This is a genomic window from Pararhodobacter aggregans (assembly GCF_003075525.1).
GTDB classification, from domain to species: domain Bacteria; phylum Pseudomonadota; class Alphaproteobacteria; order Rhodobacterales; family Rhodobacteraceae; genus Pararhodobacter; species Pararhodobacter aggregans.
The window spans coordinates 664,841-721,038 of record NZ_QDDR01000001.1; the positions used below are offsets into that span (position 1 = coordinate 664,841).

Annotated in this window: 53 protein-coding genes and 1 tRNA gene (2 of these 54 running past the window's edge); 39 read left to right on the forward strand and 15 right to left on the reverse strand. The window is 68.1% G+C overall.

Going from position 1 to position 56,198, the window contains the following annotated elements; all coding sequences use genetic code 11:
- A protein-coding gene (locus tag DDE23_RS03290) for an MmcB family DNA repair protein (RefSeq protein ID WP_107749939.1) crosses the window boundary here: on the forward strand, nt 1-110 show its 3' portion. The gene continues 331 nt to the left of window position 1, outside the view; the window shows 110 of its 441 coding nt (coding positions 332-441); its start codon lies beyond the left edge, outside the window; it ends in the stop codon at nt 108-110.
- A gap of 53 nt (nt 111-163) precedes the next feature.
- Here DDE23_RS03290 and DDE23_RS03295 read toward each other — a convergent pair whose 3' ends face one another.
- Nucleotides 164-607, reverse strand: coding sequence for a c-type cytochrome (locus DDE23_RS03295; RefSeq protein WP_107749940.1), 444 nt, complete (start codon nt 605-607; stop codon nt 164-166).
- A 134-nt stretch (nt 608-741) separates the two neighbouring features.
- Nucleotides 742-1,524: an ABC transporter permease gene (locus DDE23_RS03300; protein ID WP_107750234.1), complete on the reverse strand. Its 783-nt coding sequence runs from the start codon at nt 1,522-1,524 to the stop codon at nt 742-744.
- Nucleotides 1,525-1,794: 270 nt separating this feature from the next.
- Between DDE23_RS03300 and DDE23_RS03305 the strand changes: the two genes are divergently transcribed.
- Nucleotides 1,795-2,457 (forward strand): GcrA family cell cycle regulator, encoded by a 663-nt coding sequence (locus tag DDE23_RS03305; RefSeq protein ID WP_107749941.1) that lies wholly within the window; start codon nt 1,795-1,797, stop codon nt 2,455-2,457.
- A gap of 52 nt (nt 2,458-2,509) precedes the next feature.
- On the opposite strand, the gene DDE23_RS03310 is transcribed toward DDE23_RS03305, so the two are convergent.
- Nucleotides 2,510-2,962 carry an Lrp/AsnC family transcriptional regulator gene (locus tag DDE23_RS03310; RefSeq protein WP_202863202.1) on the reverse strand — a complete coding sequence of 151 codons (453 nt, stop codon included), beginning with the start codon at nt 2,960-2,962 and terminating at the stop codon, nt 2,510-2,512.
- Between the two features lie 131 nt (nt 2,963-3,093).
- On the opposite strand from DDE23_RS03310, the gene DDE23_RS03315 reads away from it, so the two are divergent.
- Nucleotides 3,094-3,167 (forward strand) — tRNA-Gly (locus DDE23_RS03315).
- A gap of 13 nt (nt 3,168-3,180) precedes the next feature.
- Here the strand turns inward: DDE23_RS03315 and DDE23_RS03320 are convergent.
- On the reverse strand, nt 3,181-4,035 hold the full coding sequence (locus DDE23_RS03320) for a GNAT family N-acetyltransferase (protein WP_107749942.1): 855 nt from the start codon (nt 4,033-4,035) through the stop codon (nt 3,181-3,183).
- A 348-nt stretch (nt 4,036-4,383) separates the two neighbouring features.
- Nucleotides 4,384-4,680, reverse strand: a complete 297-nt coding sequence (locus tag DDE23_RS03325; RefSeq protein ID WP_107749943.1) for a hypothetical protein — start codon at nt 4,678-4,680, stop codon at nt 4,384-4,386.
- Between the two features lie 49 nt (nt 4,681-4,729).
- Between DDE23_RS03325 and DDE23_RS03330 the strand changes: the two genes are divergently transcribed.
- The 3 genes from DDE23_RS03330 to DDE23_RS03340 are packed head-to-tail and all read left to right on the forward strand — an operon-like array spanning nt 4,730 to nt 6,359.
- Nucleotides 4,730-5,026 (forward strand): hypothetical protein, encoded by a 297-nt coding sequence (locus tag DDE23_RS03330; RefSeq protein WP_107749944.1) that lies wholly within the window; start codon nt 4,730-4,732, stop codon nt 5,024-5,026.
- Nucleotides 5,023-6,159 carry a WD40 repeat domain-containing protein gene (locus DDE23_RS03335; RefSeq protein ID WP_107749945.1) on the forward strand — a complete coding sequence of 379 codons (1,137 nt, stop codon included), beginning with the start codon at nt 5,023-5,025 and terminating at the stop codon, nt 6,157-6,159. The genes DDE23_RS03330 and DDE23_RS03335 overlap by 4 nt, the downstream gene beginning before the upstream one ends.
- A 20-nt stretch (nt 6,160-6,179) precedes the next feature.
- A complete protein-coding gene (locus tag DDE23_RS03340) occupies nt 6,180-6,359 on the forward strand; it encodes a hypothetical protein (protein ID WP_107749946.1) in 180 nt (59 codons plus the stop codon).
- Here the strand turns inward: DDE23_RS03340 and DDE23_RS03345 are convergent.
- A complete protein-coding gene (locus DDE23_RS03345) occupies nt 6,356-7,315 on the reverse strand; it encodes a hypothetical protein (protein WP_107749947.1) in 960 nt (319 codons plus the stop codon). The genes DDE23_RS03340 and DDE23_RS03345 overlap by 4 nt on opposite strands.
- A 95-nt stretch (nt 7,316-7,410) precedes the next feature.
- On the opposite strand from DDE23_RS03345, the gene DDE23_RS03350 reads away from it, so the two are divergent.
- From DDE23_RS03350 to DDE23_RS03425, 16 genes are all read left to right on the forward strand, one after another.
- Nucleotides 7,411-8,658 (forward strand): RNA polymerase factor sigma-54, encoded by a 1,248-nt coding sequence (locus tag DDE23_RS03350; protein WP_170121773.1) that lies wholly within the window; start codon nt 7,411-7,413, stop codon nt 8,656-8,658.
- A 534-nt stretch (nt 8,659-9,192) separates the two neighbouring features.
- Nucleotides 9,193-10,857, forward strand: a complete 1,665-nt coding sequence (locus tag DDE23_RS03355; protein WP_107749949.1) for an aromatic/alkene/methane monooxygenase hydroxylase/oxygenase subunit alpha — start codon at nt 9,193-9,195, stop codon at nt 10,855-10,857.
- Nucleotides 10,858-10,935: 78 nt separating this feature from the next.
- Nucleotides 10,936-11,994 carry an NADH:ubiquinone reductase (Na(+)-transporting) subunit F gene (locus DDE23_RS03360; RefSeq protein ID WP_107749950.1) on the forward strand — a complete coding sequence of 353 codons (1,059 nt, stop codon included), beginning with the start codon at nt 10,936-10,938 and terminating at the stop codon, nt 11,992-11,994.
- 47 nt (nt 11,995-12,041) lie between these two features.
- Entirely contained in the window at nt 12,042-13,103 is a 1,062-nt protein-coding gene (locus tag DDE23_RS03365) for an aromatic/alkene monooxygenase hydroxylase subunit beta (protein WP_107749951.1), read from the forward strand.
- A 20-nt stretch (nt 13,104-13,123) separates the two neighbouring features.
- Nucleotides 13,124-13,492: an MmoB/DmpM family protein gene (locus DDE23_RS03370; RefSeq protein WP_107749952.1), complete on the forward strand. Its 369-nt coding sequence runs from the start codon at nt 13,124-13,126 to the stop codon at nt 13,490-13,492.
- A gap of 69 nt (nt 13,493-13,561) precedes the next feature.
- Nucleotides 13,562-14,641, forward strand: coding sequence for an NAD(P)-dependent alcohol dehydrogenase (locus tag DDE23_RS03375; RefSeq protein WP_107749953.1), 1,080 nt, complete (start codon nt 13,562-13,564; stop codon nt 14,639-14,641).
- Nucleotides 14,642-14,673: 32 nt separating this feature from the next.
- Complete coding sequence (locus DDE23_RS03380) at nt 14,674-15,696, forward strand: amidohydrolase family protein (RefSeq protein ID WP_107749954.1); 1,023 nt, start codon at nt 14,674-14,676, stop codon at nt 15,694-15,696.
- 5 nt (nt 15,697-15,701) lie between these two features.
- Nucleotides 15,702-16,505 (forward strand): metal-sulfur cluster assembly factor, encoded by an 804-nt coding sequence (locus DDE23_RS03385; protein WP_107749955.1) that lies wholly within the window; start codon nt 15,702-15,704, stop codon nt 16,503-16,505.
- Nucleotides 16,506-16,572: 67 nt separating this feature from the next.
- Nucleotides 16,573-18,204, forward strand: coding sequence for a molecular chaperone GroEL (gene groEL / locus DDE23_RS03390; protein ID WP_107749956.1), 1,632 nt, complete (start codon nt 16,573-16,575; stop codon nt 18,202-18,204).
- 57 nt (nt 18,205-18,261) lie between these two features.
- The gene (locus DDE23_RS03395) at nt 18,262-19,305 is read left to right on the forward strand and encodes an NAD(P)-dependent alcohol dehydrogenase (RefSeq protein WP_107749957.1); all 1,044 of its coding nucleotides are present in this window, start codon (nt 18,262-18,264) and stop codon (nt 19,303-19,305) included.
- 104 nt (nt 19,306-19,409) lie between these two features.
- The gene (locus tag DDE23_RS03400) at nt 19,410-19,805 is read left to right on the forward strand and encodes a VOC family protein (protein WP_107749958.1); all 396 of its coding nucleotides are present in this window, start codon (nt 19,410-19,412) and stop codon (nt 19,803-19,805) included.
- 46 nt (nt 19,806-19,851) lie between these two features.
- On the forward strand, nt 19,852-22,035 hold the full coding sequence (gene katG, locus DDE23_RS03405; protein WP_107749959.1) for a catalase/peroxidase HPI: 2,184 nt from the start codon (nt 19,852-19,854) through the stop codon (nt 22,033-22,035).
- A gap of 235 nt (nt 22,036-22,270) precedes the next feature.
- Nucleotides 22,271-22,750, forward strand: a complete 480-nt coding sequence (locus tag DDE23_RS03410) for a hypothetical protein (RefSeq protein ID WP_107749960.1) — start codon at nt 22,271-22,273, stop codon at nt 22,748-22,750.
- A gap of 60 nt (nt 22,751-22,810) precedes the next feature.
- Complete coding sequence (locus tag DDE23_RS03415; RefSeq protein WP_107749961.1) at nt 22,811-24,823, forward strand: sigma-54-dependent Fis family transcriptional regulator; 2,013 nt, start codon at nt 22,811-22,813, stop codon at nt 24,821-24,823.
- Between the two features lie 163 nt (nt 24,824-24,986).
- A complete protein-coding gene (gene recA, locus DDE23_RS03420; RefSeq protein ID WP_107749962.1) occupies nt 24,987-26,054 on the forward strand; it encodes a recombinase RecA in 1,068 nt (355 codons plus the stop codon).
- Nucleotides 26,051-26,611 (forward strand): hypothetical protein, encoded by a 561-nt coding sequence (locus tag DDE23_RS03425; RefSeq protein WP_107749963.1) that lies wholly within the window; start codon nt 26,051-26,053, stop codon nt 26,609-26,611. The genes recA and DDE23_RS03425 overlap by 4 nt, the downstream gene beginning before the upstream one ends.
- 714 nt (nt 26,612-27,325) lie before the next feature.
- On the opposite strand, the gene DDE23_RS03430 is transcribed toward DDE23_RS03425, so the two are convergent.
- The 3 genes from DDE23_RS03430 to surE form a co-directional block, all read right to left on the reverse strand.
- Nucleotides 27,326-28,513, reverse strand: coding sequence for a peptidoglycan DD-metalloendopeptidase family protein (locus DDE23_RS03430; RefSeq protein WP_107749964.1), 1,188 nt, complete (start codon nt 28,511-28,513; stop codon nt 27,326-27,328).
- Nucleotides 28,514-28,671: 158 nt separating this feature from the next.
- Complete coding sequence (locus DDE23_RS03435; RefSeq protein ID WP_107749965.1) at nt 28,672-29,319, reverse strand: protein-L-isoaspartate(D-aspartate) O-methyltransferase; 648 nt, start codon at nt 29,317-29,319, stop codon at nt 28,672-28,674.
- Entirely contained in the window at nt 29,316-30,104 is a 789-nt protein-coding gene (gene surE / locus DDE23_RS03440; RefSeq protein ID WP_107749966.1) for a 5'/3'-nucleotidase SurE, read from the reverse strand. Before surE ends, DDE23_RS03435 begins: the two co-directional genes overlap by 4 nt.
- A gap of 163 nt (nt 30,105-30,267) precedes the next feature.
- Between surE and DDE23_RS03445 the strand changes: the two genes are divergently transcribed.
- On the forward strand, nt 30,268-30,723 hold the full coding sequence (locus DDE23_RS03445) for a hypothetical protein (RefSeq protein ID WP_107749967.1): 456 nt from the start codon (nt 30,268-30,270) through the stop codon (nt 30,721-30,723).
- Nucleotides 30,724-30,854: 131 nt separating this feature from the next.
- The gene (locus tag DDE23_RS03450) at nt 30,855-31,754 is read left to right on the forward strand and encodes an NAD(P)-dependent oxidoreductase (RefSeq protein WP_107749968.1); all 900 of its coding nucleotides are present in this window, start codon (nt 30,855-30,857) and stop codon (nt 31,752-31,754) included.
- Here the strand turns inward: DDE23_RS03450 and DDE23_RS03455 are convergent, their stop codons facing one another.
- The 3 genes from DDE23_RS03455 to DDE23_RS03465 form a co-directional block, all read right to left on the reverse strand.
- Nucleotides 31,755-32,627 (reverse strand): LytTR family DNA-binding domain-containing protein, encoded by an 873-nt coding sequence (locus DDE23_RS03455; protein WP_107749969.1) that lies wholly within the window; start codon nt 32,625-32,627, stop codon nt 31,755-31,757.
- Nucleotides 32,628-32,718: 91 nt separating this feature from the next.
- The gene (locus DDE23_RS03460) at nt 32,719-33,648 is read right to left on the reverse strand and encodes an ornithine cyclodeaminase family protein (protein WP_107749970.1); all 930 of its coding nucleotides are present in this window, start codon (nt 33,646-33,648) and stop codon (nt 32,719-32,721) included.
- Nucleotides 33,649-33,930: 282 nt separating this feature from the next.
- The gene (locus DDE23_RS03465) at nt 33,931-34,554 is read right to left on the reverse strand and encodes a MarR family winged helix-turn-helix transcriptional regulator (RefSeq protein ID WP_107749971.1); all 624 of its coding nucleotides are present in this window, start codon (nt 34,552-34,554) and stop codon (nt 33,931-33,933) included.
- A gap of 113 nt (nt 34,555-34,667) precedes the next feature.
- On the opposite strand from DDE23_RS03465, the gene DDE23_RS03470 reads away from it, so the two are divergent.
- Both DDE23_RS03470 and DDE23_RS03475 read left to right on the forward strand, forming a co-directional pair.
- Entirely contained in the window at nt 34,668-35,519 is an 852-nt protein-coding gene (locus DDE23_RS03470; protein ID WP_337589825.1) for an RNA polymerase factor sigma-32, read from the forward strand.
- A gap of 126 nt (nt 35,520-35,645) precedes the next feature.
- Complete coding sequence (locus DDE23_RS03475; RefSeq protein ID WP_157957961.1) at nt 35,646-36,305, forward strand: VanZ family protein; 660 nt, start codon at nt 35,646-35,648, stop codon at nt 36,303-36,305.
- Here DDE23_RS03475 and DDE23_RS03480 read toward each other — a convergent pair.
- Nucleotides 36,302-37,291, reverse strand: coding sequence for a DUF2125 domain-containing protein (locus DDE23_RS03480; RefSeq protein ID WP_157957962.1), 990 nt, complete (start codon nt 37,289-37,291; stop codon nt 36,302-36,304). The two genes, DDE23_RS03475 and DDE23_RS03480, sit on opposite strands and share 4 nt — an antisense overlap.
- Before the next feature lie 91 nt (nt 37,292-37,382).
- Between DDE23_RS03480 and DDE23_RS03485 the strand changes: the two genes are divergently transcribed.
- The 7 genes from DDE23_RS03485 (at nt 37,383) to DDE23_RS03515 (ending at nt 46,914) form a co-directional block, all read left to right on the forward strand.
- The gene (locus tag DDE23_RS03485) at nt 37,383-37,919 is read left to right on the forward strand and encodes a gamma-glutamylcyclotransferase (protein ID WP_107749975.1); all 537 of its coding nucleotides are present in this window, start codon (nt 37,383-37,385) and stop codon (nt 37,917-37,919) included.
- A 63-nt stretch (nt 37,920-37,982) separates the two neighbouring features.
- Nucleotides 37,983-39,206, forward strand: coding sequence for a biopolymer transporter ExbB (locus DDE23_RS03490; protein ID WP_107749976.1), 1,224 nt, complete (start codon nt 37,983-37,985; stop codon nt 39,204-39,206).
- Nucleotides 39,206-42,028: a peptidoglycan -binding protein gene (locus tag DDE23_RS03495; protein ID WP_107749977.1), complete on the forward strand. Its 2,823-nt coding sequence runs from the start codon at nt 39,206-39,208 to the stop codon at nt 42,026-42,028. The genes DDE23_RS03490 and DDE23_RS03495 overlap by 1 nt, the downstream gene beginning before the upstream one ends.
- Nucleotides 42,029-42,118: 90 nt before the next feature.
- Nucleotides 42,119-43,213, forward strand: a complete 1,095-nt coding sequence (locus tag DDE23_RS03500) for a YhgE/Pip domain-containing protein (RefSeq protein WP_107749978.1) — start codon at nt 42,119-42,121, stop codon at nt 43,211-43,213.
- The gene (locus DDE23_RS03505) at nt 43,210-43,866 is read left to right on the forward strand and encodes a TetR/AcrR family transcriptional regulator (protein ID WP_107749979.1); all 657 of its coding nucleotides are present in this window, start codon (nt 43,210-43,212) and stop codon (nt 43,864-43,866) included. Before DDE23_RS03500 ends, DDE23_RS03505 begins: the two co-directional genes overlap by 4 nt.
- Before the next feature lie 91 nt (nt 43,867-43,957).
- Nucleotides 43,958-46,609: an alanine--tRNA ligase gene (gene alaS, locus DDE23_RS03510; protein ID WP_107749980.1), complete on the forward strand. Its 2,652-nt coding sequence runs from the start codon at nt 43,958-43,960 to the stop codon at nt 46,607-46,609.
- 2 nt (nt 46,610-46,611) lie between these two features.
- A complete protein-coding gene (locus tag DDE23_RS03515) occupies nt 46,612-46,914 on the forward strand; it encodes a DUF1330 domain-containing protein (RefSeq protein ID WP_107749981.1) in 303 nt (100 codons plus the stop codon).
- A gap of 214 nt (nt 46,915-47,128) precedes the next feature.
- Here DDE23_RS03515 and DDE23_RS03520 read toward each other — a convergent pair whose 3' ends face one another.
- Nucleotides 47,129-47,584 (reverse strand): Lrp/AsnC family transcriptional regulator, encoded by a 456-nt coding sequence (locus DDE23_RS03520; RefSeq protein ID WP_107749982.1) that lies wholly within the window; start codon nt 47,582-47,584, stop codon nt 47,129-47,131.
- A gap of 262 nt (nt 47,585-47,846) precedes the next feature.
- Between DDE23_RS03520 and DDE23_RS03525 the strand changes: the two genes are divergently transcribed.
- The 3 genes from DDE23_RS03525 to DDE23_RS03535 are packed head-to-tail and all read left to right on the forward strand — an operon-like array spanning nt 47,847 to nt 52,197.
- Nucleotides 47,847-48,641 (forward strand): class II glutamine amidotransferase, encoded by a 795-nt coding sequence (locus DDE23_RS03525; protein WP_107749983.1) that lies wholly within the window; start codon nt 47,847-47,849, stop codon nt 48,639-48,641.
- A 31-nt stretch (nt 48,642-48,672) separates the two neighbouring features.
- Nucleotides 48,673-49,566 carry a fatty acid desaturase gene (locus tag DDE23_RS03530; RefSeq protein ID WP_202863203.1) on the forward strand — a complete coding sequence of 298 codons (894 nt, stop codon included), beginning with the start codon at nt 48,673-48,675 and terminating at the stop codon, nt 49,564-49,566.
- A gap of 57 nt (nt 49,567-49,623) precedes the next feature.
- The gene (locus tag DDE23_RS03535; RefSeq protein WP_238149886.1) at nt 49,624-52,197 is read left to right on the forward strand and encodes an ATP-dependent helicase; all 2,574 of its coding nucleotides are present in this window, start codon (nt 49,624-49,626) and stop codon (nt 52,195-52,197) included.
- A gap of 539 nt (nt 52,198-52,736) precedes the next feature.
- On the opposite strand, the gene DDE23_RS03540 is transcribed toward DDE23_RS03535, so the two are convergent.
- The gene (locus DDE23_RS03540) at nt 52,737-52,958 is read right to left on the reverse strand and encodes a DUF1127 domain-containing protein (RefSeq protein WP_107749985.1); all 222 of its coding nucleotides are present in this window, start codon (nt 52,956-52,958) and stop codon (nt 52,737-52,739) included.
- 331 nt (nt 52,959-53,289) lie between these two features.
- Here DDE23_RS03540 and DDE23_RS03545 point away from each other — a divergent pair, with 331 nt between their 5' ends.
- The 3 genes from DDE23_RS03545 to rsmH all read left to right on the forward strand — a co-directional run.
- Complete coding sequence (locus DDE23_RS03545) at nt 53,290-54,378, forward strand: Mrp/NBP35 family ATP-binding protein (protein ID WP_107749986.1); 1,089 nt, start codon at nt 53,290-53,292, stop codon at nt 54,376-54,378.
- 1,058 nt (nt 54,379-55,436) lie between these two features.
- Nucleotides 55,437-55,958, forward strand: coding sequence for a division/cell wall cluster transcriptional repressor MraZ (locus DDE23_RS03550; protein ID WP_157957963.1), 522 nt, complete (start codon nt 55,437-55,439; stop codon nt 55,956-55,958).
- Between the two features lie 11 nt (nt 55,959-55,969).
- A protein-coding gene (rsmH, locus tag DDE23_RS03555) for a 16S rRNA (cytosine(1402)-N(4))-methyltransferase RsmH (protein ID WP_107749988.1) crosses the window boundary here: on the forward strand, nt 55,970-56,198 show its 5' portion. The gene runs 761 nt beyond the window's last position; only the first 229 of its 990 coding nucleotides appear in the window; its start codon is at nt 55,970-55,972; the stop codon falls past the right edge of the window.

Consider the following 56,198-nt stretch of genomic DNA (forward strand, 5'->3'; position numbering starts at 1 on the left):
GCCAAGGCGCCGAGACGCCACTGCCCGGCGCCCGGCGCAAGGCGATGACGCTGAAATTCGCCCGCATGGCGGCGCTGCGGCAACAGGGCTTGCGCGACCCGGGGCTGTGAAACGCGAACGCCCCGCGCGGGGCGGGGCGTTGCACGGTCTTGGTGTGGCGCGCTTATTCGGCGGGCGCCGCTTCGGGCGAGACGCTGACCAGATAGGCCCACATATCCTCGGCGCCCGAGGCGAGGCGGTAGCTCATCGGCGAACGGACCGAGTTGTTGCCCAGATGCGCGCGCAGGAAGCCGGTGGGATCGGCGACATATTCCGCGAACAGATCCTCGGTCCAGACCTCGCCGCCTTCGGAGGCGGCCAGCTGGTGCAGCCCGTCCGAATAGCGGAACCCCTCGACCGAGGCCGGGGCGCGGCCCGGCAGGCCATAGAGGTTCGGCCCGGTGCGGCCGCCGCGCTGGATAACCGTGCCGTCGTCGGCGACGATGGCATGGCACGAGCGGCAATTGCGCCACATGCCTTCGCCCGCGGCGGCATCGCCTTCGGCATGGGCAGCACCGGCGCCCAGCGACAGAAGCGCGGTGGCGGACAGGGTAAGGATCTTCATCATGGCAACGCTCTCTCCGGCTGCGCGGGGCAGCGCTGCCCCGCAGATGGCTTTCGCTGCCCTCTATAGGCCCGGGGCGGCGCCCCGGTCTAGGGATTGCAGCGATATGTCACAGGTCGGTCACCGATGCCGCGGGCTCAGGCCTTCAGCCGGAAACCGCGGCTGAGCCAGACCCAGGACAGCAGCGACAGGGCCAGCGCCGCCGCCCCGGTCACCGCCAGACCCAGCCAGGGCGAGCTGTCCGAGGCGCCGAGATAGGCAAAGCGCGCGCCGTCGATCAGGTAGAAGAACGGGTTGGCGTGGCTGGCCGCGGCCATGGCGGGCGGCATCGCCTCGACCGAATAGAAGGTGCCGGACAGGAACGACAGCGGCGTCACCACGAAATTGGTGATGGCGGCGATCTGGTCGAACTTGTTCGCCAGGATCCCGGCGACGATCCCCAGCGCCCCCAGAAGCGCCCCCGCCACCACGGTGATGGCCAGCAGCCACAGCGGATGCGCGGGCCAGAGGCCCAGCGTCAGCCCCACCGCCAGCACCATGACCACGGCGACCAGCAGCCCGCGGGCGATGCCCCCGGCCAGATAGCCCGCCAGCAGCTCGACCGGCGAAAGCGGCGGCATCAGCGTGTCGACGATCGACCCCATGACCTTGGAGCCGACGATCGAGGACGAGGTATTGGCGAAAGCGTTCTGGATCACCGACATCATCAGGATGCCGGGCACCAGGAAATGCAGGAAGGGCACGCCCATCACCGGGGGGCGCCCGCTCATCGCCAGCGAGAAGACGCCGAGGAACAGCGCCGCCGTCACCAGAGGCGCGGCGACGGTCTGCTGCCAGACGGCCAGGAAGCGGCGGATCTCGCGCAGGGCCAGCGTCCAGGTGCCCAGCGTGTTGAACCGGCCGAAGCGACGCGCGCCCATGGCGCGAAGCGCGGTGATGCGCTGGGCGGCGGCGCTGGCGTCCGCATCGGGCGGGGTGACGGCATGGGTCATGGACTTCTCCTTACTGGGGCCGGTTGCCGGGGGCGCAAAGGGGCCCTTCGCGGGCCCGGAAGCGGGGGCAGGCCTTGCCCTCGGCTGCGCCTCCTTGTATCTCACCCGCTCGCAGATAGAATAGGGACGATCGACGGCCAGTCCCGCGGTGCCATCTGGCGCCGCCCGGGCCGTCTTCACTCTTGCGGAGCGTCACGGATGTCCTGGACCGACGAGCGGGTCGAATTGCTCAAGAAGATGTGGGCCGAAGGTAAATCGGCCTCGCAGATCGCCAAGGAGCTGGGCTCGGTGACGCGCAATGCCGTGATCGGCAAGGTGCACCGGCTGGGCCTGTCAAGCCGTGGTGGCGAAACCGAGGGGGCGGCGAGCCCCGCGGCGGCGGCCCCTGCGGCCAGCACCGCCTCCGCCGAGGCCGCGCCGCCGCCCGAGGCGGTCGTGCCTCAGGCCGCGTCGGCCCCGGCGGCCGAGCCCGAGCCCGAGGATGACGCGCCCGAGGCGCCGGAACCCGTGGCACCCCGCGCCGCGCCCGCCGCGCCTGCCGCCGCGCAGGGCGGGGTCGTGGCGCCGCTGGTGCCGGGCCGCCGTCCCATCGTGCCCGCCGGCCAGCCGCTGCCGCCGCAGCCCTCGGCCAATGAAATCTCGCCCGAGGCGCTGGCCACGGTGCGCGAGGTCGAGAAGACCGCGCGCAAGCTCAGCCTGATGGAATTGACCGAACGGACCTGCAAATGGCCGATCGGCGATCCGGCGACGGATGAATTCTGGTTCTGCGGCCTGCCGTCGGTGGCGGGCAAACCCTATTGCGAGGCGCATGTCTCGGTGGCGTTCCAGCCGATGCAGGCGCGCCGCGACCGTCGCCGCTGAACCATGACCCGCGCCGCGGCCTCAGGGCCGCGGCGTGTCAGCCGACCGCCCCTCAGCCAAGCGGTGGCACATAGGCGTCGGCCACCGGCGAGGACATCGCCACCACCGCATGCGAGCGGCCGACCTGACCCGCTGCCTTCAGCTCGGTCATGAAATCCTCGAGCGCGGCCAGCGATTCCACCCGCACTTTCAGCAGATAGCGCCATTCGCCCGTCACGTGATGGCATTCGATGACCCGCGGGTCCTGGCTGGCCTGCGCGTGCAGCTTGGCCTCGTCGCCGGTTTCGGCGAGCGTTGCCCAGACAAAGGCCAGGATCGCCCGGTTCAGCGCCGCCGGATCCACCTCGACCGTGAAGCGCCGGATCACGCCGCGCGCCACCAGCCGCCGGATCCGCTCGTTCACCGCAGAAGGCGACAGGCCGACATGGGCGCCGATGTCGGCCAGTGCGCGCCGAGCATCGGCCGCAAGCAGTTGAAGAATGGTTTCGTCAATAGAATTCATCATCGCCGGAAAACCCGAAGTTCCTAGGGTTATCGCGCGATTTTTGCAATTTGCAAGCGTCCTGAACACTCGGGCCCCGGATTGTCGGCGGCTCTTGCCCTCTGCCCGCCGAGGCGCTATCCCTGCAGCACCTGGCGGGTATGGTGTAGTGGTAGCGCCTCAGCCTTCCAAGCTGATGGGGCGGGTTCGATTCCCGCTACCCGCTCCAGGTTGTTCCCCGATCATGCGTTGCAACCGGCCGCATCTGACGGGCCAATCCCCGCAACCATCTGACGCAGCGCCGTTTCCTGCGCGGTCCCGGCCAGCACGGGATGCACCAGCAGCGCAGTCTCCCGCCCCAGCAGCACCAGGCCCAGAGCGCGGCGTGTGTCGTCCTCGATGACGAAAAGCCCGGTCGAGGGGCGGCGGCAGCGGTGGGTTTCCAGGAAAGCGGCGATGCCCTCGGCGCCGGGCCACAACGCGGCCCCGGCTGATCCGGGGCGGGGCAGCAGCAGGGCCATCAGGCCCGCGTCCCGGGCCGTGGCCGGACGCAGGCGGAAGGCGCCGGACTCACGCAGCGGCGCGTTCAGGACGAGCCATTGTTCGGGCGTCAGGTGGAAGTCCTGGCAGGGCTCGGCCCGGCCGGTCGCCTGAAAGAACATCCGCCGCCCCCGGGGAGCGCGCGAAAAGCCGAGCCGGAGAAGCAGCGCCTCGGAGGCCGCGTTGCCCTCGCGCACCGTGGCGACCAGCGGCGCCCCGCCGCTCGCGACATGGGCCGTGATCGCAGCGCCCAGCGCGCGCGTCATGATCCCCCGCCCGCCCTGCGAGGGCGCCAGCCAGTACCAGAGCGCAGGCGCGATCCGCAGGCAGCCCGCCGGCTGGCCCTCCAGTTCCAGCACCCGCACCCCCTCGGCCGGATCCTCGGCCAGCGCCAGCAGCGCCTCGGCCTCGACCCGGGTGAAGGGCTGCGGCACGGCGGCCAGCCAGGGCGCGACCCTGGGGTCCGAGAGCTGCGCGCTGAGCGCGGGCAGGTCACCGGGCACAAGGGGGCGCAGGCGGCCATCGGGCAGCGGCAGGGTCAGGGGGAAAGCGGGCATCGGGCGCTCCGTCTCTGGCGGCGGTCAGCCCAGCCTGTGCCGATCGGGGCGGGCGAATCAAGCCGGTGATTCGCCTTGCCGCGCCGCATGCGCGGATTTGCTGCATCGCAGAAAATTTCAGGTGACACAGAGCGTTACGCTTGCCGGAGGCGAGTGTAAAATTCCGTTACATCTTTCACGCCCCGCGCGGGCGGATCGTCGGAAAACTGCCGAAAAGCTGCGGATTCATTTGCGTCAGATCCCCCTTTTTGCACACTGAGGGCCTGTCGAAACTTCGGTTGTCCAAGGGAGGTGGGGCCGTTGATCGAACCCAGAAAGCGACGCTGCATCGCAGCGGCGCCCGGTCTTTCAATGCAGTTTTCGCGGGCCGCCCGGGCGGCCGATGCCCTGGGGCAGCTGGTCCCAGATGGCCGAGAGATCGCCCGCCATCCCGGCATGCACCCGGCTCAGGATCCGGTCCTTGCGGCCCGGTTCCAGCCCGTCCAGCGCCCGCCGCGCGGCCAGCAGGTCCAGCGGCGCGCCGGTTTCCAGCGCGCGTTTCGCGGCCTGCGTCACCGCGTCGGTCTCGCTGTCGGGGGGCGGGCCGTCCTCGGCCAGAACCTGCACCAGCAGGGTGAAGAAGCGCGTGTCGACGGGGTCCATCATCGGCCGGTTCCTTTCCTCGGAAGGCCCGCGCCCCATACAGGAGGCCGCCATGACCGGTCAACACGCCCGCAGCCTTGAGGCGATCCTGCAAGACCGCCTGCGGCTCGCGCAGGACATCGCCGCCGCCAATCGCGAGCATCTGCGGCTGGTGCAGATCGCGCGGGGCCTCGAGGTGCTGGCGCTGAAGGAAGACCGCGACGGCGAGGCGACGGCGGCGCTCGGGGCCGAACAGGAGACCAGCCACCGGGCGCTCGACGACAGTCTCGAAACCCTCAACCGGCTGGATGCCATGCTGGCGGGCCTCGATGACGAGCTTGCCCGCGCGATGAAAGGACAGATCCGATGAACATGGAGAAACCCCCGCAGGCGACGAGCCTCTTCGAGCTCCTGGCGCGGCGCTGGTCGCTGGGCGCGCCGGTCCGGCAGGTGCTGGCTAATGCCGCGGGCACGGCGGTGGTGGCCCTGCTGGAGGACGGGCAGCTCGCCTTCCTGCGGATGGAGGATGCCGAGAGCCCGGAAAAGCGCCTGAGGATGGAGCTGGACAGCGGCCGCATGACGATCCGCCCGCGCGAGCAGCCCTTGCCCGCGCCGCTGTTGAGCGAGGGGCCGGTGGCGGCGCCCGGCCTGCCGGTGGTCCGCTGCGGCGAGCAGGGTTTCGCCTTCGTCCATGCCCGCGGCTCCGAGGTCTGGCACGCCACCGCGCGCGGCCAATTGCTGCGCAAGGCCACGCTCAACGGCGTGACGATCACCGCGCTGGCCGCCCGGCCGCAGGCGCAACAGCTGGTCGTGGCGCAGGAGGGCGGGCAGGTCACGCTGCTGAATGAGGAATGGGGCGAGGTGATCGCCACCAGCACGCTGGCGCATCCGGTGGCGCGGCTTGCGATCTCGGCCGACGGGGCGCGGATCGCCTGCTGGGGGCCGGGGCAGGTGACGATCCTGCGGGGCGACCTCACGGCGCAGGTGCAGGTCGCGGTCGAGGGCAGCGCGCTCACGCTTGCCTTTTCGCCGGACGGTCGCTGGCTGGCTGGGGGCTGCGCCGAGAAGGCGCTGTTTCTGGTCGATCTGGCGGCGGCAAAGGCCGACCGGATCGTCGATTTCCCCGACGCGGTGAAGACCGCGGCCTTCTGTGCCGCCTCGAACGCGCTGATCGCTTCGGGCGCCTATCGCGTGGTCGGCTGGCAGGGGCCGGACCTGCCCTTCGGCGAGCACGGCGGCACCGCGCTTTCCACCGGCCGCCCGGGCCTGATCCCGGTCGAGGTACTGGCCCCTCAGCCCGGCCGCGCGCTCTGTGCGGTGGGCTATGCCAACGGGCTGGTGGTGCTGGGCCGGATCGGCGAGCGCGACGAGCTGATGCTGGCCGAGGGGCAGGGCAAGCCGGTCACGGCGCTGGCCTGGACCCAGGACGGCGCGCATCTGGCGATCGGCGGGGCGGACGGCTCCGTCGCCATCGCCACCTTCCCGAAATCCATGTTCAAATAACCCCCAACAGCGAGGCAGACATGACCCAAGCCCTTACCAATGAAGAGAAAAGCAAGGACGAATTCTTTCAGGCGCTGGCCCGCGTCGCCGAAGACATGGTCGAGAAACACGGCAAGGAATTCGCCTCGGGCGCGCTGATCCTGGCCGCGCAATGGGTGGCGCAGAACCGGATCGGCAAAAAGGACGACCCGATGCACTAATGCCGCGCCGTGGCCCGGGCCTGTGGCGGCTCGGGCGCGGTCAGGCTGTGCAGCTGGTTCACCACAATCGCGTTCATCGGCGCCGCCAGCGCCGCCAGCCCGCCCGTTCCCTCGGTTCGGGCGGCGGCCCCGGCCTCGATCAGCAGATCGGTGAAGGCGGGTTCGATCAATTGCGCGAAGGCACAGAGTTCATGCACCCGGAAGGTCGCGAAATAGAGGCTGTCGTCGTTGAGCAGGCTGTCGGGGCCGCGCGTCTCGGGCAGGCGGGTCTGCAACGCATTGCTGTGGACCGCGGCGCCCAGCGTGGCCAGCACCTGCCGCCGCCAGCCCGCATATTCGGTATCGGCAGAATGGTCGATGCCCACGGCATAGAGGCGTTCGGACACGGTCTTGAAGGCCCGGCCCCCGGCGATGTGGCGGCGCCAGAAATCGCTCGCCTCCTCGACAGTGCGGCAATCGGCAAAGGTCTGGGCCAGCTTCGGCCGCACCAGCAGCACCAGCGCCATATCGGCGTCTTCCGACACCGAACGGGCGATCTGCATGGCGGGCATCGGCAGCCCGGTCAGAGCCAGCAGCCGCAGCGCCGCCAGCTGGTCGGTCAGCCGCGCGGTGAGGCCCGCGAGCCCCTGCCATTGCGCGGCACTGAGGCCGGCGACCTGATGGCCGTGGCCGGCATGCGCCGCGGCATGCAGGGCCCGGACCCAGAGCAGGCACTGGTCGAACAGGAACACCAGATCGACGCCCGCGCTGTTCGCCGCCAGTTCCATCCGGGGCACGGGGCGGAAGCCGGGCACCGGCCGCAGGCCCAGCCGCCAGGCGCGGTCGAAATCGAGGCCGCTGGCCGACCACAGCTGTTTCACCCGCGCCAGAAGCTGGGGCGAGAGGCCGGGGTAGCTGAGTTCGGGCGGCGCGGTGTCGAGGGGAAGTACGCCGCCGCCGGGATCGGACAAGGTCATCGGCCAGCCATGCGTTGGGTCGGTGCGTGAAGGATAGACTGGCCCTCGCCGCGATGGCCAGCGCTTTGTGAAGACTGGAACAACAGGGGAAAAGGATGCCTCTAGGCACGCAATTGCGCACCCGTCAGGCACAGGTTTTCAGGATGGGGCAGGTGGTGGGCATCCTGCAGATGTCCGCCGGCGAGGTCGAGGATCACCTGACCGATTGCGCCCGGGACAACCCCTTGCTGGTGGTCCGCGCCCGGCCGCCGATGCGTCTGGGCAATTCCACGACCGAGGCGCTGGAACTGACCGCCGCCGATAGCGCGAGCAGCCTTTACGACCATGCCATGCGGCAATTGGCGGGGCTTCTGGCGGGCGGCGGGCCGGTGGCGCGGCTGGTCATGGCGCTGATCGAGGATCTGGAGCCTTCGGGCTGGCTGTCGCGGCCAGTGGCGCTGATCGCCGCCGAGCTGGGGCTCTCGGTCGAGGTGGTGGACAAGGGGCTGGCACTGGTCCAGCGGCGGATCGAGCCCGCCGGGCTTTTCGCCCGCAATCTGGAGGAATGCCTGCGGCTGCAGGTGCAGGACCGCGGGCTTTACGACGCCGCCATGGCCCTTGTGCTGCGGCATCTGGCGGTTATGGAAAGGGGCGGGCGGGCGGCGCTGGTCGCGGCGACCGGGCTCGAGCCCGGGGAGGTCGCGCGCTGCCTCGCCACGCTCCGGCGGCTCGACCCCAAGCCCGGCGCGGCCTTTGTCCGGGATCCGACGCTGATGCGCGAGCCCGATGTGCGGGTGACGCCGGGGGCCGAGGGCTGGCAGGTCGAGTTCGCCTTCGAACGCGAGGCGCAGATCGGCATCCTGCCCATGGGCCCCGGCGCCGCCACGCCCGCCCTGCGCGAGGCACAGGCGCAGGCGCGGGCCCTGAGACAGGCGCTGGCGCTCCGGCAATCGGCGATCCGGCGGGTCATGGCGGTGCTGGTCGCGCGGCAGGGCGGCTATTTCAGGGGCGGGGCCGAGGCGCTGGTGCCGATGACCATGGCCGAGATCGCCGCCGAGACCGGGTTTCACGCCAGCACGGTCAGCCGGGTCCTGGCGGGCCTCCTGATCGAGGGGCCGGGCGGCATCGTCGCGGCGCGCGACCTCTGCGTCGGGGCGGCCTGCGCGGACGGCGCCTCGAAACCCAGGGTCATGGCCCGGCTGCGCGCCTGGATCGCCGCCGAGGATCCGGGCAACCCGTTGTCGGATCAGGACCTTGCCGAGCGGCTGGCGGCCGAGGGCATGGCCGTCTCGCGCCGTGTCGTCGCCAAATACCGGCAGGAGATCGGCAAGGCCCCCGCCGCGCAACGCCGCCAGTCGGCCTGACCCTTTCCCCTTCGATGCCCCGAGCGGCGCGGTCCCCGGATCGCGCCGTTTCCTTATGCTGCGACCGCTAACGTAACAGCCGCGCTGCAGCATGTAACGTTGCGTTAACACCCCCGTGGACAGCGCTGTAACGTTTTTTGACACCCCGTCCGGCGGCGCCATCGGCGGGCACCACGCCAGCCGGATCCTGCAAAAAAATCATGCATTTTTAAATCACGTAAATCAGGGGCTTACCGCCGCAGCCCCGGTTTTCCGGCGGTGTCGGGCCGCCTCTGGAACGGCTCTTGCAGGAAATAGGACAGAACAGGGGAACAGCCGGGACACCGGCGACGGCCCCAAGAACGAAGGACAGGGAGAAGCGGTCGCGGACCGCGGGCCAGGGAGGAGACCCGGCGCGCGCCATTCAAGACCGGGAGCCTCAACCTTTGCCGCCAGCCGGCGCCGCGGATGCAAGCCCGTGGCGTCCAACCGCAACGGTGAAAGCCGACAACCGCGGCCCCGAGGGGGCTGCCGAGCTGTAAGGAGGCTCACGGCATGACATTGACGCTCAACAAGATCACGTCCCAACGGGGTATCTCGGTCGGGGAAGCCACCAAGAAGATCTCGGATCTTGGGTGGAACCCGACTTATGTGCAGGAAGCGGCGACCTTCCCCACCGACTACAAGATCACCAAGGCCCCGCGCGACCCGATGAAGCAGGTCCTGCGGTCCTACTTCCCGATGCAGGAAGAAAAGGACAACCGGGTCTACGGCGCGCTGGACGCGGCGCTGCGCGGCGACATGTTCCGCAACGTGGAACCGCGCTGGGTCGAATGGATGAAGCTGTTCCTGGCGATCATCCCCTTCCCGGAAATCTCGGCCGCGCGCTCGATGGCCATGGTCGCCCGCCTGGCACCGGGCGAAGACCTGCGCACCGGCTTCACCATGCAGATGGTCGACGAGTTCCGCCATTCCACGATTCAGATGAACCTGAAGAAGTGGTACATGGAGAACTACATCGACCCCGCGGGCTTCGACATCACCGAGGAAGCCTTCGGCAAGTGCTATGCCACCACCATCGGCCGCCAGTTCGGCGAGGGTTTCATCACCGGCGACGTGATGACCTCGGCCTGCATGTACCTGACCGTGGTCGCGGAAACCGCCTTCACCAACACGCTGTTCGTGGCCATGCCCTCGGAAGCCGCCCGCAACGGCGATTACGCGCTGCCCACGGTGTTCCTGTCGGTGCAATCGGATGAATCGCGCCACATCGGCAACGGCCATTCGCTGCTGATGGCCGCGCTGAAGGAGCCGGAGAACCACCTGCTGCTGGAACGCGACCTGCGGTATGCCTTCTGGCAGAACCACGCCATCGTCGACGCCGCCATCGGCACGCTGATCGAATACGGCACCACCAACCGCGACAAGGACAAGGAATCCTACGCGGAAATGTGGCACCGCTGGATCTTCGAGGACTATTACCGCACCTACATGCTGCCCTTGGAAAAGTACGGCATCAAGGTCCACCACGACGACGTGCACGAGGCCTGGAACCGGATCACCAAGAAGAACTACGTCCACAAGGTCGCCCAGTTCTTCGCCGTCGGCTGGCCGGTCAACTTCTGGCGCATCGAGGCCCAGACCGAGAAGGACTTCGACTGGTTCGAGGCCAAATACCCGGGCTGGTACGCCGAATTCGGCGAGTTCTGGAAATGGTACGCCAAGCTGTCGAAGCCCGGCGAGACGGTCATCACCTTCAACCAGGACACCGGCTACGTCTATCCGCACCGCTGCTGGTCGTGCCTGGTGCCCTGCCTGATCCGCGAGGACATGGTGGTCGATCAGATCGACGGCAAATGGCACACCTTCGCCCATGATCTGGACCGCTGGACCGCCGTCGAGGCCTTCTCGGACGAATACCAGGGCCGGCCGACCCCGGCGATGGGCAAGTTCTCGGGCAAGCGCGAATGGGAGACGGTCTATGACGGCTGGGATCTCGCCGACGCGATCACCGACCTGAACTTCGTGCGCGAAGACGGCAAGACGCTGGTGCCGCAGCCGCATCTGCGGTTCGACAACAAGGACATGTGGACGCTGGACCATGTGCGCGGCCACACGCTGCGTTCGCCCTTGAACATGCTGCGTGCCATGTCGGACGCCGAGCGCGAGGCGCATGTCGCCGAGTACCGCAAGGGCTTCACCATCCGTCCCTGCAACTGACCCCGATCCGGTGGGGGCCGTCCGCGGCCCTCACCCCCCAACGCGCGACCACCTCAAACGTGGTCTGGGAGGACTAGAATGACAGACGTGTACAAGGTCCGGCTGGAGCCGGTCGGCGTCGAGTTCGAGGTCGAGGAAAACGAGACCATTCTCAACGCGGCCTTCCGCCAGGGCATCGCCCTGCCGCACGGCTGCAAGGAAGGCCAGTGCTCGGCGTGCAAATGCGTCCAGCTCGATGGCGAAACCGAGATGCTGAAATACTCGACCTTCGCGCTGAACGACGGCGAGAAGGACAGCGGCCATATCCTGATGTGCCGGGCGCTCGCCTACAGCGATGTGGAGATCGAGCTTCTGAATTATGACGAAGAGGTTCTGTCCAAGTCCATTCCGGTGAAGCAATTCGCCGGCAAGATCGTCGATTTCCAGAAACTGACCCACGATATCCGGGGGGTGCAGATCGCGCTGGACGCGCCTCTCAAATTCTGGGCGGGCCAATATGTCGACATCACCGTCAGGACGGAAAAAGGGGAGGAGATTACGCGCTCGTTCTCCATGGCAAATCCGCCGAGCGAAACCCAAAACCTCGGCTTCATCATCAAGAAATACCCCGACGGACGGTTCTCCAACGAACTCGACGACGGCGGAATCCGGGCCGGAGCCGAGGTGCGCGTCGAAGGACCCTTCGGGATGTGCTTCCGACGCGAGGAGCGGCAAGGACCCGTGATCCTGGTCGGTGCGGGCTCTGGCATGTCGCCGGTCTGGTCGATCCTCAACGATCAGGTGACCAGCGGCGAGACGCGGCCGGTGCTGTTCTTCTACGGCGCGCGGACCCAGGCCGACCTCTTCAAGCTCGACGAGATCAAGGCCCTGACCGACGCCCACCCGGAGGTCGAATTCATCCCGGTCCTCAGCCATGCGGGCGATGACGCGGGCTGGACCGGCGAGCGCGGCTTTGTCCACGAATGCGTGGACCGGCGGCTCAAGGCGCTGGGCTGCGAAGGGCAGGGCGATGTCTATGCCTGCGGCCCGCCGCCGATGATCGACGCGCTGACGCCCGTCCTCTTCATGAACGACTTCGATAGCGAACGCATCTTCTACGACAAGTTCACGCCCACTTCCGGTTCTTCGGGCCACTGAGACGGCCCGAACGCTAGTGACGTGACCACATCCAAAGGGAGGCAAATATGCCAGCAACTTCCAGTTCCGTGGGATCCGGCGCCGCCGGTGACGCGATCTTCGTCGGCTCGAACAGCCGCAAATACAATTACTTCGAGCCGCGTGGCAAACGCGCCACGCATTACGAGGACGTCACCGTCGACGTCCAGCCCGACCCCGAGCGCTATCTGATCCAGGACTGGATCATCGAATTCGAGGGCGGCAAGGGGGGCGGCGCCTATCGCAAGGACAACACCGCGGCGCTGTCGTCGAACTGGCACGCCTTCCGGGCGCCCGACCAGGAATGGGAACGCACCCATTACCAGCGCCAGTCCAAGATCGAGACCATGGTGCAGGCGGTGATCGCCAATGCCCGCAAGGCCGGCGCGCCGCGCGCCTTCGACAAGGCCTGGCAGAAGATCCTGCAAAAGCATCTGGGCGCGTGGAAACACGCCGAATTCGGCCTCGGCACCTCGCTCATGCAGGCGCAGCGCTACGGCTACACGCAGATGATCAACAACGCGACGTTGACCAACTCGTCCTACAAGATGCGCCTCACGCAGGACATCACCCTCTATCTGGCCGAAATCGGCATGGATATCGAGGGCTGGGACGACGAGCTGGGCAAGCGGACCTGGCTGGAAGACCCGGTCTGGCAGCCCTGCCGCGAGGCGGTCGAGACGATCATGGGCTGCGAGGATTACCTCGAGCAGTATTTCGCCATCAACATCGTCTTCGAGCCGCTGGTGGGCGAGCTGATCCGGTCCGGGTTCTTCATGCAGGCGGCGGCGGCGAACAACGATTTCATCACGCCCCCCGTCGTCTCGGCCGCCGAGGCCGATTACGAGCGCAATCTCGCGAACACGGTCGACCTGATCTACCTGCTGGCCCATGACGAGAAGCACGGCGCCCACAACCGCGCGCTGTTCGGCGCCTGGCTGAAAAAGCACCGCGCCCTGGCCGAGAAAGCCGCCCAGGCGCTGCAGCCGATCTGGTCGCAGCCCCATTCCAAGCCCGTGTCGTTCGAGGATGTGAAAGCCGTGAGCCAAGAGCGCATCGGCCAGATCCTCCGCGAGCTGGGTCTCAGCTAATCCTCTGAAAGGGCAACGAAATGTCTACCACCGCTCGCGATTCCTCGAAGCAGAACATCTTCAAGTCGATGAAGGACATCACCTTCGAACAGACGATCTCGCATCAATGCGGCGTCACCATGAACGACTCGGTCGAGGCCCGCGCCATCGCCGAATTCATGGGCCAGGACCCGAAGGTGACGGTGACCTACAACCCCGCCACGATCCGCGTCGACGGCGAGGGCAAGCTGGTCTTCAAGATGGACGAGATCAGCGAATACCTCGGCCGCGAGATGACCGCCGAGATCTTCGAGGTGAACACCTCCACCCATTACGGGCGGATGGTCCGCGTCGATGACAACACGGTCATCCTCTACGGCAACATGGACGACGTGTTCGAATACATCTGACGGCTTTGCGCGACCCCGGGGCGCGGCCTGCCGCGCCCCAACGGACATTGACCAGCACAGGGGGCCAGTATGGCTGCGATGATGAAGGCCGCGGTTTTCGTGGAAAAGGGGCGCATCGTTCTGGAGGACAAGCGCATCCCCGATGTCGGACCCAATGACGCGCTGGTGCGCGTCACCACCACCACGATCTGCGGCACCGATATCCATATCCTCAAGGGGGAATACCCGGTCGAGAAGGGGCTGACCATCGGCCACGAGCCGGTCGGCGTGATCGAGAAGCTGGGCTCGGCCGTGACCGGTTTCCGCGAGGGCCAGCGGGTGATTGCCGGGGCGATCACGCCCTCGGGCTGGAGCCACGCCTGCCTTTGCGGCTATTGCTCGCAGGACGGGGCCGGGACCAAGCACGGCTGGAAGGCCATCGGCGGCTGGAAATTCGGCAACACCATCGACGGCTGCCAGGCGGAATACGTGCTGGTGCCCGATGCGATGGCCAATCTGGCGCCGATTGCCGACGGGCTGACGGATGAAGAGGTGCTGATGTGCCCCGACATCATGTCCACGGGCTTCGCCGGCGCCGAGAATGGCGGCATCAAGATCGGCGACACGGTGGCGATCTTCGCCCAGGGGCCGATCGGCCTGTGCGCCACAGCCGGGGCCAGGCTGATGGGCGCGAGCCGCATCATCGCCGTTGACGGCATCCCCGAACGGCTGGCCATGGCCCGCAAGATGGGCGCCGACGAGGTGGTCGACATCAAGGCCTCGAACGACCCGGTGGCGGCGATCATGGAGCTGACCGACGGCCGCGGCGTCGATGTCGCGATCGAGGCGCTGGGCCTGCAATCGACCTTCGAATCCGCGCTCAGGGTCATCCGGCCGGGCGGCACGCTGTCCAGCCTCGGGGTCTATTCGACCGATCTGCGCATCCCGCTCGACGCCTATGCGGCGGGCCTGGGCGAAAAGACCATCCGCACCGCGCTCTGCCCGGGCGGCAAGGAACGGATGCGGCGGATGATGGATGTGGTCCGCTCGGGCCGCGTCGACATGAAAAGCCTCGTCACGCATCGCTTCACCCTCGACCAGATCGAGGATGCCTACGAGCTCTTCGGGAACCAGCGCGACGGTGTCCTGAAGGTCGCGATCACCACCTAAGGCGAAACGTACAAGTCAGGTAGGAGGATACCATGTACAAGACCCCCGACGGCAAAGAGATCTTCGTGCTGGACGGCCATGTCCATTTCTGGGACGGCAGCCCCGAGAACCAGTCGAACATCCACGGCAAGCAGTTCATCGACTGTTTCTACGCCTATCACACCAACCTCAGCCCCAAGGAAGAACTCTGGGCCAAGGCGCGGTTCGAGAAGTACACCGAGGACGACATCTACCGCGACCTGTTCGTCGACGGGCCGGATGACATGGCGATCATCCAGTCGACCTATCTGAAGGATTTCTACAAGAACGGCTTTTCGTCCATCGAGCGCAGCACCTCGATGGCGCGCCGCCACCCCGAGCGGTTCATCGTCAACGGCTCCTTCGATCCGCGCGACGGCGAGAAGGCGCTGGAATACATCCACTACATGAAAGAAACCTTTGATATCAAAGGGGTGAAGATGTACACGGCGGAGTGGAACGGCGACAGCAAGGGCTGGGCGCTGAACGATCCCTCGGCCTACAAATGCTTCGAACTCTGCGACAAGCTGGGCATCCGCAACGTCCATGTCCACAAGGGCCCGACCATCATCCCGCTGTCGAAGGATGCCTTCAGCGTCGATGACGTCGATTACGCCGCGACCGATTTCCAGAACCTCAACTGGATCGTCGAACATTGCGGCCTGCCGCGTCTCGATGATTTCTGCTGGATCGCCACGCAGGAGACCAACGTCTATGCCGGTCTGGCCGTGGCCATGCCCTTCATCCATACCCGCCCGCGCTATTTCGGCGAGGTGATGGCGGAACTGCTGTTCTGGATCGGCGAGGACAAGATCCTGTTCGGTTCGGATTACGCGATCTGGACGCCGAAATGGCTGGTCGAGAAGTTCTGGAACTACCAGATCCCCGAGGATATCGCCGCCGAGCGCGGCGTGCAGCTGACCGATGCGGTCAAGGAGAAGATCCTCGGCCTCAACGCCGCCCGGCTCTATGACATCGACGTGGCGGCCAAGCGGGCTCAGCTGGCCGGCGCCCCGGTCCAGATCGCCGCGGAGTGAGGCCGATGACCGTCGCCCCCCTGATCGCGGAACTGGAGTTCGATGTCTGGGAACGCCTCGAGGCGGTGACGGACCCGGAGCTTGACGAACCCATCACCGAGATGGGTTTCGTCGAGCGCGTGACGCTCACGGGGGACAGCCGGGTCCGCATCGAGTTCCGGCTGCCCACCTATTGGTGCTCGCCCAATTTCGCCTTCCTCATGGCCTTCGGCATCCGGCGCGAGGTCGCCCGGCTGCCCTGGGTCAAGGGGGTCGAGGTCCAGCTTCAGGACCATTGCTTCGGCGAGCAGGTGAACGAGGGCGTGAACAGCGGCCGCGCCTATCACGAGGTCTTCGCCGAATATTGCGACGGCGCGGATCTGGCCGAGGTCGAGGCGAAATTCCTGGCCAAGGCCTTTGACCGGCGGCAGGAATCGGTCCTCTCGGGCCTTCTGGCGCAGGGGCGGACGCCGGGGGCCATCACCCGCATGCGGCTGGGCGAGCTGGCCGAGGTGACCTTCGGCGGCGAGGAAGCGCGCGCGCAACTGCCGCGCTACCTGTCGCTGCTGGCCGAGCGGGGCCTTGCCCGGGGGCCGGAGGCTCCGGCCTTCGTCACCTGGGAGGGCGCGCTCGTCACCGAGGCGGGTTTCGCCGACCATGTCCAGCGCCTGCGTTCGACGCGGATCAACATGGAGTTCAACGGCGCCATGTGCCGGGGCCTCGCCGCGACGCGCTACAAGGAAGTCGAGATCGGGCCGGAGGGACCGACGCTTGTCGACTTCATCCAGGGGCGGGTGCCGCCCCGGGAAGGGGCGGCTCAGCGCGCCTGACCGCCGACAATCTCGCAACGAAATCAAAAGGTCCCGAGGGGTTTCACCCTCGGGGAGGGAGGAAGATATGGCTAAACTCATGGTGCATGGCGAGGCGGCGCGGCAAAGCCTCGCCCGGGGCGTGGCCCGGCTGGCGGCGGCGGTGGAACCGACGCTGGGACCGAAGGGCATGAACGCCATGGTCGACCGCCCGGTCGGCACGCCGATGGTGACCCGCGACGGCGTCAGCATCGCCAGCGAGATCGAGCTGACCGACCGGTTCGAGAACATGGGCGCGCAGGTCGTGCGCGAAGTCTCGATGCAGACCAACGACGTGGCCGGCGACGGCACCACCACCGCCATCGTGCTGGCCAATGCGCTGGTGCAGGGCGGCGTCAAGCTGACGGCCGAGGGCGTCGCGCCGGTCGATCTGTGCAAGGGCATCGACCTGGCGGTGCAGCGGATCCTGACGGCGCTGGACGAAAGCTCGCGCGATTGCGCCGATCACCCGGAATATCTGCAAGCCGTGGCCCGGGTTTCAGCCACCGATGCGAAGCTCGGCGCGCTGGTGGCCGAGGCCTATCAGCGGGTCGGGCGCGATGGCGTCATCTCGGCCGATTTCGGCGTGACCATCGACACGACGATGGAGGTGGTCGAGGGCATGTCCTTCGAGCGCGGCTATATCTCGCATCACATGGTCACCGACCGTGACGCGATGGAAGCGGTGCTGCGCAACCCGCTGATCCTGATGACGGATCAGAAGATCCTGAAGCCCGAGGTTCTGGCCAATGCCCGCCGCATCGCCGATGACGAGGGCCGCCCGCTGATGATCATCGCCGAAGAGATCGCGCCCGAGGTGGTGATCTCGCTTCTGGATGGCGGCGGCGCCGGGAAATACCTGATCGTCCATCCCCCGGAATACGGCCATTGGCGCACGGCGATGCTGGATGACCTCGCGATCCTGACCGGCGGCGAGGTTCTGGCCCGCGATCTGGGCAAGAAGATCGAGAACGTCACCCGGGCGCAACTCGGCGGGGCGGAGATCGTCCGCTCCCATGCCTCGGGCACCAGCGTATTGAAAGGGCAGGGCGATCCCGCCGCCATCACGGCCCGGCGCGCGCAGGTGCAGCGCCAGCATGACGTGGCGCCGCCGAACGTGGAGAAGGACAAGCTGCGCGAGCGGCTGTCGAAACTGACCGGCGGCAGTGCCATCATCTATGCGGGCGGCTTCACCCCGGTCGAGCAGAAGCGCACCATCCAGCTGGTCGAGGACGCGCTCTGCGCCGTCAAGGCGGCGGCCGAGGATGGCGTTGTGGCCGGCGGCGGCACGGCGCTGGCGCAGATCGCGCCCTGCCTCGACGGACTCACGCCCGAGGGCGATGCGGCCAAGGGCGTGGCGCTGGTCCGCCAGATCCTGACCCAGCCCCTGCGCCGCATCGCCCGCAACGCCGGGGCGGATGTGGAAAGCGTGGTTTCCCGGGTGACCGGCGGGGCGGCGGGCAGCGGCTATGACGCCGCGACGGGCACCTTCGGCGACATGTTCGCGGCCGGGATCATCGACCCGGCTCGGGTGCCGGCCAGCGCGCTGGTCAACGCCGCCTCGGTCGCCACGCTGATCCTGACCACCGAGACGCTGGTCGCCAGCCTCGGCGAGGGGGAACCCGACCCGACCGAGGGCCCGGCGCTGGGCGGCGGTGCCGAACTTCTGGGCCGCAAGTGACGCCTTCCCGCCGTCCCGGGCGCGGGGCGGCGGCCATTCCCGGAAAGGATGAGAGAGATGAAAGCAGCGAGACTCTACGAATACGACCCCGAGATGAACGTCCAGCTCAAGATCGAGAACGTCGCGGCGCCGACCATCACCGGCCCGAACGAGGTGATCGTCAAGGTGGGCGCGGCGGGCCTGTGCCGCACCGACCTCCATATTATCGAGGGGGTCTGGCGCGAGATCATGGACACCCACGGCAACCTGCTGCCCTATATCATGGGGCACGAGAACGCGGGCTGGGTCGAGGATGTCGGCAGCGCCGTGACCTCGGTGAAGCCCGGCGATGCGGTCATCTGCCACCCGCACCGCAGCTGCGGCATCTGCCTCAACTGCCGCTATGGCCATGACATGTATTGCGACCACGGCCTCTTCCCTGGGCTGGGGCTGGACGGCGGGTTCGCCGAGTATTTCAAGACCAACGAAAGCTCGGTCATCAAGCTGAACACCGGGATCACGCCGCTCAGCGTGGCGCCGATGGCCGATGCCGGGATCACCGCCTATCGCGCCGCCAAGAAGGCCGCGAAGCTGCTGCGGCCGGGCGCCTATGTGCTGCTTCTGGGCATCGGCGGGCTGGGCCATATCGCGCTGCAGGTCCTGAAGCACATGAGCGGCGCGCGGGTCATCGCGGTGGATCGCGAGCCCGGCGCGCAGGTGCTGGCCCGCGAGTTGGGCGCCGATTTCGTGCTGGATGGCGGGCCCGACCTGCTGACGCAGGTGGCCGACATCACCGGCGGCGGCGCGCATGTGGTGATCGACTTCGTGGGCGAGCACGGGACCGAGAACCTCTGCTGGCAGATGCTGCGTCAGGGGGGCGACCTGATCATGGTGGGCTATGGCGGCACGATCCAGGTGCCGACGCTGGACCTCGTCTCGCGTGAGATCCGCATCGGCGGCAGCCTCGTGGGCGATTACACCGAACTGGTCGAGCTGATGGAGATGAACGCCGACGGCAAAGTGATGATGCACCAGACCGAGTACAAGCTCGACGACATCAACACCGCCATCTCGGATTTCAAGAACCGCAAGTTCACCGGGCGGGGCGTGATCGTTCCCTGACGCCCTGACAGCAACTCCGGCCGTCTCCCCGATGGCCGGGCATGTCCCTGCGGCCGCATTCCCTCCCGCGTGCCGCAGGGACCTTTTTCCCCTGCGAGGCTCTCATGGCCAAGGCCATCCATTCCATGATCCGCGTCCTCGACGAGGCGCGTTCGACCGCCTTCTACCGCGACGCTTTCGGGTTGACGCAAGCCGACCGGCTGGATTTCGAAGGCTTCACGCTGATTTATCTCTCGAACCCCGAAAGCGGGTTCGAGCTGGAGCTGACGGTCAACAAGGACCGGACCGCCCCCTATGCGCTGGGCGACGGCTACGGCCATTTCGCCGTCAGCGTCGACGATGTGGACGCCGAACACGCCCGGATGACGGCGCTGGGCCTGAACCCCCGCAAGCTCGTGGATTTCCGGAACGGCGACACGCTGGTCGCCCGGTTTTTCTTCATCGCCGACCCGGACGGCTACCAGATCGAGGTCCTCCAGCGCGGGGGCCGCTTCCAATAAGGCGCGCCAGGCGCCCGACCAGACTATCCGCCTGAGGGAGACACACATGGACGGAAACAAGATCACCGACGCGGGCAAATGCCCGGTCATGCACGGCGCCACCAATGTCGCGGGGCAAAGCAACCGCGACTGGTGGCCGAACCAGCTGAACCTGCGCATCCTGCACCAGCATCCGCCGAGCGCCGACCCGATGCCCGAGGGCTTCGACTATGCCGAGGCCTTCAAGGCGCTGGACCTCGATGCGGTGAAGGCCGACCTCACCCATCTGATGACCGACAGTCAGGAGTGGTGGCCCGCCGATTACGGCCATTACGGGCCCTTCTTCATCCGCATGGCCTGGCATTCGGCCGGCACCTACCGCACGGCGGACGGGCGGGGCGGGGCCTCGACCGGGACGCAGCGCTTCGCGCCGCTGAACTCGTGGCCCGATAACGGCAACCTCGACAAGGCGCGGCGGCTTCTGTGGCCGATCAAGGAGAAATACGGCAACGCGATCTCCTGGGCCGACCTGATGATCCTGGCGGGCAATGTCGCCATCGAAAGCATGGGCGGGCGCACCTTCGGCTTCGGCGGCGGGCGCGAGGACGTCTGGGCGCCGGAGGAGGACATCTATTGGGGCGCCGAGACGTCCTGGCTGGGCGATACCCGCTATTCGGGCGACCGGGTGCTCGAAAACCCTCTGGCCGCCGTGCAGATGGGGCTGATCTATGTGAACCCCGAGGGACCGAACGGCAACCCGGACCCGCTGGCCTCGGGCCGCGACATCCGCGACACCTTCGCCCGGATGGGGATGAATGACGAAGATACCGTGGCGCTGGTCGCGGGCGGCCACACCTTCGGCAAGGCCCATGGCGCGGGCAATCCCGGCCTTGTCGGTCCCGAACCCGAGGCGGCGCCTCTGGAGGCCATGGGCTTTGGCTGGATCAACGCGCACCGCAGCGGCAAGGGGGTCGATACCACGACCTCGGGGATCGAGGGCGCCTGGACCCCGAACCCGATCCGCTGGGACACGGCCTATCTGGACGTGCTGTTCGGCTACGATTGGGACCTGACCAAAAGCCCCGCGGGCGCGCATATCTGGCACGCCAAGGGGCTGGCGCCCGAGGATCACGCGCCCGAGGTGGACGGCTCGGCCAAGCGCGTCCCGATCATGATGACCACCGCCGACATGGCGATGCGAATGGACCCGATCTATGGCCCCATCGCCAAGCGCTTCCAGCAGAACCCCGGCGAGTTCGCCGAGGCCTTCGCCCGCGCCTGGTTCAAGCTCACGCACCGCGACATGGGGCCGAAGGCGCGCTACCTCGGCAAGGAGGTCCCGCGCGAGGATCTGATCTGGCAGGACCCGCTGCCGCCGGTCACCCACCCGCTGATCGACGCCGGGGATATCGCCACGCTGAAAGCGCAGATCGCGGCGACCGGGCTGCCGGTGGCGGATCTGGTGTGGGTCGCGTGGGCCTCGGCCTCGACCTTCCGGGGGTCGGACAAGCGGGGCGGGGCCAATGGCGCGCGCATCCGCCTCGCGCCGCAAAAGGACTGGGAGGCGAACGAACCGACGCGCCTCGCCCATATCCTCGCCACGCTGGGCGCGGTGCAGGAGGGCTTCAACCGGGGGGCGAAGACGGTCTCGATGGCCGATCTGATCGTGCTGGCCGGTGCTCTGGGGGTCGAAACCGCGGCCCGCGCCGGGGGGCACGACATCGCCGTGCCCTTCACCCCCGGCCGCACCGACGCGACCGAAGCCCAGACCGATGCCGAGAGCTTCGCGCCGATGGAGCCCATCGCCGACGGCTTCCGCAACTTCCAGAAGCGGGAATACTCGGTCCCGGCCGAGGCGCTGCTGGTCGATCGCGCGCAGCTTCTGGGCCTCAGCGCGCCGGAAATGACCGCGCTGGTCGGCGGCCTCAGGACCATCGGCGCGACGCATGGCGCCGATCCCGCCGGGGTGCTGACCCATCGGCCCGGCACACTCAGCCGCGATTTCTTCGTCAACATCCTCGACATGGGGACCAGCTGGGCGCCGGTCGACGCCGAGGCCACCCGCTTCGAGGGCCGCTGCCGCAAGACCGGCGCGGTGACATGGACCGGCAGCCGGGTCGATCTGGTCTTCGGTTCGAACTCGCAACTGCGCGCGCTGGCCGAGGTCTATGCCAGCCCCGCGAACGAGCGGGCCTTCGTCAACGCCTTCGTCGCCGCCTGGACGAAGGTGATGCAGGCCGACCGTTTCTGACACCGCCCCGGCGCCATGCTGAACGAAGCAACGAAACCCGGGGGGCGGATCCGGCCCCCGGGATCACGACCCGTTTCAGAGCCTTGTTTGTAAAGGGTAATATCCGGCCATTCTTGCCGCACTCCGGTTCGGCGGCCTGCGCTTTCCCGGCGCATTTCTCGCCCGGATCAAAGCCGAATTTCCTTTGCGGGATAGGCCCGCAATGCTACCATTTGGAATTAGGAGGAGACCAACCGTGGATATCATTTCCAAGCGCGAAGGCCCGCGTGCCGAGGACCTGCGTGCCCGGCGGATGATTGCCGAGAACTCCACCACCATCCGCCGACTGGCCGACCAGATCAGCAACGGCGGATACACCAAGATGCAACAGGACAAGGCCCGCCGGGCCCAGCAGCCGCAGGCCGAGGGGTTGATTATCCGCGACCTCAAGGCGCCCGCTGCGGCCGATACGGTCGAGCCCTATGTCAAGGTCAGCCTGAACGGCCGCGTGGTTCTGGTCGACAAGGTCACCAGCCGCCAGCTGCAGATGCTGGGCGAGATCCGCGGCGCCTCGTTCGCCCGGCGCTTCGTCCTGGCCACCGCCGAGAACGGCTTCCTGTCACCGATCGACGACCAGATGCGGGGCGCCCTTGCCCCCTTTGCCGAGATCCCCCTGACGCGCGCGTTCACCGAGAAAGACCTCGCCCGCGCGCTAGAGGAGGCCCTCGGCGTGTGACGTGACCCGATGACCGAGCCGGTTCGGGCTCAGCATGGCAAAACGGAACCCGCTCTTATCATGGCCCGCAGTAGCTATTTCAAACCGAACGATCCCCCGGCCGGCAAGGCGGGTGCCAGCGGCGTCTCCGAGCGCAGCACCCGGCAGGCCTGGGAGAGCTTTGTCACCTCCGGTCGCCCCGACGAGGCCCGCCCGCGCAATGTCCGCGAGCCGATCCTCGATTCCTGGCGCCGCAGCGCCGAACTGGGGATCGACGCCTCGGGGCTGGTCGCCCGCAAGATCGCCGATGACGAGGAGATCTATCAGCGCCGCGAGCGCAACGCCTCGTTGCGGCGGGCGGCGCTGGCCGCCTTCCGCCGCCTCGAACCCTATCTGAAAGAAGCGAAGACCATTCTGATCCTGGCCGATGACCAGGGCGTCATCATCGACGCCATCGGCGATGAATCGGTGCTGGACGAAGGGCAGTCGATCCATCTGGAGGTGGGCGGCGACTGGACGGAAAGCAGCGTCGGCACCAATGGCATCGGCACCGCGCTCAAGACCGGCCTGCCGATCTATGTCCATGCCTCCGAGCATTTCGTCGAAGGCGTGCAGAGCTGGACCTGCGCCGGGGTGCCGATCCGCGATCCGATGACCCAGGCGGTGGTCGGCGTGGTCGATCTGTCCGGCCCGCCGCAGATCTTCCAGCAGCACAACATCGCCCTGGTGCTGGCCGCCGCGCGCGAGATCGAGATCGCGCTGGCCGAACAGCAACGCCAGGACCGCACCCAGCTGCTGGAGGCGTTCCTGATGTCCGAACGCGCGCAGCTCGACAACAAGGTGCTGCTCCTGGACCGCAACGGGCGCATCCTGTTCCGCCGGGGGCTGGACGACAAGGAGCACCCCGCGGTCGGCTCGCTGGCGCTGGGCAGCCGCCTGTTGCCCAAGCTCGACGGGCACAGCGATCAGGATCTGGTCAAGCTGCTGCCCCCCGCGATCGAGGCCCGGGGACTCGAATTGCTCTATTTCGACGGCGCCAATCGGGGCGCCGCGCTTTTTCTGAAGACCGAGCGCACGCCGGGCAAACCCCTGCCGACCACCCGCTCGATCAAGCCGCGCCGCGACGTGGCCGAGCGGCGGATCGACATCGTCGGCAGTTCGCCCAGGATGGTCGAGGCGATGGAACTGGCCGAACGCGCCGCGCATACCAATGTCTCGGTGCTGATCCTGGGCGAGACCGGGGTCGGCAAGGAGCTGTTCGCCCGGCTGGTCCATGGCAGCCTCGCCTCGGAAAAGGCGCCCTATGTGCCGGTCAATTGCGCCGCCGTCTCCAACGACCTGATCGGGGCCGAGCTGTTCGGCTATGTCGACGGGGCCTTCACCGGGGCCACGCGCGGCGGGCGGCCGGGCAAGTTCGAACTGGCCAATGGCGGGGTGCTCTGCCTCGATGAGATCGGCGACATGCCCATCGAATTGCAGCCCTATCTGCTGCGCGCGCTGGAGCAGCGGGCCATCTACCGCATGGGCGACAACCAGCGCCGGCCGGTCGATGTGAAGCTGGTGTCGATCACCAACCGCGACCTGCGGCAGGAGATCGACAAGGGAAAATTCCGCCGCGACCTGTTCTACCGGATCAGCGTCGTCACCATCGAGGTTCCGCCCCTGCGCGAGCGGGGTGAGGATGTGCTGGGGCTTTGCCAGCATTTCGCCGGTCTCTACGCCGCCGAGTTCAACCGCCCGGCGTTGCGCTTCGCCGATCAGGCGATGGAGCGGCTGCTGTCCTATCCCTGGCCCGGCAATGTCCGCGAATTGCGCAACCTCGTGCAGCGCAGCTACCTGATGGTGCGGGGCGATGTCGTGACGCTGGCCGATCTGCCGGCCGAGATCCGCGAGGATCTGGACGATCCGACCGACGAATCCCTGGGCAATATCCTCAAGGGCAATTCCGGCGATCTGGAGAGCATCGAGGCAGGCGCGATCCGCCGGGCGATGGTCGCCGAAGGGGGCAACCTGACCCGGGTTGCGGCGCAATTGGGCATCTCGCGCCCGACGCTCTACCGCAAGCTGAAGAATTACCGCATCGGCAAGCCCTGATCCGGCTCCGGTATCAATGCTTTCTTAACCATATGGACGCGAGGCTGGGGTTCCTGAAACTCCGCTTGAAATGTTCCTGTTTTGTGCGCATATTGGCGAGAACAAGAATGGAACAAACGCGACATTGCCGCCCGGTACGGGCTATGGGATAAGGGGTCTGAACATGGCAACGGCGAGCCTTCTCGACATGCAGGACAAACGCGCACAGGACAAGCAGAAGGCGCTCGACTCGGCGCTGGCGCAGATCGAACGGCAGTTCGGCAAGGGCTCGATCATGCGGCTGGGGAAAGACAATCCCGTGGCCGAGATCGAATCGACCTCGACCGGCTCGCTCGGCCTCGACATCGCGCTGGGCATCGGCGGCCTGCCCAAGGGCCGCATCATCGAGGTTTACGGGCCCGAAAGCTCGGGCAAGACGACGCTGACGCTGCATGTCATTGCCGAAGAACAGAAAAAAGGCGGCACCTGCGCCTTTGTCGACGCTGAACACGCGCTCGACCCGCAATATGCCAAGAAGCTGGGCGTCAATCTGGACGACCTGCTGATCTCGCAGCCCGACACCGGCGAACAGGCGCTGGAAATCGTCGACATGCTGGTGCGCTCGGGCGCCGTCTCGGTGGTGGTGGTCGACTCGGTTGCCGCGCTCACCCCGAAATCGGAGCTTGAGGGCGATATGGGCGACAGCTCGGTCGGCGTGCACGCCCGCCTGATGAGCCAGGCCATGCGCAAGCTGACCGGCTCGATCAGCCGCTCGAACTGCATGGTGATCTTCATCAACCAGATCCGCATGAAGATCGGCGTGATGTTCGGCTCGCCCGAGACCACGACCGGCGGCAATGCGCTGAAATTCTACGCCTCCGTGCGCCTCGACATCCGCCGGATCGGTTCGATCAAGGACCGGGACGAGGTCGTGGGCAACCAGACCCGCGTGAAAGTGGTGAAGAACAAGGTCGCGCCGCCCTTCAAGCAGGTCGAATTCGACATCATGTACGGCGACGGGATTTCCAAGACCGGCGAGCTTCTCGACATCGGCGTGAAGGCCGGCGTGGTGGAGAAATCGGGCTCGTGGTATTCCTACGGCGACGAACGGATCGGCCAGGGGCGCGAGAATGCCAAGGGCTTCCTCAAATCCAACCCGCAGATCGCCTACGAGATCGAGGACAAGATCCGCGCGGCGAACGGCCTCGACTTCCACATGAGCGAGGAAGACGGCGCGGTGCTCGACGAGTGACGGGCAGGGCGCAGGTCACGGCCGAGGAACTCGCCGCCGGATTGCCGCATGTGCTGGCCGCGCCGAAGGACGGCGCGGCGGTCGAGCTGCTCTGCCTGCGCCCCGCCTATAACGAACGCCGCTTCGTCGACCGGATCACGATGACGCGCGCCGGCGGGATCCCCGGCGAACGCTGGTCCACCGCTCCCTGGCTGCGCCTGCCCGACGGCAGTCCGCATCCCGGCATCCAGGTCTCGATCCTGCCGCGGCGGGTCATGGACCTGGTCTGGCGCGACCGCGAGGGCACGCCGCATCCGGGCGACACCTTCGTGGCGGATCTGGATACCAGCGAGGCCAATCTGCCGACCGGCACGCTGCTGGCCGTCGGCAGCGCGGTGCTGCGGGTGTCCGAGGTCTTCAACGACGCCTGCGTGAAGTGGAAGGTCCGCTACGGCAGTGCCGCCAAGGACTGGATCACCGCCCCCGGCCATCCGCCCCTGCGCCTGCGCGGGCTGCTGTGCAGCGTGGAGACGGACGGTGAGCTCGCCAACGGCGACGTGATTCGCGCCCTGCGCTGAACCCCGGCGCGACAAGGGGGATCGCCGGCAGAAAACGGCCCCTCTGGCGGGAGGCCGACGGATCGTAGCTCCGTGGCGACCTCGGAGAGTCCGGTTGCGGGCCTGAGCGGGCCTCATGGCCACGGGCACTCCGGCAGCAGGGCGCAATCCCCGGGGAAGACGCCATTGGCAGGATCTCGGGGCACAGCTCACCCGCAACCGGCAGCCCGACGCCTTGCCTCGATGACGGGAAAGGGCGGGATGGGCGCCTTGCAGTCGTTCCACCTCTGCCGCGGAACCCCGGACGATCGTGCGACCGCTGAGCGACATGCGGCGAGGATCGGGCCACGATCCGATGCACCCGGCCGCCGGGGAACCCGCCGGACGCCTCCTCAGCGCCTCTGAAAGTCCTCTCTGCCGGAGGATTGACACCGGGGCGAACCGATTGACCCTGCTGGCATCCCCCCCAAGGCAAAGCCGAGACCCTGGCAAAGAACCGGCGCCCCGGCGTGAGTGGGCATTGAGACCCAGCGACAAGCCCACCTGACACCCCAAGGGCACGGTGCGCCCGACGCTCTCCCCGAACCTCGCGCCTTCTTTGCGCCTCAAATATCCTCGGGGGTTTCCAAAGGGGGTGGAAAACCCCCTTTGGCGAGGGGGTGCGGGGGGCGAGCAGCCCCCCGCTTCCGGTCGCCCGCAGGCGCAAGCCCAGGGCGAAACCCGGGGCCCCGGCGCTTATTGCAGATAGGGCATCGGATCCACGCTCTCGAAGCCCTCGCGGACCTCGAAATGCAGGAACGAGGGATCGCCCGAGCGCACCGTGGCGATGCTCTGGCCGCGGGTCACCCGGTCGCCGCGGGCCACGCGGATGCCGTCGATATTGGCATAGACCGTCAGCAGGTTGTTCTCGTGGCGGATCACCATGATCGGCACCTGATCGGTGTCCTGGGTGATCGCCGCGACCGTGCCCGCGGCGGCGGCATGGACCTCGGTCCCGGCCGGGGCGCCGATGCCGACGCCATCGTTGCGGCCCTGGGCATAGGCGCGGATGATGCGGCCCTGCACCGGCATGCCCAGACGCGGGCCCTGGGTGCGCTGACCGGCCATGTCGGCGACCGGCGCGGCGGGCTGGGTCGCGCCCTGACCGGCAGGCGCCGGATTGGTCTGCGGCAGCGGGGTCGCGGCCGAGGGTGGCACCGGCGTGGGCGAGCCCTGGCCGGGCGGCGTGGTGCTGGTCGTCGTCTCGCTGGCCGGCAGCGAGGCGGGCACCGGCACCGTCGGCGCGGCAAGCCCGGTCGCATTCAGCGGGTCGCCTGCGGCCGCGGCGGTGATGGATTGCGGCACCGGGATCACCAGGATCTGGCCCTCGCGCACGCTCATGTCGGCGGGCAGCCCGTTCCATTCGGCGATCGAGCGCGGCGAGACGTTGTAGAGCCGGGCGATGGTGAAGGCGGTCTCGCCCCGTTCGACGGTGTGGCGCAGCGGCTCGGCCACCGCGGGCGTCGCCGGGCCCAACGGCGTCGAGGTGATCGGCGTGCTGGCCGAACCGTCACCGACCCGGGACGGCAGCACCAGCAATTCGCCGCCGCGCAGCGCCGTGTCGGGGGCGATGGCATTGTGGTTGGCAAGCGAGGTCGCATCGAGGCCGAGCCGGGCGGCGATATCCGCGACCCGCTCGCCGCGCTGGGCGACGACGACCTGATAGCCGGGGTAGGAGATGACGCCACGCCCATCGGGCGCCGGGCGCGAGCCGGTGGTGTTGCGCGCCGCATCCGTGGTCGAGAAGCGCTCGGACGGCCGCAGGTCCCAGTCCAGATCGTTCACGTTGCTGCAGCCCGCGACGCTGAGCCCCGCCAGCACCGCCAGTGTCGTCAGCCGCAAGCCGCGGCTCGGTTCCCGTATCGCCAAATGCTGTCTGCTCATTCCGTCCACGCCATTTCCGCCCGTTCATAGCCCGTCATTGGCCGGAGAACCGGCACCGCGCGGGCCTTGTGACATCTATACCGAAAAACAAGGGGTAATACACCCCATCACCACAACGTGTTGTGGATTTCCGCGCATCGGACGCGAGGTCCAGCCCGTCAATCCCGCGCCATCCCCTCCAGAAGCGGCACGAAACGTACCGGCCGCAGCTCCTCGTACTCGTAGCCCTGCTCGGTCTTGCGCACCTTGATGAGGCTTTGCACCGTATCGGTCTGACCCACCGGCACCACCATGATCCCGCCCGGGCGCAGCTGCGCCAGCAGGGGGCCGGGCGGGTCCTCGGCCGCGGCGGTGACGATGATCCGGTCGAAGGGCGCCTGATCGGGCAGGCCGAAACTGCCGTCCGTGGCGATGGCGGTGATGTTGTGCAGGTCGAGCCGGGCAAAGAGCGCGCGCGCCTCGGCGATCAGCGGGCGGTGGCGTTCCACCGTATAGACCCGCCGCGCCAGCCGGCTCAGGATCGCCGCCTGATAGCCCGAGCCGGTTCCGACCTCGAGCACCTTGTCGCGGGGCGTGACCTCCAGCGCCTCGGTCATCAGCGCCACGACCGAGGGCTGGCTGATGGTCTGGCCGCAGCCGATGGGCAGCGGCGTGTCCTCATAGGCGCGGTCGGCGAAGATGCCGGTGACGAAAAGGCCGCGGTCGATGGTCTCGAAGGCGCGCAGGATGGCCGGATCGGTGACGCCGCGCGAACGCAGGGTCAGGATCAGGCGCATCACGTTCTGAGCGCGCTCGGCCTCGGTCATTCCAGCCGCTCGCGGAGGGTGTCGAGGCTCTCGTGCGCGGTCAGGTCGCAGCGCATCGGCGTGACCGAGATCCAGCCGTCGAGATTGGCCGCCGCATCGGTGCCGGGCAGCGTCGGCACGCCCTGCGGGCCGCCCTTGATCCACAGGAACTTGCGCCCCGAGGGCGAGACATGCGGTTCCACCCCGAACGAGGTGTGGCGCCGGAAACCCTGTGCGGCGACCTTGACGCCCTTGACCTCATCCGCCGGGACCGCCGGGAAGTTGACGTTATAGAACAGCCGGTAATCGGTATCGTCCCAAAGGCCCCGCTCCAGCAGGTCGCGCACCACCTTGGTGCCGTGCAGGACGGCGGGTTCGAACATGCCGCCCTCCATGTCGGCGCTGCGGGGGCCGATGTATTGCGAGAGCGCAATCGCCTTCATCCCCTGCAGGGCGGCTTCCATCGCGCCGCCGATGGTGCCCGAATAGAGCGTGTTCTCGGCCGAATTGTTGCCGCGATTCACGCCCGAGAGCACCAGATCCGGCCGCGCACCGTCCAGCACCTCATAGAGCCCGGCCAGCACGCAATCGGCGGGGCTGCCCTCGGTGGCGAAGCGGCGCGGCGCCAGTTCCATAATCATCATCGGATGGGTGTAGCTGATCTTGTGGCCGACGCCCGATTGCTCGAAGGCCGGGGCCACGACCCAGACCTCGCCGTCGGGGCCGGCGATCTCGGCGGCGATGGCTTCGATCACCTTCAGGCCGGGCGCGTTGATACCGTCGTCATTGGTCACGAGAATGCGCATGTCGGGCCTTTCCTGTCGCTCGCCTCTGCTTAGTCCAGCCGGGGACGGGCGGCAAGCGCGGGGGGCGCCTTCCGGGCCTCCGGCGCCGCTGTCACGCGTTTTTGCGGCGCCATCCCGGGGGGCGGATGCTAGGCTCACCCCTGACCGAGGCCAGGAGGACCCGATGCGCCCCAAGATCTTTGCCCCCATCCTGGCGCTCGCCGCCGCCCTGCTCGGATCGCCGGTCCTGGCCGACGAGGCCTGGGAGACGAACCTCGGCTATGCCGTCTGGGAAGAGACGCGCGGCGCCGACGCGGTGCTGCGCCTCTATCAGGGGCCGGGCACCGAGGGGCCGGTAACGCGGCTGGTCGTGCCGGGACTCGGCCGCGACATGATGGGCGAGCGCGGCAGCTACGAGGCGCTCTGGCTCTCTACCGAGGGCGAGACGGCCTGCGCGGTCGAGGTGATCGACCCGATGGACGGCACCAAGACAGGCTATTGGGGCAGCGCCCTCCTGACCTTCGTCAGCCCCGATTTCCCCAGCGACTGGGCCGGGGTCTATGGCGATTGCCTCGCGGCGCCGACCCGGCCGCTGCAAGCCCGCGCTCTTGTCGGCGAGGCCCGCAACCGCGCGCCCTGAACCCGCCCCCCCTTGAGCCCGCCCCGCCTTGAGTCCGATGTGGCCCTGCGACCTGAGAGGTCGGTTTCGGACGCGCTTTCGGCGCGGACGGCGTGACAGGCTGGGTGGGGACAGGGCAGGGGAGGGCCGCGATGCGCTATGCCTATATCGGATTGGGAAACCTCGGCGGGCATCTGGCGGCCTCGCTGGCAAGCGCCGGTTTTCCGCTGGTGGTGCATGACCGCGACCCGGGGCTGAGGCCCCGGTTCGACGCGCTGGGGGTCGATTGGGCCGATGTCGCCGCCGAAGCCGCGGCCGAGGCCGATGCGGTCATCACCTGCCTGCCCTCGCCCGCGGTCAGCGAGGCGGTGCTGGCCCAGATCCTGCCGGTGATGAAACCCGGCGCCGACTGGATCGAGATGTCGACGCTGGGCCGGGCCGAGATGCTGCGCCTTGCCGCCACGGCCGAGGCGCAGGGCCTGGGCGTGCTGGAATGCCCGGTCACCGGCGGCGTGCATCTGGCGGCGCAGGGCGAGATCACCGTGCTGGCCGGGGGCGAGGCGGCGCTGGTCGACCGCCACCGCCCGGCGCTGGAAGCAATGGGTGGACGGATCTTCCACATGGGGCCGCTGGGCTCGGCCGCGCTTATCAAGGTCATCACCAACATGCTGGCCTTCGTCCATCTGGTCGCCGATGGCGAGGCGCTGATGCTGGCCAAGCGCGGCGGGCTGGACCTGAAGACGGCGTGGGAGGCGATCGCCGCCTCCTCGGGCAGTTCCTTCGTGCACGAGACCGAGGGCCAGCTGATCCTGAACGGCAGCTACGACATCGCCTTCACCATGGATCTGGCGCTGAAGGATCTGGGCTTTGCCATGCGGTTCGGGCGGGAATTCGGCGTGCCGCTGGATCTGGCCTCGATGACCGAACAGACCTTCCTCAAGGGCCGCGCGGCCTATGGCGGGGCGGCGCAATCGACGCAGATCGTCAAGCTGCTGGAGGATCTGCTGGGCACCGACCTGCGCGCCGAGGGCTTCCCGGCGCGGCTGGAATAGCTATTCGGCCGCCGCCCGGCGCTGGTCGAGCGCCGCCCGCAACGCGGCACGCTGGCCCCGCGCCACCGGGATCGTCATCCCGGTCGAGGTGGTCAACTCCATCCCCCCGGCCTCGGTCCGCGCCAGGCTCACCACATGGTCGAGGTTGACCCACCACGATCGATGCACCCTGAGCCCGTTGAACCCGCTCAGGTCGCGCTCGGCATCCGACAGGCGCATCAGCACATTGGTGCTGCCGCGGGGGGTGACGGCCTCGACATAATGGTCCTGCGCGCGCAGGCAGACGAGGTCACGCCCCAGTTCCGCGGGCAGTTTCTCGAAGAGAAGGGGCTGGGCCGGGGAGGGGTCGACAGCGTGCAGCACAGCGACGGGGCGCGCCGGTGCCGGGGACTGGGGGCCGAGCACATAGTACCTTGCGTTGCCGACGATGCTCATCAGCACGAGGATCGTCGCCAGTTCGATCAGCATGCGCAGCGGATCCTGCGGCGCGCCGAAGCGTGAGAACGCGCTGTTCAGCCCGTAGAAGATCACGAAGGCTGGCGGCACGGCGAAAAGCGCCGCCGCCGCCGACACCAGGGTCCAGGGATAGCGGCGATCGGCGTTGAAATGGCGCGCGCCGGTGACCACAACCGTCATGACCAGGCTGGTGCTCAGCAGGCCGACGCCCCAGAACACCACCCGCGAGGCGAGGCTCATCTTGGCCAGCGTGCCGAAGGGCCCGGCCACCACGGTCAACGCCACCCCGGTCGCCAGCAGGGTCCAGAAAAACGGCCGTCGCAGGGTCTCGTGCGTTTCACGAAGCGTGGAATACACCCAGTCGCGCCAGATGCCGGCGCCGGGTTCCTCTGCGGATTTGCCCTGATTTTCGGTCATACTCCCTGAATACCGTTGTTTTGGCGGATTTCAAGGCGGATCGGCCGCAGATTTTGCGTTGCGGCGCCGCTGTCGGGGCGGCGTGAATCGCTCAGGTCGGGGCGTGCGAGGCGTGCCATCGTTGCAGCATATAGCGTGCCGTCATCAGGTCCAGATGTGCCCCGCCGCCGTTCTTGAAAATCGTGATATCCCCGGGTCCGCGCGGGGCCACGCGCTCGGCGGCGAAGTCGCGCAAGTCGCCCAGGATATCGGCTTCGCTGATCGTGCCCCTGGCCAGCGGAATCAGCAATTCGCCGATATGGGGCAGGGTCGTGGCGCGGCTGTCGACGAAGATCCGGGCACGGGTCAGGGCGGTGTCGTCGACCTCGCGCATCTCGGGCGTATAGGCGCCGATCAGGTCCAGATGCTGGCCCGGTCGCAGCCACTCGCCCAGCACGACCGGGGCCTTGGCCATGGTGCAGGTGCTGACGATATCGGCCGCCGCCACCGCCGCCTGCAGATCCTGCGCAACGCCGACACCGGGATAGCGGGCGGCGAGGGCCGCGGCCGCTTCGGTCCGGCGGGCCCAGAGGGTGATGGCGATCCCCGGTTTCCAGGCGCGATAGGCCTCGATCAGCGTGCTGGCGACGGTGCCCGCGCCGACGATCAGCAGGCTTGCGGCGTCGGGGCGGGCCAGCAGGCGGGCCCCCAGCAGCGAGTCGCCCGCGGTCTTCCACTTGGTGATCAGCGCGTTGTCGATCACCGCCTCGATGGCGCCGGTCGTGTCGTCGAAGACCAGCATGGCGCCCTGCACGCTGGGCCGCCCCTGCGCCGCGTTGCCCGGAAAAACCGAGACCGATTTCACCCCCAGCCCCATGCCGTCGATCCAGGCGCAGCGCGACAGCATCCGGTCGTCCCGACGCGACAGCAGGACATCCTCGATCTGCGGCGGGGCGGCGCGATGGCCCGCCAGCAGGGCCGAGGAGAGGTCGAGCCAATCCAGCAGCGGTTCCACCTTTTCCAGGGTCAGGACGGGGATCATGGGGGCTCCTTTGCGGCGAGGCGAGGCTTGCGGATTCGGGGGCAAGCATGAAGCGGTTGTCGGAAAATGAACAGTCGCGACTGAGGGGGATCGCCGCGCACTCGGGTGCGAGCGGCCTATCCCGGTCAGACCTTTCAAGGACAGACATTCAAGGGGGCGTGCAATTCCGGCGGTTTGGCGGGTGGTGTGCCGCGTCTCACGGCGCCACGAAGCTCCTGCGGCGGGCCACCGATAGGGGCACCGCGCCGCCGCAGGGTCCGACGATTGCAGGAAAAGTGCCAGTCAGCGCCGCAGATTGCCCGGCGCGAAATCGATGCAGAGCGCGCGCATGTCCGCGCTGTTCAGCAGCGACTGGCTGCAGCGGCAGAAGACCTCGCCCGACCGCGATGTGTCGCAATGCCCGCAATCGCCGCATTTGCCGAAGCTCGGCGCGGCGCGCAAGCGGGCCAGCGCCTCGCCCAGCTGCGCCAGGGTCTCGGTAAAGGCGGCGCGGCGGGCGGGCGACAGATCCTTGATGCAATGGATCAGATCGTCGAGCGGGTCGTCGGCCAGCTTGGCGCGCCCGGCCTCGGTCAGCTCGATCAGGAACGAGCGCCCGTCGCTTTCATGCGCGCGCTTTTCCAAGAGCCCCAGCGCGATCAGCGATTTCACGGTCTGCGACGCGGTGCCCCGGGTCGTGGCGTTGAATTCCGAAAAGGCCGAGGGCGTTCGCGACAGCCGGTTGGCCGAGGCGAAATAGCGCAGCGCCGTCCATTGCGCGGGCGTCAGGCTGACATCGGCGGCCGCGCTGTGCACGAGCCGCGCGAGGTGAACCAGAAGCTCGGCGGAATGGCAGGGAATCGGGCCTGCGTCCTGCGCGGGCTCCGGCTGGGAATTGGGCGACATCATCGGTGCGGGTTCGCTCATGGCCCGGAAATAAGCGATTCCTCGAACTTGACAAGGGGGAGGTCAGATAGTAGCGTCACGAAACAATATGAGTTCGATGCGCTATTACTTGCGCTTCTCCAAGGATGAGTGCCATGGGCTTTCAGGATCCGCATATCCGCCGCTACGTGCGCGCCTCGATGGCCGAGGAAATCCTCGACGCCGAAACCGAGACGCAGCTGGCCATCGCCTGGCGTGACCACGCCGACGAGGCCGCGCTTCACCGCCTGATCCAGGCCTATGCCCGTCTGGCCGTGTCCTTCGCGGGCCGTTTCAAGCGCTATGATGTCCCCTACGAGGATCTGATCCAGCAGGGCAACCTGGGCCTGATGCGCGCGGCGGAGAAATTCGACCCCGAGAATGGCTCGCGCTTTTCGACCTATGCCGCCTGGTGGATCCGTGCGTCCATGCAGGATTACGTGATGCGCAACTGGTCCTTGGTGCGTACCGGCACCAATGCGACGCAGAAGAAGCTGTTCTTCCACCTGCGCCGGGCCATGCAGAAACACGCGCGGGACGAGGGGGCGGACGAGCCCCTCAGCCTGCGGGTCGCGCGGGAATTGCAGGTGCCCGCCGATCAGGTCGAGGCGATGATGGGCCGCATGGCCGGTCCCGACCTGTCGCTCGACGCGCCGCAGGGCGCCGATGAGGACGGGCGCTCGTGGGTCGACACGATCGAGGACGAGGATATCGCCACCGAAGCCGAGGTGGTCGAAAAGCTCGATGGCGCCCGCCGCCGCGCTGCCCTGCATGCGGCGGTCGAGCAGCTGCCCGACCGTGAGCGGCACATCGTTTCCGCCCGGCACCTGTCGGAAGAACCGGCGACGCTGAGCGATCTGGGCGCCGAGATGGGCATCTCGAAAGAGCGGGTGCGCCAGCTCGAAGAACGCGCCCTGGCCCGGCTGACGACGCTGGTGCGGCAGACCAACGCGCTGTCTGTGCATTGAGGGAACGGCGGCCATGATGCGCCGCCGTTTTGCCACGCCTTTGTTCCGCCGCCTTTTCTTCACCGTTGAGCCATGGTCTATTGGTTCAACGGTGAATTGCCGAAGGCAAACGGGCGGTGTCCCCCGATGACGAGAAGTCCCTCTCCTGATGATCGCCTGAAGGCGATCCGCGGCGAAGTACCCGGGGCGACAGGGCCGCTGAGTGCGCTGATCGTCGGCCAGACCTGGCTCTGGCGCTGGTCGGGTCTGGTGCTGGGCGTGATGCTGGCCTTGCTCATCGCCTCGCTGACCCTGACGCCGCTGCCGGCCGAGCGCATCATGACCGGCGGGATCGACAAGGTTTACCATTTCCTTGGCTTCGCGGCGCTGATCTTTCCGGTGATCCTGACGGATTCGCGGCGCTGGCTCTGGGCGGTGCCGCTGGCCGTCGCGTATGGCGGGGCGATCGAGCTGATCCAGCCCAGCGTCGGGCGGAGTGCCGACTGGCTCGATTTCGGCGCCAATCTGACCGGCGTCCTGGCCGGGGCCGCGCTGGCCGAGATCCTGCACGACCGGATCCGCGACCGGTTCTTTGCCGTCGAGACCGTCGATCTGCCCGATGCCGATCTGGAGGCCGAGGCGCTCAGGGTCGAGGCGATGCGCGCCGAACTGGTGGATGAATTGCGGGTCCTGCTGCGGGAAGAACTGACCGGGATGCGGGCCGGGGCTGCCGAGGCCAGCGCCCCGCCCGAGGCCGAGCCGCCGGCGGCCACCCCGGCGGCACCGCCCGCCCCGCGCCGTCACTAGCCGCCGAGCCCCGGCACCAGCCGCGGCAGCGTGCCCAGCCACAGCGGCCCGAGCCGGACCTCGCCCTCGACCACCGACAGCGGCACTTCCAGCGTTTCGCCCTCGGACCCGGCGGCCATGGCGGCAAGCGCCGGTTCCAGCCCCGATTCCAGATCGGGCGCGATGATGCCCGCGTCGCGCAGGGTCGCCAGCAATTGCCGCCAGCCCTGGATCACCGCTGTCGCATCGCCCGACAGCGCGCCGTCCAGACCCGGGGTCAGCCGTCCGGTCACGTCGATATCGACGCCTTCCCAGGTGGCATGGCCGCCGGTCAGGGTCAGGCGGGTGAGTTGGGGTTCCGGCCCGTCGAAGAGGTGGCGGTCCAGCGGCCGGTCGAATTCGGCCTCGGCATCGAGGCGCAGCGCCTCGATCCGCCGCGGCCAGAGGCGCTGCGGGTCCAGCCGGTCCATCAGCGCGGGATCGGGGAACACGCCCTCGGCCAGCGCCACCAGCTGATGCACCCGCTCACCGATCCGGCGGCTGGCCAGCCTGATCCGGTCCAGCCCGTGGGTGGCGTCGGTCAGTGACAGGTCCAGACCCTCGCCGACCAGCGTCAGAGCCCTGAGCGGCAGGTCCAGCCCCGGCTCCATCTGCAGGGAGGCGCGCAGATCCTGCGCATGCACCGCCACCGACAGATCGCCCCGCTGCCAGAGCTGGTCCGGGGCGAAGACGGCGATCAGGTGGTTCAGCCGGTAGCTGAGCGCGAAGATCTGCACGAAGGGCGCCTGCCACTCGGCGCCGGCGACCCGGATCCGGGGTTCGGTGAAGGTCACGTCAAAGCGGTTGGGAAAGCCCTGGATCGAATGGCCCTGAACCTCGACCTCGGGCACATGGGCAAGGCCCCGCTCGATCGCCCGGTCAAGCGCCCGCGCCCCCACGAACCAATAGCCGCACCAGATCACCGCCACGACCACGGCCAGCGCCGTCAATGCCTTGAGCGCCCGCATCGGCTGCCCCCGTTGTTCTTTCTGCCCGTGCTGTTTACACAGCACGCGCGGGGCGGGCCAGACCTGCCGCGCCCTGTCGAGGAGGCCCGGCATGCGCCCGCTGTGGGTATTCGGTTACGGATCGCTGGTGTGGAACCCCGGTTTCGCCTGGAGCGCCCGGCATCTGGCGGTGCTGAAGGGCTACCGGCGGTCCTTCTGCATGCTGTCGATCCACCATCGCGGCACCGTCGAACGCCCGGGGCTGGTGCTGGCGCTGGATGCGGCCGAAGGGGCCGAATGCCACGGCGTCGCCTTCGAGATCGCGCCGCAGATCGCCGACGAGACGCTGGAATATCTGCGCGCGCGGGAGCTGATCTCGGCCGCCTATCTTGAGGAAATCCATCCCCTGACGCTGGAAGACGGCCGGGTGGTGGAGGCCGTGGTCTATGTCATCGACCCCACGCATGAGCAATATTGCGGGGCGCTGACGCTGGAGGATCAGGCGCAGCGGATCGCCGGGGCGGTCGGCGGGCGCGGCCCCAATGGCGACTATCTGCACCAGACGGCGGCGCATCTGGCGGCGCTGGGCCTGCCGGATGCGGAACTCGAATGGCTGTCGGATCGCGTCAAGGTGTTGCAGGGGGCCTAGTTCCTTGTTGGCAAAGCCCGGCCGGACCACTAGATTTTGAGGCAAAAGAAACAGGTGGGCCGGATGGCGAAACAATTGCGAGCGGGCGCGCTGGGGCCGATCGGGCGGGTCCAGTTCACGCCGCCCCTGCGCCAGCTGACGCTCATGCTGATCTCGCTGGGGCTGGTGGGCGCGGGTGTCGCGCTGGCCTTTCCCCGCGTCTCGCCGATCTTTCTTGCCAATGTCTGGCTGAACGGTTTCATCGCGCTGGTCTTCGTGATCGGCGTGCTGGCGACCTTCTGGCAGACGCTGCAGCTGTTCAGTTCCGTGCGCTGGATCGGCGGTTTCGTCGCCGGAACGCCCGGCCATCAGATCACCATCGCCCCCCGGCTGCTGGCCCCGCTCGCCGCGCTGCTGCGCCAGCACGGCAAGGGCAGCCATATCTCGTCGACCTCGGCCCGCTCGATCCTGGAATCGGTCGGCACGCGGATCGAGGAAGAGCGGGACATCACCCGCTATCTGGTCAACCTGCTGATTTTCCTGGGGCTTCTGGGCACGTTCTACGGCCTCGCCACCTCGGTCCCGGCGGTGGTGGAGACGATCCGCTCGCTGGCGCCGCAGGAAGGTGAAAGCGCGCTTTCGGGCTTCGGGCGGCTGATGGGCGGGCTCGAGGCGCAGATGGGCGGCATGGGGACGGCGTTTTCCTCGTCGCTGCTGGGTCTCGCGGGCTCGCTGGTCGTCGGCATCCTCGAACTCTTCGCCAGTCAGGCGCAGAACCGCTTCTACCGCGAGTTGGAGGAATGGCTCAGCTCCATCACCCGCCTCGGCACCGCCTTGACCGAGGGCGAGGGCGGCGGCGCGGGTCTTGGCGCGGTGGCCGAGGTGCTGGATTCGCTGGCCGAGCAGATGGAGGGCATGCGCGTCCTGCAGGCTCAGGCCGAGGAGGGGCGCGCCCAGCTCGATGCGGCGCTCGAAGGGGTGTCGGCGGCGCTGAACCGGCTGGCGGACCGCGGGCAGGCCGAGGGCGCGACCCGCAGCGCGCTGGAGCGGGTGGCCACGGGGCAGGAGCGTCTGATCGCCCTGATCGAGCGCCAGCAGGGCAACGAGGCCGAACCGCATATCGAGGCCGAGACGCGGCTCAGGCTGCGCTCGATGGATGTGCAACTGGTTCGGATCCTTGAGGAACTCTCGGCGGGCCGGCAGGAATCCATGGCCGACCTGCGCAGCGACATCGCCATGCTGACGCAGGCCGTCCGCATGCTCAACCGCCAGCCGCCGCCCAGCATGGGCCGCGAGGATGACTACTGATGGGCCTCTCGCGCCGCGGCGGTCAGCGATTCTCGGCCTCGATCTGGCCGGGCTTCGTCGATGCCATGACGGCGCTGTTGCTGGTGCTGATGTTCGTGCTGTCGATCTTCATGATCGTGCAATCGGTGCTGCGCGAGACGATCACCACGCAGGACCACGAACTTGAAGGCCTGACTGCGCAGGTGGCCAGCCTGACCGACGCGCTGGGCCTCTCGCGCAGCCGGGTCGGCGCGCTGGAGGGGCAGGTGGCGGGGCTGAACTCGGACCTCGACGCCCTGCGCGCCACCTCGCGCCAGCAGGAGGCGGCGATCGCCGCGCTGAACACCGACCTCGCCGCGCGCAACGCCGATCTGACCGAGGCCCGCACCCAGATCACCGCCTTCGAGGCGCAGGTCGCGGCCCTGCTGGCCGACCAGACCCGGCTCAACACCCAATTGGCCGAGACCGAGGCCAATCGCGACGCGCTGATGTCCGAGACCGAGGCGCTGAACCTGGCGCTGGCCCAGGCCCGGGGCGAGATCGACGCGCAGACCGAAGCGGCGCGGCTGGCGGCGGCCGAGCGCGAGGCCATCGAGGCGGCGCTGGCCGAGATGCGCGCGCGGGCGGAGTCGGGCGAGGCCTCGCTGGCCGAGATGCTGGCGCGGCTGACCGAGACGCAGGGCGCCCGCGACGCGGCAGTGACGGCGCTTGCCTCGACCGAGGAGGCGCTGGCCCAGACCCGCGCCCGTCAGGCCGAGACCGCCGACCGGCTGACGCAGCTGCAGGATCAGCTCGCACGGGCCGAAAGCGCCCGCAACGACGCGCTGACGGCGCAATCGCGCACTGCCGCGACACTGGCCGCGCGCGAGGCGGCGCTGGCGGCCTTGGCCAGCCAGACCGAGGATCAGACGGCCCGGATCGCGGCGCTCGATGCCCAACTCTCGGACGCGGACCTCGCGCGGCAACAGGCTTTGGCCGATCTGGCGGCGCTGGATGCGCAGACGCAGGCGCGGATCGCGGAATTGCAGGGGCAGATGTCAGAGGCGGATCTGGCGCGGCAGCGGGCGCTGGCGGATCTGGCGGGACTGGACGAGCAGACCCGGGCCCGCATCGCCGAGCTGGAATCGCAGCTGACCGACGAGCAGGCCGCCCGCCAGCGCGCGCTGGCCGATCTGGCGACGCTCAACGACGCGACCCGCGCCCGGATCGCCGAGTTGGAGGCGCAGCTCTCCGACAGCGACCTCGCCCGCCAGCAGGCCTTGGCACAACTCGCGGCGCAGGATGACCAGACTCGGGCCCGGATCGCCGAGCTTGAAGCGCAGCTCTCCGACAGCGACCTCGCCCGCCAGCAGGCTTTGGCACAGCTGGCGGCGATGGATGACCAGACCCGGGCCCGGGTGGCGGAACTGGAGGCGCAGCTTTCCGCGGCGGACCTCGCGCGGCAGCGGGCGCTGGCCGAGATGGCGGCGCTCGATGACAGCACGCGGGCGCGGATCGCCGAATTGCAGGCGCAATTGTCGGACGCGGATCTGGCGCGTCAGCAGGCGCTGGCCGATATCGCCACGCTCGATGCGGCGACCCGGGCGCGGGTGGCGGATCTGGAGCAGCGGCTGAGCGATGCCGACATCGCCCGCCAGCAGGCGCTGGTGCAACTCGCCAGCCTCGACGAGACGACGCGGGCCCGCATCGCCGAACTGGAGGCGCGGCTGTCCGATGCCGAGATCGCCCGCCAGCAGGCCGTGGCGCAACTGGTGCAGGCGCAGGGCGACAGCGGCGCCGCGCTGGAGGAATCGGAACGCGCGCGTCTGGCCGAAGCCGCCGCCGCCGAGGCCCTGCGCCAGCGGCTCGCCGATGCCGAGGCGACGCTCAGCGACGCCGAACGCGAGCGGCTGGCGCAACTGGCGGCGGCCGAGGCCTTGCGCGAACGGCTCGCCTCGTCGGACGCCGAACTGACGGCGATGACCATGGCGCTGGAGGCGCAGCGCCAGCGGGCCGAGGAGACGCTGACCCTGCTCGCCGCCGCCGAAGCCGCCCGCGACGAGGCCCGGCAGACCCTGACCCGCGAGGCGACCGAAGCCGAGACCCGCGCCGCCCTCCTGCAACTGGCGCAGCAGCAATTGACCGACGCGCAGAGCGCCTCGACCGAGGATCAGCGGCGCCTTGCCCTGCTCAACGAACAGGTGGCGCAATTGCAGCGGCAGGTGGCGGGCCTGCAGGACCTTCTGGGTGAAAGCCGCGAGCGCGAGGCCGAAGCCGGCACGCAGATCGATTCGCTGGGCAGCGAACTCAACGCCGCGCTGGCCCGCGTCGCCGCCGAGGAACGCCGCCGGGCCGAGCTGGAAGCCGCCGAACGGGCGCGGCTGGAGCGCGAGGCCGCCAATCTGGAGCGTTACCGCTCGGAATTCTTCGGCCGGATGCGTGACATCATCGGCGGGCGGGATGGGGTGCAGATCGTCGGCGACCGCTTCGTCTTTCAATCCGAGGTGCTGTTCCCGCCCGGCTCTGCCGACCTCTCGGCCGAGGGGCAGGCGCAGATCCGGTCGATCGGCCAGCTGCTGCTCGACGCCTCGCGCGAGATCCCCGATGATATCGACTGGGTGCTGCGGGTCGACGGCCACACCGACAACGCCCAGATCCGGCCCGGCGGCGCCTATGCCTCGAACTGGGAGCTGAGCCAGGCGCGGGCGCTGTCCGTCGTGCTCTATCTCATCAGCGAGCTGGATTTCCCGCCCGAACGGCTGGCCGCCACCGGCTTTGGCGAGTTCCGCCCGGTGGTCCCCGGCTCCAGCGCCGAAGCGCGGGCAGCCAACCGCCGGATCGAGCTGAAACTCACCGAACGCTGACCTGCGGCACGGCAAGCGGCGGGGCAGGGGGCTTGATCGGTGCCGATTTTGTGAGTAAGCACTCACTATCATGATTCCCCGGAGGTCGCCATGTCCCTCATCGCCGATGCCCTGCGCGAGCGTCCCGTTCTCAGGGGGGCGCTGATCGCCCCCTCGGTGGCGGCGCTGATCTTCTCGCTCTTCACCCTCACGGCCGCGCCGGACCCGGTGACGCTGGCCTCGGGCGTGACCATCGCCACGGTCAACCACGACGCGGGCCTGCCCTTTCCGCCGATCAACGTGGCCAGCCGGATGATCGACGGGCTGGACGCCCGCCTGCCGATGCAGCTGCAAGCCTTCGACAGCGACGCGGCGGCGCGCGCCGCGCTCGATGCCGAAACGGTGCAGGCGGTGCTGATCTTCCCCGAGGATTTCTCGCGCGCGGTCGCCGGGTCCGAGGCCGTGCCGTTGACGCTCATCACCTCGGGCAGCCTGACCATGGCCGAGGCGCAGCTGACCGGCGCGCTGCCGGGGATGGTGGAATCGGGCGTCTCGGCCGCGGTGCAGTCGATCCGGCTGGCCATGGCGCGGGGCCAGATGCCCGACATGACCCCGCCCGTTGCCCTGAATGCCGAGACGCAGAACCCGCCCGCCAGCGCGGCGGCCCGCGCCGCGCCCTTCGTGGCGGGCTTTGCCACGGCGCTGGCGGCGCTGGTCGGCGGCATCCTCGGCTGGGTCGGCACCCGGGGGCTGGGCGGCAGGCGGGGCGCCATGGTGCGCACCCTCGTTCCGCTGGCCGCGCTGCCCGTTGCCGGGCTGGTGCTGGCGGGGATCGTCGCTGGCCTCGCCGGGGGGTCGTTCGGCGCGCTGTGGCTGGCCATCGCCGGGCTGGGCGTGGCCTTCGGCTGGTTCTTCGCCGGGGCGCTGGCGCTCTTCGGTCCGCTGGCCCTGCTGGTGCTGGTGCCGCTCGCCTTCTGGCAGCCGGCCATCGGTGGCGGGCAGATGCCGCTTTCCGCCGCGCCCGCGTGGCTGCACTGGCTGGCACCGCTGCATCTGGACGCCATCGGCGGCTATTTCCGGGCGCTGATCCTGGGCGCGGGGCATGACTTCCCCTGGTCGCTGGCGCTGGGCGCGGCGGCGCTGGGACTGGCGATGATCTGGCTGCGCGCCGCCCTTGTCCGCCGTCCGGCGCCGGTCGCCGCATGAAGCCCGGCGATCTGACCGAGGCGGTCGCCGCCGTCCTCGCCGCGGTCGAGGCCGCGGAGGGCCGCCTTGCCCCCAAGAAACGCGCGGTCATCGAGGCCGCGCTGCTGTGCTTCGCCGAAACCGGCTATGCCGCGACCTCGACCCGCAGCATCGCCCACCGCGCCGGTGTCGCCGAGGCCACGATCTTTCGCCATTTCGGCACCAAGGCCGACCTGCTTCTGCGTCTGGTCCGGCCGGTCGCCGCGCGGCTGATCCAGCCGGGTCTGGTCGAGGCGCAGGAGATCTTCGCCGAGACCGAAGGCAATCTCGAGGCCAAGATCGCCCGCATGATGACCGCGCGGCTGGCCTTCGCCGACCGCTATGCGCCGCTGGTGCGCATCCTGCTGCAGGAACTGCCGGTGAACCCGGAATTGCACGGGCTTTTGCAGGACAGCGTGATCGGCGGGCTGATCCGCTTCCTCGATATCGCGCTGGGCGAAGAGATCGCCCAGGGCCGCCTGCGCCCGATCCCGGCGCCGCGCTTCCTCAGGATCCTTGCCTCCATGCTGATCGGCTACTGGATCGCGCGCTCCATGGTGGCGCCCGGCGAGTGGGACGACGAGGCGGAAATCGCCCTCATGGCGGGGCTCCTGGCCCGGGGGCTGAAACCCTGAGGGCCGGGCGCCGCGCGATTCCCCTTGGAACGCGGCGCGGAAATCCTCTAAATGGCGCGCAAACCCGCAGACCGAAGGGCCCGTTCCGCCAATGGCAAGCCTCAACGATATCCGCTCGACCTTCCTCGATTATTTCCGCCGCCAGGGCCATGCCGTGGTGGACAGCTCGCCCCTGGTGCCGCGCAACGACCCGACGCTGATGTTCACGAACTCGGGCATGGTCCAGTTCAAGAACGTCTTCACCGGGCTGGAACACCGCCCCTACAACCGCGCGACCACGTCCCAGAAATGCGTCCGCGCCGGCGGCAAGCACAACGACCTCGACAACGTGGGTTATACCGCCCGTCACCATACGTTCTTCGAGATGCTGGGGAATTTCTCGTTCGGCGATTACTTCAAGACCGAGGCGATCCCCTTTGCCTGGGAACTCCTGACCAAGGATTTCGGCATCGACAAGACCCGGCTTCTGACCACGGTCTACCACACCGATGACGAGGCCTTCGAGATCTGGCGCAAGGTCGGTGTGCCGGAAGACCGGATCATCCGCATCGCCACCGACGACAATTTCTGGCGCATGGGCCCGACCGGCCCCTGCGGCCCCTGCACCGAGATCTTCTACGATCACGGCGACCATATCTGGGGCGGCCCGCCCGGCTCGAAGGATGAGGACGGTGACCGCTTCATCGAGATCTGGAACGTCGTGTTCATGCAGAACGAGCAGTTCGAGGACGGCACGCTGCGCCCGCTGGAGATGCAGTCGATCGACACCGGCATGGGGCTGGAACGGATCGGCGCGCTGCTGCAGGGCAAGCACGACAATTACGACACCGACCTGATGCGCGGGTTGATCGAGGCCTCGGCCAATGTGACCGACGGCGCCCCCGATGGCCCCGGCAAGACCCATCACCGGGTCATCGCCGACCACCTGCGCTCGACTGCCTTCCTGATCGCCGATGGCGTCATGCCCTCGAACGAAGGCCGCGGCTATGTCCTGCGCCGGATCATGCGCCGCGCCATGCGCCATGCGCATATGCTGGGCGCGCAGGATCCGGTGATGTTCAAGCTGGTGCCGGCGCTGGTGCGGGCCATGGGCGGCCATTACACCGAGTTGAAGACCGCCGAGGCCCTGATCGCCGAGACGCTGCGCCTGGAGGAAACCCGCTTCCGCACCACGCTGGACCGGGGCCTGAAACTGCTCGACGCCGAGCTGGAGAAGATCGCCGACAACACCGACCTTCCGGGCGAGGCGGCGTTCAAGCTCTATGACACTTACGGCTTCCCGCTGGACCTGACGCAGGACGCGCTGCGCGAAAAGGGCCGGGGCGTCGACACAAGGGGCTTCGAGGCGGCGATGGCCGAGCAGAAGGCCAAGGCCCGCGCCTCCTGGGCGGGGTCGGGCGATACGGCCAATCAGGCGATCTGGTTCGAACTGGCCGAGAAGCACGGCGGCAGCGAATTCCTGGGCTATGACACCGAAACCGCCGAAGGGCAGGTCCTGGCGCTGGTCGAGGGCGACACCCTGGTCGACGAGGCCAAGGGCGAGGTCTCGGTCGTCGTCAACCAGACCCCGTTCTACGCCGAAAGCGGCGGTCAGGTCGGCGACAGCGGCTTCCTGCGCTGGGACGGCGGCGAGGCCGCGGTCAAGGACACCAAGAAGCTGAACGGCGTCTTCGTGCATCAGGCCGTGGTCACCAAGGGCGCCCTGCGCCGGGGTGCAGCGGTGAAGCTGGAAGTGGACCATTCCCGCCGCGGCGCGATCCGCGCCAACCACTCGGCCACGCACCTCTTGCATGAGGCCCTGCGCCGGGCGCTGGGCGATCACGTCGCGCAGCGCGGCTCCTTGAACGCACCCGACCGGTTGCGGTTTGACTTCAGCCATGGCAAGGCGCTGGACGGCGGCGAACTGGCGATTGTCGAGGCCGAGGTCAACACCTTCATCCGCCAGAACGCCCCGGTGGACACCCGCATCATGACCCCCGACGACGCCCGCGCGCTGGGCGCGCAGGCCCTCTTCGGCGAGAAATACGGCGACGAGGTGCGGGTCGTGTCGATGGGGACGTTGCTCGATTCCGGCAAGGGTGCCGAGGGCAACACCTATTCGCTGGAACTCTGCGGCGGCACCCATGTGAAGCGCACCGGCGACATCGGCGCCTTCGTGCTCTTGGGCGACTCGGCCTCGTCGGCCGGCGTGCGGCGGATCGAGGCCCTGACCGGCGAGGCGGCGCTCGCCCATCTGCGCCAGCAGGAAGCCCGCCTGACCGAGGTCGCGGCGCTGCTGAAAACCCCGCTCGCCGATGTGGTGGAACGGGTGAAGGCGCTGGCCGAGGAACGCCGGGCGCTCTCCAACGAAGTGGCGCAGCTGAAACGCGACCTCGCCATGGGCGGCGGCACGGGCGGCGGGACCGAGGCCAAGGACATCGCCGGCGTCAAGTTCATCGGCCAGGTGCTGTCCGGCGTCTCGGGCAAGGACCTGCCGGCCATGGTCGACGCGATGAAGGCCAGGCTCGGCTCGGGCGCGGTGCTGCTCATCGCCGATACCGGCGGCAAACCGGCGGTGGCGGCGGGGGTCACCGATGACCTGACCGCGCGCCTCTCGGCCGTGGATCTGTTGAAAGCGGCGGTCGTGGAACTGGGCGGCAAGGGCGGCGGCGGCCGCCCGGCGCTGGCCCAGGGCGGCGGCGCCGACATGGCCGGGGCCGAGAAGGCCATCGCCGCGGCCGAAGCCATCATCAAAGGAAACTGACCATGCCCAAAGCCCTCTGGATCGCCCATGTCGAGGTGACCGACGCCGATTCCTATGGCCGCTATGCCCAGGGCGCCGGTCCGGCCATCGCCGGGCACGGCGGCAAGTTCATCGCCCGTGGCGGGCGCTACGTGACGCTGGAAGGCAAGGACCGCGCCCGCAATGTGGTGGCGGTCTTCCCCTCGCTGGAGGCGGCCGAGACCTGCTACCATTCGCCCGAATACCAGGCGGCACTGGACCACGCCCGCGGCGCCTCGGTCCGGGATCTGGTGATCGTCGAGCTGATGGACGACGCGAGCCTGTGAATGGCGGGGGCCAGCCCCCAGAGACGGGGAATGCGGGGGGCCAGCCCCCCGCACCCCCCGCCAAAGGGGACCCTCGGGCCCCCTTTGGAAACCCCCGAGGATATTTGCAGAACAAAGATCAAGATTAGCCTTTCGTTAACCGTGCATCTTTGTTCTTCAAATATCCCGGGGGGTGAGCCGCAGGCGAGGGGGGCAGCGCCCCCCTTTCTTCGTTTCACAAGGGCAGCGCCGTCGTGTCCTTGAGCTCTTCCATCACGAAGCTTGCCGAGACATCCGACAGGTCCACCCGCCGGATCAGCCGCTGATAGAGCGCGTCATAGGCTTTCACATCGGCGACCCGGGCGTGGATAAGGTAGTCGAGGTCGCCGGTCATGCGGTAGGCGCCCAGGATCTCCGGCAGGTCGCGGGTGGCCCTGGCGAAGCGCTCCAGCCAGTCGGGCCGGTGGTCCGAGGTGCGGATCATCAGAAAGACCGACAGGCCCAGTCCCAAGGCCTCGGCGTCGAGCAGCGCCACCCGGGCGCGGATCACGCCCGCCTCTTCCATCAGCCGGATCCGGCGCCAGACGGCGTTGCGCGACAGAGACACGCGACTGCCGATCTCCTCGAGCGGAAGTCCCGCATCCTGTTGCAAGATGGCGAGGATCCGGCGGTCGATTTCGTCCAGTGTCATGGCTTTTCCCGATATCTTGGGAGAATGTCACAAGAACCCTGGCAGAAATCACGGATCTTTGCGACCCTTTCCCGCGAAGGATTGGCTAGACTGCCAGCCAGTCAGGAGAGACCCGATGCTGCCACCCCACCTCCCCCTCCGACACGCTCCATGGCTGCCCCTGGCGGGGCTGGCGGGTTCCCGTCACCGCGTGCTAGCTTTTCCCGGCTACCCCGGGGCTGCCGCGCCCCTCCTGCCGATCACCGAAGACCGGAGTCGCTGAATGTGTCGCTGGGCCGCCTATGTCGGAGCGCCGATTTTTCTTGAGGACATCGTCTGTCGCCCCGGCCATTCGCTGATCGCCCAGAGCCATCACGCGATGCAGAGCACCACCGCGATCAACGCCGACGGATTCGGCATCGCCTGGTATGGCGAGCGGCCGGAGCCCGGGCTTTACCGCGACATCCTGCCCGCCTGGTCCGATCCGAACCTGCGCGCCATCACTGCCCAGGTGCGCTCGTCCCTGTTCCTCGCGCATGTCCGGGCCTCGACCGGCACCGCCACCAGCCGCAACAATTGTCATCCCTTCGTGGTGGGGCGCTGGAGCTTCATGCATAACGGGCAGGTCGGCGGCTATGACGGGTTCCGGCGCGATGCCGACATGATGATCCCCGACGACCTCTATCCCCAGCGCAAGGGCGCCACCGACAGCGAGGCCCTGTTCCTGATCGCCCTGGCCGAGGGGCTGGACCGCGACCCGCAGGGCGGGCTGGAACGCGCCGCCGCCCGGCTGGCGGCGCTGAGCCGGGCCAAGGGCTGCGGGCCGCATCTGCGGCTGACCTGCTGTTTCAGCGATGGCGAGACGCTTTACGCCGTGCGCTATGCCACCGACGACAAGGCGCCGAGCCTCTGGCACCGCTGGTCCGACACCCGGGGCGGGCGGGCTGTGGTCTCGGAACCGCTGGAGGCGGACGAGGGCGATTGGCAGGCGATCCCGCCCGGTTCCTTCTGCCGGTTCCGGGGCGCCGAGGTCGAAATCCGGCCCTTCGCGCCGGAGGGCATCGCGCAGGCGGCTTGACCCGGGGCGCGCTTCGGGGGCTCATGGACCGATGGAACCACCCCTGAGCCATAGCGACTTCCTCAGATCCCTGACGCCCGAGGCAAGGGCGGCGCTGACCGCGCGGCCGCGCCGGGCAGGGCTGGTGCATCTGGCGGCGCATGGCGGCGCCATCCTGCTGGCGGGCGGGCTGATCGCGGCGGGCGTGCCGGGCTGGCCGCTGCTGCTGCCGGTGCAGGGGGTGTTGATCGTCTTCCTCTTCACGTTGGAGCATGAATGCACCCACAAGACGCCTTTCGCCAGTGACCGGCTGTGCGAGGTCATGGGCACGCTCGCCGGGGCGCTGATCCTCAATCCCTTTCAATGGTTTCGCTATTTCCATCTGGCGCATCACCGCTTCACCAATCAGCCCGGCGACCCCGAGTTGGCCTCCCCCAAGCCCGAAACCCGGGGGGACTGGCTCTGGCATGTCTCGGGCATCCCGCTCTGGATCGGGTCGCTGCGGCTGCTCGGCCGGCTGGCGATGGGCGCCGAGCGCCCATCCTACCTGCCCGAGCGCGCGCGGCCCCGGGCGGAACGCGAGGCGCGGATCCTGCTCGCGCTCTACGCCGTGGCGCTGCTGTCGCTGCTGTGGACGCCCGTGATCCTCTGGGTCTGGCTGCTGCCAATCGTCATCGGCCAGCCCTTCCTCAGGCTCTACCTGCTGGCCGAACATGGCGATTGCCCGCAGGTGGCCGACATGTTCGACAACACCAGGACCACCTTCACCAACCGGCTGGTGCGCTTTCTCGCCTGGAACATGCCCTATCATGTCGAACATCACGTCTATCCGGCCGTGCCCTTCGACCAGCTCCCGGCGCTGCACGCGCTGATGCGGGATCACTTGCGCGTCACCGCCCCCGGCTATGCGGCGTTTTCCCGCGCCTATCTGGCCCGGCGGCGCTGACGGGGCTTGCGCCCCGGGGCTGCACAGGGCATGACGGGAACAAGTGGGGAACGACCAATGAGCGAACGCAGCCTGTCATCCTTGGCCATGGCCGGCGCCACGGCCAGCCGCTCGGCGCAATACATGGAGGGGCTGAACGCCCCCCAGCGCGAGGCGGTGGAAACCCTGAACGGCCCGGTGCTGATGCTGGCCGGGGCGGGGACCGGCAAGACCAAAGCCCTGATGGCGAGGGTTGCGCATCTCATTACCACCGGCGCCGCACGCTCTGACGAGATCCTCGCCGTTACCTTCACCAACAAGGCGGCGAAGGAGATGCAGCAACGCTTGCTCGTCACGCCGTTCGAGTTGAAGGAGCCGATCCGCTGGATGGGCACCTTCCATTCCATCTCAGCGAAGATACTGCGGCGCCATGCCGAATTGGTCGGACTGAAGTCCAACTTCACCATCCTCGATACCGACGACCAGCTGCGGTTGATGAAGCAGCTCATTCAAGCCCTGAACATGGACGAAAAGCGTTGGCCCGCGCGGCAGCTGGCCAATCTGATCGACGCCTGGAAGAACCGCGCCTGGCGGCCGGATCAGGTGCCGGGGGCGGAGGCCAGCGCCTTCAACAACCGCGGGACCGAGCTTTACGCCGCCTATCAGGACCGCCTGCGGACCCTCAACGCCTGCGATTTCGGCGATCTGATCCTGCATGTGGTGACGATCTTCCAGCAGAACCCGGATGTTCTGGCGCAATACCAGCGTTGGCTGCGCTACATCATGGTGGACGAATACCAGGATACCAACGTCGCCCAATACCTGCTGCTCAGGCTGCTGGCGCAGAGCCATTCCAACATCTGCTGCGTCGGCGACGACGATCAGTCGATCTATGGCTGGCGCGGCGCCGAGGTCGGCAACATCCTGCGCTTCGAGCGGGATTTCCCGGGCGCCAAGGTCATCCGGCTGGAGCAGAATTACCGCTCGACCCCGCATATCCTGGCCGCCGCCTCGGGCGTCATCGCCGCCAACCAGAGCCGGCTGGGCAAGACCCTGTGGACCGAGGCGACCGAGGGAGAAAAGGTTCGGCTTATCGGTCATTGGGACAGCGAAGACGAGGCGCGCTGGGTGGGCGAGCAAGTCGAGAAACTGGAACGCGGAACCAGTGCGTATTACTCGTATCGAAGGAACCCAAGGTCACAAACCGTAGACCAAGAGAACGACCGACTCGCGAAGAACTACGCGGCACGGGCCGAATCAAGATCGCTGCCCGTCGGTCGCGCCGGAGACCCCGAGACTGACTTTAAGTCTCGGAAGCTAATTTCAGATCCTGATAGCCCCCAGTTTGGACCCGAGATTTCTCCTGACGAGATGGCGATTCTGGTCCGCGCCAGCCATCAGATGCGCGCCTTCGAGGACCGCTTCCTGTCGATCGGGCTGCCCTATCGCGTCATCGGCGGCCCGCGCTTTTACGAGCGGATGGAGATCCGCGATGCGATGGCCTATTTCCGCCTCGCCATCTCGCCCACCGACGATCTGGCCTTCGAGCGGATCATCAACACCCCCAAGCGCGGTATCGGCGACAAGGCGCAGCAGACCATCCAGCGCGTCGCGCGTGAGGCGGATCTGCCCTTGCTGATGGGGGCGGCACTGGTGTTGCGCGATGGGATGCTGGGCGGTCGTGCCGCGGGCAACCTGCGGGAATTCATCGAGAATATGGCGCGCTGGCACGATATGGTGCGGGCACCCGCCGCACCGCCCGAGGATGCCGCACTGGTGGTCGAGGATTTCGACGCGCCCGCGCCCGGCCTCTCGCATGTCCGGCTGGCCGAGATGATTCTCGACGAAAGCGGCTATACGGCGATGTGGCAGGCCGAGAAGACGCCCGAGGCCGAGGGGCGGCTGGAGAACCTCAAGGAACTCATCAAGGCGCTGGAGGGCTTCGGCTCGCTGCAGGATTTTCTGGAGCATGTGGCGCTGATCATGGACAACGAGACCGAGGAAAGTCAGGCCAAGGTCACGATCATGACCCTGCACGCGGCCAAGGGTCTGGAATTCCCGGTGGTCTTCCTGACCGGCTGGGAAGAGGGGCTGTTCCCCTCGCAGCGCTCGATGGACGAATCGGGGCTCAAGGGGCTCGAGGAAGAGCGGCGGCTGGCCTATGTCGGCATCACCCGCGCCGAGGAGCTGTGCTTCGTCTCCTTCGCCGCCAACCGCCGGGTCTATGGCCAGTGGCAAAGCCAGCTGCCCAGCCGCTTCATCGACGAGATGCCGCGCGACCATGTCGAGCTGCTCAGCGCGCCCGGGCTGGGTGGCCTTGGCGGCGCGGCGCAGAGCCGTCACGCCCGGGCCGAGGATGACGACAGCCTCGAACACCGGGCGGCCAAGGCGGATGTCTACAACGCCCCCGGCTGGCGGCGCATGCAGGCCCGGGCCCGCGTGGCGCCGCCCACACCGATGGCCGTGCGCAGCGCCACCGCCGAGGTGCATTTCGCCCCCGGCGAGCGGGTTTTTCACCAGAAATTCGGGACGGGGTCGGTGGTCGCGGTGGACGGCGACAAGGTCGCCGTGGCCTTCGACCGGGCGGGCGAGAAACATATCGTCGCCCGCTTCCTGATGCCCGCGGATGGTATGGACGACGTGCCCTTCTGAGGCGCGTTCTTTACCAAGCGGTCCATATATGACTGCAATTCTACTTTCGAAAAAACAAAAACACGCGATGTCGTCGCAATATGCGAGATTCCGGGCCCGTGCCCGGAAAACAGGCATGCCGGAAACATCTTAAAACTGCAGGGACAAAACGAAAAAACGCGGCTGCCCGGGAGGAGGTGGGCAGCCGCGTCATCATCGGCGTTCGGGGGAGGACCGTCCGCCGCCTGTTTGGGGCGCGGCGATCCTGGGAGGAGGTAGGATCGCCGCGCCACGAACGGATACCCAGGGAGGAGGAGGGGCATCCGTAACTTTTGGGGTCGGCCCGCCAGGCGGGGAGCCCCGGAATTCGGGGCGCGGTTCCCCAGGGAGGAGGAGGGGGAACCGCGCCGGAGTGCCTTCGGCCCAGGGAGGAGGAGGGGCCTCAGCAACAGGTCGGAACCTTACCGCAGGGAGGAGGAAGCGGCGGTTCCTTGCACGATCGGCCCAGGGAGGAGGAGGGGCCGTCGTTTCGGTCACAGGCCCCGCGGGGCCCGGAATTCTTAAGCGTCGCGGCCGTAGGCGGCCTCATAGGCCAGGCGCGAGATCATCGAGCGGCTGATGCCGAGGTCAGCCAGTTCGCGGCTGGTCAGCGCATTCAGCTCGTTGTAGGTCCGGACATAGACACGCGAGCGCGCCCAGGCCGTCCGCAGCGACGAGAAGGCTTCGGCGATCTGGCCGAACACGCCGGTCGCGCGGGTCGTTTGTGCAGAGGCGTAAGCCATGGGTGTTACCTTTTCGTTTCGAGGCGATCCGTTTCCAGCCGGGCTGGTGATTTTGTTTCGCCGTTGAAGCAAAGATGGCCCAAATGCTGCGCCTGCACAATCCCTCCTCACGGCAATGCTGCTATGCAGCGACAGCATGGCGACGTAGGGGAAAGCTGCCTCAGGGGTGTATCTTGGGGACAAAGGTCGCATTCGGCGGGGGCACGGGCGGCCTGAGCGGCCCTTCCCTGCGGCAGAATGTCCCTTTCGGCGCCCGGGTCGCGGGGGCTTGTCACCGGCCGATTCCCGGACAGGTTAGGGCAAACCGATTCTGAAGGAACAGGAGTATCCCATGGCCGCCAGCCCGTCGCGCGACGCGATCCTCGCCACGCTTGCCCGCATCGCGGTGCCCGGCGGGGGCGATCTGGTCAGCCGCGACCTCGTCCGCGCGCTGGGTGTCGATGCGGGCAGCGTCCGGTTCGTCATCGAGACCGACTCCGCCGACACCGCCCGCGCGCTGGAACCGGTGCGCGCCGCGGCCGAGGCGGCGGTGGCGGCGATGGAGGGGGTGAGCAAGGTCTCGGTCGCGCTGACCGCGCATGGCCCGGCCGCGAAGGCACCCGCCGGGGCGGGGAAGGGGGCCGCGCCCTCGCTCTCGATCGGTCGCCACCCGACCGCCGGTCCCAACGAGGTGCCGGGCGTCAAGCGCATCATCGCCGTGGGCTCGGGCAAGGGCGGGGTCGGCAAGTCGACCGTCTCGGCCAACCTTGCCGTGGCGCTGGCGCGCGAGGGCTGGCGGGTCGGGCTGGTCGACGCCGATATCTATGGCCCCAGCCAGCCGCGGATGATGGGCGTGACCAAGAAACCCGCCTCGCCCGATGGCAAGACCATCATCCCGCCGGTGGCCTTCGGGGTGCGCGTCATCTCCATCGGCATGATGCTGCCCGAGGAACAGGCACTGATCTGGCGCGGCCCGATGCTGATGGGGGCCTTGCAACAGCTGATGACGCAGGTCGCCTGGGGCGATCTTGATGCGCTGGTCATCGACATGCCGCCGGGGACGGGCGATGTGCAGATGACGCTTTGCCAGAAGTTCCCGGTGACCGGGGCGATCATCGTCTCGACCCCGCAGGATGTGGCGCTCCTGGACGCGCGGCGCGCGCTCAACGCCTTCGAGACGCTGAAGACCCCGGTGCTGGGGCTGATCGAGAACATGTCGACCTTCGTCTGTCCGAACTGCGGGCATGAGGAGCATATCTTCGGCGATGGCGGCGTGGCGCGCGAGGCCGAGAAACATGGGCTGCCGATGCTGGGATCGCTTCCCCTGCTGCTGGAGGTGCGCCTGTCGGGTGATGGCGGGCAGCCGGTGGCGGCGGGCGACAGCCCGGCGGGCGAGCCCTACCGGCGCATGGCGCGGTCGCTGATCGCGCAGCTGGTCTGACGCGGGATCAGGCTGGGATTTTCAGGGAGCCCGGGCGGAAACGCCCGGGCTTTTGGTTTTTCGACCCTCTGATACGGGGCCTCCGCCGCCCGGATCCGTGAAATCCCAGCGGTGTTTCGGGGGAATGGCCTGGAAAGGCGGGGGAGGGGCGCGAAAGCGTGGCGCCGCGAACACGGCGGCTGCGACGCATCAGGCGTGATGGCGCGGCAGCGGGTGGGGTCCGTGGGGAGGACCCGCGGGTCTCAAGGTCCTGGCGGCGGCTGATCTGGGGGCCGGGTATCCGCAAGGGCGGGGGCGCAGGCCCGGCGAGGAGGCGGCGCGCGGTCAGGCCCGGGATCGGGCTGGGAATTCCAGGGATCCGCTCGGGACGGCCGGGGTTTTCCCTGGCGCTGACCCGTTCCGTCCCATCGCAGCCCCCTCCGGGAAACCGCCGAACCCACGAAATCCCAGAATGAGGCCCGGAGTCCGGCTGGGACAGGCTGGGAAATGGCCTGGGACTGGATGGGATCGCTCTGGGCCAACCTCCGCCGAATCGGAATCACACCCCGGTGAGGGGGATATTAATTGTGGATAAGTGTGGGATAATTAATCTTAACGATTGCGTGTGTCCCTATGGACACAAATCCGCGCCCCGCCGCCGATTCTTCCCCTGACCCTGAAGGGGGCTGTTAGCGCTTTATCTGGTGGGGCGGGTAGGGGGTCTGGCCGATATCTAGTGTTGCGCCAGGCCGGGCCTCAACGACTGGTAGCGTCATCCCCTGCGCGACCTGCGCATTCCCTCGAATTCCCGTTGATATCCGTGAAGTCCCATGGCATCAAAGGACCATGGAAGGACACAAAAAAGATCCTCCGATACCAAGGCAGTAACTACAGGCAACTTCACATCAAGATCTGGAGCGTAGCGAGCAGACGTCTTTCATCCCCCCCCCTAGTAAAGACGGTTACGTGACCAGGCGACCCCGCAGTGGGACGAGGGCGGCGGCTCGGGTATGGCAGCACCCGAGCCGCCGTTTCAATTTTGGCGCTCCCGGATCGGTGGAGCAACAGGAGAATGCGGCGTGTCGCTCAGATTTCGCAGCGACGACGAACAGGGCATCGACGGGAAGGGGCGCGTCTCCATTCCCGCCGCTTTCCGTCCTGTCATCGCCGCGGGCGACCATCTGATGGCCCAGGGCGAGCGCCCCACCTTCGTCATCGTCTACGGCACCGACTCGCTTAATCACCTGCGCTGCTATACCCGCAAGGAGATGGAGAAGATCGAGGAGCGTATCGAGCTTCTCGACGAGGGGACCGAAGAGCGCGAGATCGCCGAGACCTTCTTCCTCGGTTCCTCGATGGACGTGCAGCTGGGCGACGACGGACGCATCGTCCTGCCGCAACGGCTGCGCAAGAAGCTCGACCTCGACGACCGCATCTATTTCATCGGTGTCGGCAGCCACTTCAAGATGTGGAAGCCCGAGACCTACAAGGCGCATGAAGCCGGCCGCACGGACGCGCTGATCGTCGAGCGTGGCGGTGCCCGCTTCGATCCCGCTTCGCTGCTGCCGAAGCTTCCGCCGAAACCGACCCCTGCCGTGTGACGGAAAGGACGATGCCCTCCGAGAACCCCGACGCCCCGCACATCCCCGTCCTCCTGACCCCGCTTCTGGCCGGGGTAGGGGCAGTCTCGGGCGTGTGGCTGGACGGGACCTTGGGCGCGGGCGGCTATGCCCGGGGCCTTCTGGCGGCCGGTGCGGATCTGGTCATCGGCATCGACCGCGACCCGCTGGCGCTGGATCTGGCGCGGGACTGGGGCCGGCCCTATGGCGAGCGGCTGCGGG

Coding starts and splice junctions, on each gene's coding strand:
- DDE23_RS03295 (WP_107749940.1), bottom strand. CDS start 607: ATGATGAAGATCCTTACCCTGTCCGCCACCGCGCTTCTGTCGCTGGGC.
- DDE23_RS03300 (WP_107750234.1), bottom strand. CDS start 1,524: ATGGGCGCGCGTCGCTTCGGCCGGTTCAACACGCTGGGCACCTGGACG.
- DDE23_RS03305 (WP_107749941.1), top strand. CDS start 1,795: ATGTCCTGGACCGACGAGCGGGTCGAATTGCTCAAGAAGATGTGGGCC.
- DDE23_RS03310 (WP_202863202.1), bottom strand. CDS start 2,962: ATGATGAATTCTATTGACGAAACCATTCTTCAACTGCTTGCGGCCGAT.
- DDE23_RS03320 (WP_107749942.1), bottom strand. CDS start 4,035: ATGCCCGCTTTCCCCCTGACCCTGCCGCTGCCCGATGGCCGCCTGCGC.
- DDE23_RS03325 (WP_107749943.1), bottom strand. CDS start 4,680: ATGATGGACCCCGTCGACACGCGCTTCTTCACCCTGCTGGTGCAGGTT.
- DDE23_RS03330 (WP_107749944.1), top strand. CDS start 4,730: ATGACCGGTCAACACGCCCGCAGCCTTGAGGCGATCCTGCAAGACCGC.
- DDE23_RS03335 (WP_107749945.1), top strand. CDS start 5,023: ATGAACATGGAGAAACCCCCGCAGGCGACGAGCCTCTTCGAGCTCCTG.
- DDE23_RS03340 (WP_107749946.1), top strand. CDS start 6,180: ATGACCCAAGCCCTTACCAATGAAGAGAAAAGCAAGGACGAATTCTTT.
- DDE23_RS03345 (WP_107749947.1), bottom strand. CDS start 7,315: ATGACCTTGTCCGATCCCGGCGGCGGCGTACTTCCCCTCGACACCGCG.
- DDE23_RS03350 (WP_170121773.1), top strand. CDS start 7,411: ATGCCTCTAGGCACGCAATTGCGCACCCGTCAGGCACAGGTTTTCAGG.
- DDE23_RS03355 (WP_107749949.1), top strand. CDS start 9,193: ATGACATTGACGCTCAACAAGATCACGTCCCAACGGGGTATCTCGGTC.
- DDE23_RS03360 (WP_107749950.1), top strand. CDS start 10,936: ATGACAGACGTGTACAAGGTCCGGCTGGAGCCGGTCGGCGTCGAGTTC.
- DDE23_RS03365 (WP_107749951.1), top strand. CDS start 12,042: ATGCCAGCAACTTCCAGTTCCGTGGGATCCGGCGCCGCCGGTGACGCG.
- DDE23_RS03370 (WP_107749952.1), top strand. CDS start 13,124: ATGTCTACCACCGCTCGCGATTCCTCGAAGCAGAACATCTTCAAGTCG.
- DDE23_RS03375 (WP_107749953.1), top strand. CDS start 13,562: ATGGCTGCGATGATGAAGGCCGCGGTTTTCGTGGAAAAGGGGCGCATC.
- DDE23_RS03380 (WP_107749954.1), top strand. CDS start 14,674: ATGTACAAGACCCCCGACGGCAAAGAGATCTTCGTGCTGGACGGCCAT.
- DDE23_RS03385 (WP_107749955.1), top strand. CDS start 15,702: ATGACCGTCGCCCCCCTGATCGCGGAACTGGAGTTCGATGTCTGGGAA.
- groEL (WP_107749956.1), top strand. CDS start 16,573: ATGGCTAAACTCATGGTGCATGGCGAGGCGGCGCGGCAAAGCCTCGCC.
- DDE23_RS03395 (WP_107749957.1), top strand. CDS start 18,262: ATGAAAGCAGCGAGACTCTACGAATACGACCCCGAGATGAACGTCCAG.
- DDE23_RS03400 (WP_107749958.1), top strand. CDS start 19,410: ATGGCCAAGGCCATCCATTCCATGATCCGCGTCCTCGACGAGGCGCGT.
- katG (WP_107749959.1), top strand. CDS start 19,852: ATGGACGGAAACAAGATCACCGACGCGGGCAAATGCCCGGTCATGCAC.
- DDE23_RS03415 (WP_107749961.1), top strand. CDS start 22,811: ATGGCCCGCAGTAGCTATTTCAAACCGAACGATCCCCCGGCCGGCAAG.
- recA (WP_107749962.1), top strand. CDS start 24,987: ATGGCAACGGCGAGCCTTCTCGACATGCAGGACAAACGCGCACAGGAC.
- DDE23_RS03430 (WP_107749964.1), bottom strand. CDS start 28,513: ATGAGCAGACAGCATTTGGCGATACGGGAACCGAGCCGCGGCTTGCGG.
- DDE23_RS03435 (WP_107749965.1), bottom strand. CDS start 29,319: ATGACCGAGGCCGAGCGCGCTCAGAACGTGATGCGCCTGATCCTGACC.
- surE (WP_107749966.1), bottom strand. CDS start 30,104: ATGCGCATTCTCGTGACCAATGACGACGGTATCAACGCGCCCGGCCTG.
- DDE23_RS03445 (WP_107749967.1), top strand. CDS start 30,268: ATGCGCCCCAAGATCTTTGCCCCCATCCTGGCGCTCGCCGCCGCCCTG.
- DDE23_RS03450 (WP_107749968.1), top strand. CDS start 30,855: ATGCGCTATGCCTATATCGGATTGGGAAACCTCGGCGGGCATCTGGCG.
- DDE23_RS03455 (WP_107749969.1), bottom strand. CDS start 32,627: ATGACCGAAAATCAGGGCAAATCCGCAGAGGAACCCGGCGCCGGCATC.
- DDE23_RS03460 (WP_107749970.1), bottom strand. CDS start 33,648: ATGATCCCCGTCCTGACCCTGGAAAAGGTGGAACCGCTGCTGGATTGG.
- DDE23_RS03465 (WP_107749971.1), bottom strand. CDS start 34,554: ATGAGCGAACCCGCACCGATGATGTCGCCCAATTCCCAGCCGGAGCCC.
- DDE23_RS03470 (WP_337589825.1), top strand. CDS start 34,668: ATGGGCTTTCAGGATCCGCATATCCGCCGCTACGTGCGCGCCTCGATG.
- DDE23_RS03475 (WP_157957961.1), top strand. CDS start 35,646: ATGACGAGAAGTCCCTCTCCTGATGATCGCCTGAAGGCGATCCGCGGC.
- DDE23_RS03480 (WP_157957962.1), bottom strand. CDS start 37,291: ATGCGGGCGCTCAAGGCATTGACGGCGCTGGCCGTGGTCGTGGCGGTG.
- DDE23_RS03485 (WP_107749975.1), top strand. CDS start 37,383: ATGCGCCCGCTGTGGGTATTCGGTTACGGATCGCTGGTGTGGAACCCC.
- DDE23_RS03490 (WP_107749976.1), top strand. CDS start 37,983: ATGGCGAAACAATTGCGAGCGGGCGCGCTGGGGCCGATCGGGCGGGTC.
- DDE23_RS03495 (WP_107749977.1), top strand. CDS start 39,206: ATGGGCCTCTCGCGCCGCGGCGGTCAGCGATTCTCGGCCTCGATCTGG.
- DDE23_RS03500 (WP_107749978.1), top strand. CDS start 42,119: ATGTCCCTCATCGCCGATGCCCTGCGCGAGCGTCCCGTTCTCAGGGGG.
- DDE23_RS03505 (WP_107749979.1), top strand. CDS start 43,210: ATGAAGCCCGGCGATCTGACCGAGGCGGTCGCCGCCGTCCTCGCCGCG.
- alaS (WP_107749980.1), top strand. CDS start 43,958: ATGGCAAGCCTCAACGATATCCGCTCGACCTTCCTCGATTATTTCCGC.
- DDE23_RS03515 (WP_107749981.1), top strand. CDS start 46,612: ATGCCCAAAGCCCTCTGGATCGCCCATGTCGAGGTGACCGACGCCGAT.
- DDE23_RS03520 (WP_107749982.1), bottom strand. CDS start 47,584: ATGACACTGGACGAAATCGACCGCCGGATCCTCGCCATCTTGCAACAG.
- DDE23_RS03525 (WP_107749983.1), top strand. CDS start 47,847: ATGTGTCGCTGGGCCGCCTATGTCGGAGCGCCGATTTTTCTTGAGGAC.
- DDE23_RS03530 (WP_202863203.1), top strand. CDS start 48,673: ATGGAACCACCCCTGAGCCATAGCGACTTCCTCAGATCCCTGACGCCC.
- DDE23_RS03535 (WP_238149886.1), top strand. CDS start 49,624: ATGAGCGAACGCAGCCTGTCATCCTTGGCCATGGCCGGCGCCACGGCC.
- DDE23_RS03540 (WP_107749985.1), bottom strand. CDS start 52,958: ATGGCTTACGCCTCTGCACAAACGACCCGCGCGACCGGCGTGTTCGGC.
- DDE23_RS03545 (WP_107749986.1), top strand. CDS start 53,290: ATGGCCGCCAGCCCGTCGCGCGACGCGATCCTCGCCACGCTTGCCCGC.